The sequence below is a fragment of the Paenibacillus prosopidis genome (assembly GCF_003337375.1).
Lineage (GTDB): Bacteria > Bacillota > Bacilli > Paenibacillales > Paenibacillaceae > Pristimantibacillus > Pristimantibacillus prosopidis.
Genome location: NZ_QPJD01000025.1, coordinates 1 through 55,264, shown reverse-complemented (window position 1 = coordinate 55,264; position 55,264 = coordinate 1). Strand labels below are relative to the sequence as shown.

At 46.6% G+C, this 55,264-nt stretch carries 71 protein-coding genes, 2 pseudogenes and 1 other annotated feature; of the genes and pseudogenes, 2 read left to right on the top strand and 71 right to left on the bottom strand.

Translation table 11 applies throughout. The annotated features are described in order from the left end of the window. Nucleotides 1-350: 350 nt before the first annotated feature. The 56 genes from rplQ to cysE all read right to left on the bottom strand — a co-directional run bounded on the left by rplQ (nt 351) and on the right by cysE (nt 41,285). Entirely contained in the window at nt 351-716 is a 366-nt protein-coding gene (gene rplQ, locus DFP97_RS28070) for a 50S ribosomal protein L17 (protein ID WP_114383981.1), read from the bottom strand. 45 nt (nt 717-761) lie between these two features. Further along, entirely contained in the window at nt 762-1,706 is a 945-nt protein-coding gene (locus DFP97_RS28065; protein ID WP_028609629.1) for a DNA-directed RNA polymerase subunit alpha, read from the bottom strand. A 125-nt stretch (nt 1,707-1,831) separates the two neighbouring features. After that, a complete protein-coding gene (gene rpsK, locus DFP97_RS28060; protein WP_028609630.1) occupies nt 1,832-2,227 on the bottom strand; it encodes a 30S ribosomal protein S11 in 396 nt (131 codons plus the stop codon). Between the two features lie 19 nt (nt 2,228-2,246). After that, the gene (gene rpsM, locus DFP97_RS28055) at nt 2,247-2,615 is read right to left on the bottom strand and encodes a 30S ribosomal protein S13 (RefSeq protein WP_028609631.1); all 369 of its coding nucleotides are present in this window, start codon (nt 2,613-2,615) and stop codon (nt 2,247-2,249) included. 19 nt (nt 2,616-2,634) lie between these two features. Beyond that, the gene (gene rpmJ / locus DFP97_RS28050) at nt 2,635-2,748 is read right to left on the bottom strand and encodes a 50S ribosomal protein L36 (RefSeq protein WP_003333770.1); all 114 of its coding nucleotides are present in this window, start codon (nt 2,746-2,748) and stop codon (nt 2,635-2,637) included. Nucleotides 2,749-2,790: 42 nt separating this feature from the next. After that, nucleotides 2,791-3,006 (bottom strand): translation initiation factor IF-1, encoded by a 216-nt coding sequence (gene infA / locus DFP97_RS28045; protein WP_015847200.1) that lies wholly within the window; start codon nt 3,004-3,006, stop codon nt 2,791-2,793. A gap of 2 nt (nt 3,007-3,008) precedes the next feature. Further along, nucleotides 3,009-3,290 (bottom strand): KOW domain-containing RNA-binding protein, encoded by a 282-nt coding sequence (locus tag DFP97_RS28040; protein ID WP_114383993.1) that lies wholly within the window; start codon nt 3,288-3,290, stop codon nt 3,009-3,011. A gap of 8 nt (nt 3,291-3,298) precedes the next feature. Further along, nucleotides 3,299-4,057 carry a type I methionyl aminopeptidase gene (gene map, locus DFP97_RS28035; RefSeq protein ID WP_114383980.1) on the bottom strand — a complete coding sequence of 253 codons (759 nt, stop codon included), beginning with the start codon at nt 4,055-4,057 and terminating at the stop codon, nt 3,299-3,301. Continuing rightward, entirely contained in the window at nt 4,057-4,707 is a 651-nt protein-coding gene (locus DFP97_RS28030) for an adenylate kinase (RefSeq protein WP_114383979.1), read from the bottom strand. The genes map and DFP97_RS28030 overlap by 1 nt, the downstream gene beginning before the upstream one ends. Nucleotides 4,708-4,793: 86 nt before the next feature. After that, nucleotides 4,794-6,095, bottom strand: coding sequence for a preprotein translocase subunit SecY (gene secY, locus DFP97_RS28025; RefSeq protein ID WP_114383978.1), 1,302 nt, complete (start codon nt 6,093-6,095; stop codon nt 4,794-4,796). Then, nucleotides 6,096-6,536 carry a 50S ribosomal protein L15 gene (gene rplO / locus DFP97_RS28020; protein ID WP_114383977.1) on the bottom strand — a complete coding sequence of 147 codons (441 nt, stop codon included), beginning with the start codon at nt 6,534-6,536 and terminating at the stop codon, nt 6,096-6,098. It lies immediately after the preceding gene. A gap of 45 nt (nt 6,537-6,581) precedes the next feature. Further along, entirely contained in the window at nt 6,582-6,761 is a 180-nt protein-coding gene (gene rpmD / locus DFP97_RS28015) for a 50S ribosomal protein L30 (protein WP_220271200.1), read from the bottom strand. 13 nt (nt 6,762-6,774) lie between these two features. Then, nucleotides 6,775-7,272 carry a 30S ribosomal protein S5 gene (gene rpsE / locus DFP97_RS28010; protein ID WP_114383975.1) on the bottom strand — a complete coding sequence of 166 codons (498 nt, stop codon included), beginning with the start codon at nt 7,270-7,272 and terminating at the stop codon, nt 6,775-6,777. Between the two features lie 30 nt (nt 7,273-7,302). Further along, nucleotides 7,303-7,671 (bottom strand): 50S ribosomal protein L18, encoded by a 369-nt coding sequence (gene rplR / locus DFP97_RS28005; RefSeq protein WP_114383974.1) that lies wholly within the window; start codon nt 7,669-7,671, stop codon nt 7,303-7,305. Nucleotides 7,672-7,731: 60 nt separating this feature from the next. After that, nucleotides 7,732-8,274: a 50S ribosomal protein L6 gene (rplF, locus tag DFP97_RS28000; RefSeq protein WP_114383973.1), complete on the bottom strand. Its 543-nt coding sequence runs from the start codon at nt 8,272-8,274 to the stop codon at nt 7,732-7,734. 31 nt (nt 8,275-8,305) lie between these two features. Beyond that, on the bottom strand, nt 8,306-8,704 hold the full coding sequence (gene rpsH / locus DFP97_RS27995; RefSeq protein ID WP_114383972.1) for a 30S ribosomal protein S8: 399 nt from the start codon (nt 8,702-8,704) through the stop codon (nt 8,306-8,308). Nucleotides 8,705-8,735: 31 nt separating this feature from the next. After that, complete coding sequence (locus tag DFP97_RS27990) at nt 8,736-8,921, bottom strand: type Z 30S ribosomal protein S14 (protein ID WP_013312154.1); 186 nt, start codon at nt 8,919-8,921, stop codon at nt 8,736-8,738. Between the two features lie 26 nt (nt 8,922-8,947). Beyond that, on the bottom strand, nt 8,948-9,490 hold the full coding sequence (gene rplE / locus DFP97_RS27985) for a 50S ribosomal protein L5 (RefSeq protein WP_114383971.1): 543 nt from the start codon (nt 9,488-9,490) through the stop codon (nt 8,948-8,950). Between the two features lie 31 nt (nt 9,491-9,521). Continuing rightward, nucleotides 9,522-9,875, bottom strand: coding sequence for a 50S ribosomal protein L24 (gene rplX / locus DFP97_RS27980; protein WP_114383970.1), 354 nt, complete (start codon nt 9,873-9,875; stop codon nt 9,522-9,524). A 48-nt stretch (nt 9,876-9,923) separates the two neighbouring features. After that, nucleotides 9,924-10,292 carry a 50S ribosomal protein L14 gene (gene rplN, locus DFP97_RS27975; protein ID WP_114383969.1) on the bottom strand — a complete coding sequence of 123 codons (369 nt, stop codon included), beginning with the start codon at nt 10,290-10,292 and terminating at the stop codon, nt 9,924-9,926. Nucleotides 10,293-10,339: 47 nt separating this feature from the next. Next, nucleotides 10,340-10,603, bottom strand: a complete 264-nt coding sequence (gene rpsQ / locus DFP97_RS27970) for a 30S ribosomal protein S17 (protein WP_015847215.1) — start codon at nt 10,601-10,603, stop codon at nt 10,340-10,342. A gap of 51 nt (nt 10,604-10,654) precedes the next feature. Continuing rightward, nucleotides 10,655-10,855, bottom strand: coding sequence for a 50S ribosomal protein L29 (gene rpmC / locus DFP97_RS27965; RefSeq protein WP_114383968.1), 201 nt, complete (start codon nt 10,853-10,855; stop codon nt 10,655-10,657). Further along, complete coding sequence (gene rplP / locus DFP97_RS27960) at nt 10,845-11,279, bottom strand: 50S ribosomal protein L16 (RefSeq protein WP_028609647.1); 435 nt, start codon at nt 11,277-11,279, stop codon at nt 10,845-10,847. Before rplP ends, rpmC begins: the two co-directional genes overlap by 11 nt. 2 nt (nt 11,280-11,281) lie before the next feature. Next, entirely contained in the window at nt 11,282-11,947 is a 666-nt protein-coding gene (gene rpsC / locus DFP97_RS27955; protein ID WP_114383967.1) for a 30S ribosomal protein S3, read from the bottom strand. A gap of 13 nt (nt 11,948-11,960) precedes the next feature. Next, complete coding sequence (gene rplV / locus DFP97_RS27950; RefSeq protein WP_114383966.1) at nt 11,961-12,296, bottom strand: 50S ribosomal protein L22; 336 nt, start codon at nt 12,294-12,296, stop codon at nt 11,961-11,963. Nucleotides 12,297-12,339: 43 nt separating this feature from the next. Further along, nucleotides 12,340-12,621: a 30S ribosomal protein S19 gene (rpsS, locus tag DFP97_RS27945; protein WP_114383965.1), complete on the bottom strand. Its 282-nt coding sequence runs from the start codon at nt 12,619-12,621 to the stop codon at nt 12,340-12,342. A 61-nt stretch (nt 12,622-12,682) separates the two neighbouring features. Continuing rightward, on the bottom strand, nt 12,683-13,513 hold the full coding sequence (gene rplB, locus DFP97_RS27940) for a 50S ribosomal protein L2 (RefSeq protein WP_114383964.1): 831 nt from the start codon (nt 13,511-13,513) through the stop codon (nt 12,683-12,685). 17 nt (nt 13,514-13,530) lie between these two features. Further along, nucleotides 13,531-13,824 carry a 50S ribosomal protein L23 gene (rplW, locus tag DFP97_RS27935; RefSeq protein WP_114383963.1) on the bottom strand — a complete coding sequence of 98 codons (294 nt, stop codon included), beginning with the start codon at nt 13,822-13,824 and terminating at the stop codon, nt 13,531-13,533. After that, nucleotides 13,824-14,447, bottom strand: a complete 624-nt coding sequence (rplD, locus tag DFP97_RS27930; protein WP_114383962.1) for a 50S ribosomal protein L4 — start codon at nt 14,445-14,447, stop codon at nt 13,824-13,826. The genes rplW and rplD overlap by 1 nt, the downstream gene beginning before the upstream one ends. Before the next feature lie 28 nt (nt 14,448-14,475). After that, complete coding sequence (gene rplC, locus DFP97_RS27925; RefSeq protein ID WP_114383961.1) at nt 14,476-15,099, bottom strand: 50S ribosomal protein L3; 624 nt, start codon at nt 15,097-15,099, stop codon at nt 14,476-14,478. A 41-nt stretch (nt 15,100-15,140) separates the two neighbouring features. Then, nucleotides 15,141-15,449: a 30S ribosomal protein S10 gene (gene rpsJ, locus DFP97_RS27920; RefSeq protein WP_017692074.1), complete on the bottom strand. Its 309-nt coding sequence runs from the start codon at nt 15,447-15,449 to the stop codon at nt 15,141-15,143. Between the two features lie 172 nt (nt 15,450-15,621). Continuing rightward, nucleotides 15,622-15,813 carry a hypothetical protein gene (locus tag DFP97_RS27915; RefSeq protein ID WP_114383960.1) on the bottom strand — a complete coding sequence of 64 codons (192 nt, stop codon included), beginning with the start codon at nt 15,811-15,813 and terminating at the stop codon, nt 15,622-15,624. 451 nt (nt 15,814-16,264) lie between these two features. Beyond that, on the bottom strand, nt 16,265-17,059 hold the full coding sequence (locus DFP97_RS27910) for an ABC transporter ATP-binding protein (RefSeq protein WP_114383959.1): 795 nt from the start codon (nt 17,057-17,059) through the stop codon (nt 16,265-16,267). Next, complete coding sequence (locus tag DFP97_RS27905; RefSeq protein WP_114383992.1) at nt 17,059-17,961, bottom strand: ABC transporter permease; 903 nt, start codon at nt 17,959-17,961, stop codon at nt 17,059-17,061. The genes DFP97_RS27910 and DFP97_RS27905 overlap by 1 nt, the downstream gene beginning before the upstream one ends. A 107-nt stretch (nt 17,962-18,068) precedes the next feature. After that, entirely contained in the window at nt 18,069-19,115 is a 1,047-nt protein-coding gene (locus DFP97_RS27900) for an ABC transporter substrate-binding protein (protein WP_114383958.1), read from the bottom strand. 308 nt (nt 19,116-19,423) lie between these two features. Next, complete coding sequence (tuf, locus tag DFP97_RS27895; protein ID WP_114383957.1) at nt 19,424-20,614, bottom strand: elongation factor Tu; 1,191 nt, start codon at nt 20,612-20,614, stop codon at nt 19,424-19,426. A gap of 117 nt (nt 20,615-20,731) precedes the next feature. Further along, nucleotides 20,732-22,807, bottom strand: a complete 2,076-nt coding sequence (gene fusA / locus DFP97_RS27890) for an elongation factor G (protein ID WP_114383956.1) — start codon at nt 22,805-22,807, stop codon at nt 20,732-20,734. A gap of 29 nt (nt 22,808-22,836) precedes the next feature. Beyond that, nucleotides 22,837-23,307 (bottom strand): 30S ribosomal protein S7, encoded by a 471-nt coding sequence (gene rpsG, locus DFP97_RS27885; protein ID WP_028609662.1) that lies wholly within the window; start codon nt 23,305-23,307, stop codon nt 22,837-22,839. 69 nt (nt 23,308-23,376) lie between these two features. Then, nucleotides 23,377-23,796: a 30S ribosomal protein S12 gene (gene rpsL / locus DFP97_RS27880; RefSeq protein ID WP_114383955.1), complete on the bottom strand. Its 420-nt coding sequence runs from the start codon at nt 23,794-23,796 to the stop codon at nt 23,377-23,379. A 155-nt stretch (nt 23,797-23,951) separates the two neighbouring features. Next, complete coding sequence (locus DFP97_RS27875) at nt 23,952-24,179, bottom strand: ribosomal L7Ae/L30e/S12e/Gadd45 family protein (protein ID WP_114383954.1); 228 nt, start codon at nt 24,177-24,179, stop codon at nt 23,952-23,954. Nucleotides 24,180-24,426: 247 nt separating this feature from the next. Beyond that, nucleotides 24,427-28,053, bottom strand: coding sequence for a DNA-directed RNA polymerase subunit beta' (rpoC, locus tag DFP97_RS27870; protein WP_114383953.1), 3,627 nt, complete (start codon nt 28,051-28,053; stop codon nt 24,427-24,429). Between the two features lie 91 nt (nt 28,054-28,144). Beyond that, a complete protein-coding gene (gene rpoB, locus DFP97_RS27865; RefSeq protein ID WP_114383952.1) occupies nt 28,145-31,690 on the bottom strand; it encodes a DNA-directed RNA polymerase subunit beta in 3,546 nt (1,181 codons plus the stop codon). A 385-nt stretch (nt 31,691-32,075) separates the two neighbouring features. Continuing rightward, complete coding sequence (locus DFP97_RS27860; RefSeq protein WP_181873705.1) at nt 32,076-32,675, bottom strand: class I SAM-dependent methyltransferase; 600 nt, start codon at nt 32,673-32,675, stop codon at nt 32,076-32,078. A 125-nt stretch (nt 32,676-32,800) separates the two neighbouring features. Then, on the bottom strand, nt 32,801-33,160 hold the full coding sequence (gene rplL, locus DFP97_RS27855) for a 50S ribosomal protein L7/L12 (RefSeq protein WP_114383950.1): 360 nt from the start codon (nt 33,158-33,160) through the stop codon (nt 32,801-32,803). Between the two features lie 89 nt (nt 33,161-33,249). Next, nucleotides 33,250-33,747, bottom strand: a complete 498-nt coding sequence (rplJ, locus tag DFP97_RS27850; protein ID WP_114383949.1) for a 50S ribosomal protein L10 — start codon at nt 33,745-33,747, stop codon at nt 33,250-33,252. Nucleotides 33,748-33,803: 56 nt separating this feature from the next. Continuing rightward, nucleotides 33,804-33,968, bottom strand: a sequence feature (ribosomal protein L10 leader region). 11 nt (nt 33,969-33,979) lie between these two features. Continuing rightward, the gene (gene rplA / locus DFP97_RS27845; RefSeq protein ID WP_114383948.1) at nt 33,980-34,672 is read right to left on the bottom strand and encodes a 50S ribosomal protein L1; all 693 of its coding nucleotides are present in this window, start codon (nt 34,670-34,672) and stop codon (nt 33,980-33,982) included. 135 nt (nt 34,673-34,807) lie between these two features. Continuing rightward, nucleotides 34,808-35,233 (bottom strand): 50S ribosomal protein L11, encoded by a 426-nt coding sequence (gene rplK, locus DFP97_RS27840; RefSeq protein WP_028609671.1) that lies wholly within the window; start codon nt 35,231-35,233, stop codon nt 34,808-34,810. A gap of 117 nt (nt 35,234-35,350) precedes the next feature. Continuing rightward, nucleotides 35,351-35,884 (bottom strand): transcription termination/antitermination protein NusG, encoded by a 534-nt coding sequence (gene nusG / locus DFP97_RS27835; RefSeq protein WP_053373884.1) that lies wholly within the window; start codon nt 35,882-35,884, stop codon nt 35,351-35,353. A 24-nt stretch (nt 35,885-35,908) separates the two neighbouring features. Next, a complete protein-coding gene (gene secE / locus DFP97_RS27830; RefSeq protein ID WP_028609673.1) occupies nt 35,909-36,118 on the bottom strand; it encodes a preprotein translocase subunit SecE in 210 nt (69 codons plus the stop codon). Between the two features lie 18 nt (nt 36,119-36,136). Beyond that, nucleotides 36,137-36,286: a 50S ribosomal protein L33 gene (gene rpmG, locus DFP97_RS27825; RefSeq protein WP_015847242.1), complete on the bottom strand. Its 150-nt coding sequence runs from the start codon at nt 36,284-36,286 to the stop codon at nt 36,137-36,139. A 320-nt stretch (nt 36,287-36,606) separates the two neighbouring features. Further along, nucleotides 36,607-37,257 carry an RNA polymerase sporulation sigma factor SigH gene (gene sigH, locus DFP97_RS27820; protein WP_114383947.1) on the bottom strand — a complete coding sequence of 217 codons (651 nt, stop codon included), beginning with the start codon at nt 37,255-37,257 and terminating at the stop codon, nt 36,607-36,609. 170 nt (nt 37,258-37,427) lie between these two features. Further along, complete coding sequence (locus DFP97_RS27815; protein WP_114383946.1) at nt 37,428-37,952, bottom strand: NYN domain-containing protein; 525 nt, start codon at nt 37,950-37,952, stop codon at nt 37,428-37,430. Between the two features lie 3 nt (nt 37,953-37,955). Beyond that, a complete protein-coding gene (rlmB, locus tag DFP97_RS27810) occupies nt 37,956-38,711 on the bottom strand; it encodes a 23S rRNA (guanosine(2251)-2'-O)-methyltransferase RlmB (RefSeq protein ID WP_114383945.1) in 756 nt (251 codons plus the stop codon). A gap of 47 nt (nt 38,712-38,758) precedes the next feature. Continuing rightward, nucleotides 38,759-39,187, bottom strand: coding sequence for a Mini-ribonuclease 3 (locus DFP97_RS27805; RefSeq protein ID WP_114383944.1), 429 nt, complete (start codon nt 39,185-39,187; stop codon nt 38,759-38,761). Continuing rightward, complete coding sequence (gene cysS / locus DFP97_RS27800) at nt 39,184-40,626, bottom strand: cysteine--tRNA ligase (protein ID WP_114383943.1); 1,443 nt, start codon at nt 40,624-40,626, stop codon at nt 39,184-39,186. Before cysS ends, DFP97_RS27805 begins: the two co-directional genes overlap by 4 nt. After that, entirely contained in the window at nt 40,623-41,285 is a 663-nt protein-coding gene (gene cysE, locus DFP97_RS27795) for a serine O-acetyltransferase (protein WP_114383942.1), read from the bottom strand. Before cysE ends, cysS begins: the two co-directional genes overlap by 4 nt. A 119-nt stretch (nt 41,286-41,404) precedes the next feature. Here cysE and DFP97_RS30480 point away from each other — a divergent pair, with 119 nt between their 5' ends. Further along, a complete protein-coding gene (locus tag DFP97_RS30480) occupies nt 41,405-41,659 on the top strand; it encodes a hypothetical protein (protein WP_147275105.1) in 255 nt (84 codons plus the stop codon). 155 nt (nt 41,660-41,814) lie between these two features. On the opposite strand, the gene gltX is transcribed toward DFP97_RS30480, so the two are convergent. The 4 genes from gltX to DFP97_RS27775 all read right to left on the bottom strand — a co-directional run bounded on the left by gltX (nt 41,815) and on the right by DFP97_RS27775 (nt 45,855). Further along, nucleotides 41,815-43,287, bottom strand: a complete 1,473-nt coding sequence (gene gltX / locus DFP97_RS27790; RefSeq protein WP_114383941.1) for a glutamate--tRNA ligase — start codon at nt 43,285-43,287, stop codon at nt 41,815-41,817. Nucleotides 43,288-43,503: 216 nt separating this feature from the next. Further along, a complete protein-coding gene (ispF, locus tag DFP97_RS27785; protein ID WP_114383940.1) occupies nt 43,504-43,986 on the bottom strand; it encodes a 2-C-methyl-D-erythritol 2,4-cyclodiphosphate synthase in 483 nt (160 codons plus the stop codon). After that, on the bottom strand, nt 43,983-44,702 hold the full coding sequence (gene ispD / locus DFP97_RS27780) for a 2-C-methyl-D-erythritol 4-phosphate cytidylyltransferase (RefSeq protein WP_114383939.1): 720 nt from the start codon (nt 44,700-44,702) through the stop codon (nt 43,983-43,985). The genes ispF and ispD overlap by 4 nt, the downstream gene beginning before the upstream one ends. Nucleotides 44,703-44,757: 55 nt before the next feature. After that, the gene (locus DFP97_RS27775; protein WP_114383938.1) at nt 44,758-45,855 is read right to left on the bottom strand and encodes a PIN/TRAM domain-containing protein; all 1,098 of its coding nucleotides are present in this window, start codon (nt 45,853-45,855) and stop codon (nt 44,758-44,760) included. A 176-nt stretch (nt 45,856-46,031) separates the two neighbouring features. Here DFP97_RS27775 and DFP97_RS27770 point away from each other — a divergent pair, with 176 nt between their 5' ends. Then, nucleotides 46,032-46,427, top strand: coding sequence for a nucleoside triphosphate pyrophosphohydrolase family protein (locus DFP97_RS27770; protein WP_114383937.1), 396 nt, complete (start codon nt 46,032-46,034; stop codon nt 46,425-46,427). 94 nt (nt 46,428-46,521) lie between these two features. On the opposite strand, the gene pssA is transcribed toward DFP97_RS27770, so the two are convergent. From pssA to DFP97_RS27715, 11 genes and pseudogenes are all read right to left on the bottom strand, one after another. Then, nucleotides 46,522-47,268: a CDP-diacylglycerol--serine O-phosphatidyltransferase gene (gene pssA, locus DFP97_RS27765; RefSeq protein ID WP_114383936.1), complete on the bottom strand. Its 747-nt coding sequence runs from the start codon at nt 47,266-47,268 to the stop codon at nt 46,522-46,524. 88 nt (nt 47,269-47,356) lie between these two features. Next, nucleotides 47,357-48,433 (bottom strand): DNA integrity scanning diadenylate cyclase DisA, encoded by a 1,077-nt coding sequence (gene disA, locus DFP97_RS27760; protein ID WP_114383935.1) that lies wholly within the window; start codon nt 48,431-48,433, stop codon nt 47,357-47,359. A 10-nt stretch (nt 48,434-48,443) separates the two neighbouring features. Further along, nucleotides 48,444-49,811, bottom strand: a complete 1,368-nt coding sequence (gene radA / locus DFP97_RS27755) for a DNA repair protein RadA (protein WP_114383934.1) — start codon at nt 49,809-49,811, stop codon at nt 48,444-48,446. 418 nt (nt 49,812-50,229) lie between these two features. Next, entirely contained in the window at nt 50,230-50,577 is a 348-nt protein-coding gene (locus DFP97_RS27750; RefSeq protein ID WP_114383933.1) for an antibiotic biosynthesis monooxygenase, read from the bottom strand. Between the two features lie 825 nt (nt 50,578-51,402). Further along, nucleotides 51,403-51,735: a DUF7668 domain-containing protein gene (locus DFP97_RS27745; RefSeq protein WP_114383932.1), complete on the bottom strand. Its 333-nt coding sequence runs from the start codon at nt 51,733-51,735 to the stop codon at nt 51,403-51,405. A 7-nt stretch (nt 51,736-51,742) separates the two neighbouring features. Further along, nucleotides 51,743-51,994: pseudogene (locus tag DFP97_RS32365) on the bottom strand (hypothetical protein); the annotation flags it as partial. Between the two features lie 279 nt (nt 51,995-52,273). Next, complete coding sequence (locus DFP97_RS27735; protein WP_114383930.1) at nt 52,274-52,738, bottom strand: hypothetical protein; 465 nt, start codon at nt 52,736-52,738, stop codon at nt 52,274-52,276. A gap of 155 nt (nt 52,739-52,893) precedes the next feature. Then, complete coding sequence (locus tag DFP97_RS27730; RefSeq protein ID WP_147275104.1) at nt 52,894-53,628, bottom strand: hypothetical protein; 735 nt, start codon at nt 53,626-53,628, stop codon at nt 52,894-52,896. 295 nt (nt 53,629-53,923) lie between these two features. Beyond that, nucleotides 53,924-54,106, bottom strand: coding sequence for a hypothetical protein (locus DFP97_RS31240; RefSeq protein ID WP_114383928.1), 183 nt, complete (start codon nt 54,104-54,106; stop codon nt 53,924-53,926). Between the two features lie 181 nt (nt 54,107-54,287). Next, nucleotides 54,288-54,644 carry an immunity protein Imm33 domain-containing protein gene (locus DFP97_RS27720; RefSeq protein ID WP_114383927.1) on the bottom strand — a complete coding sequence of 119 codons (357 nt, stop codon included), beginning with the start codon at nt 54,642-54,644 and terminating at the stop codon, nt 54,288-54,290. Between the two features lie 23 nt (nt 54,645-54,667). Beyond that, nucleotides 54,668-55,264: pseudogene (locus DFP97_RS27715) on the bottom strand (hypothetical protein); the annotation flags it as partial.

Here is a 55,264-nt window from a genome sequence, read left to right as displayed (position 1 = left end):
TTCATAAGGGGGACCCCGAGGCGCTCCGCCCTCTGGACACCTGGGAGGTGTCTTACAAGCTCATCCGACGCTCCCTGGTGACTTTTATCTGTAGCAGTCGCTTTCGTCCACTTCAGCCGCTTACACGGCCTTATGGACACGCTTGGCGTTTTGCGCACCTGCAAACAATACAAAGACAATACCATGGCGTATCCCGCAAGCATTATAAGAACAAACCAATATAGACAATAACCGTGAACAGCAAATAAAAAAAGGTGGCCGCAAGGGTCCACCCTTTTCTCTACGTATAAGCTGGGACAAGGTTTTTCGCTGTGGACTAGCTCATACGCTTCTCGACTATTGGGTTATACTTACGCGCGGTCAACCAATTCCAGGTAAACCATAGGCGCAGCATCGCCGCGACGAGGACCTAGCTTCAGAATGCGCGTGTATCCGCCCGCACGTTCCGAGTAACGGGTAGCCAGTTCGGAGAACAGCTTTTGAATAGCGTCTTGTTGTCCGTCAACGGATTCACGACGAACATAAGCAGCTACTTGACGACGAGCACTCAGATCACCTTGCTTAGCTTTAGTGATCAGCTTCTCAGCGATAGAACGAACTTCTTTCGCTTTAGCTTCAGTCGTTTGAATACGCTCATAAAGGAACAAATCAGTAACGAGGTCACGGAACAATGCTTTCCGTGCACTAGCGTCACGTCCCAATTTTTGATATGCCATCTTGTTTTCCCCTCCCTTGCTCTTTTGTCTATTCTTGTTGGTTTACTACTCTTCCATACGAAGGCCCAAACCGAGCTCTTCAAGCTTCTCTTGAACTTCCTCGAGTGATTTACGGCCCAGGTTACGAACCTTCATCATGTCCTCTTCGGATTTCGTGATCAGCTCTTGAACGGTGTTAATGCCTGCGCGTTTCAAGCAGTTATAAGAACGGACGGAAAGATCAAGCTCCTCGATCGTCATCTCAAGAACTTTCTCTTTCTTATCTTCTTCCTTCTCAACCATAATTTCCGCGTCTTTGGCTTCATCGGTTAATCCAACGAACAGGTCCAAATGCTCGGTCAAAATTTTAGCGCCGAGGCTTACAGCCTCTTCCGGTCTAATACTGCCGTCAGTCCATACTTCAAGCGTCAGCTTGTCGTAGTTCGTAACTTGACCCACGCGCGTATTTTCAACGCTGTAGTTGACACGAGTAATTGGCGTGTATATCGAATCAACGGGTATTACCCCAATCGGTTGTTCGTCCTTCTTGTTGCGGTCCGCTTGCACGTAACCGCGTCCCCGATTAGCAAAAACCCGCATATGGAGCCGCGCGCCGGAGGCCAAGGTTGCGATGTGAAGATCAGGGCTTAAAATCTCGACATCGCTGTCAGCTCGAATGTCGCCCGCTGTAATATTCCCTTCGCCTTCCGCGTCGATTTCCAACACCTTTTCTTCATCGGAGTGGATTTTCAACGAGAGGCCCTTCAGGTTCAGAATGATTTCGGTCACATCCTCAATCACTCCGGGAACCGTAGAGAACTCGTGAAGCACTCCGTCGATTTGAACCGAGGTTACTGCTGCACCCGGCAAAGATGACAATAAAATTCGGCGAAGCGAATTTCCAAGCGTCGTGCCGTATCCGCGTTCCAGCGGTTCGACGACGAAACGTCCGTAAGTTCCCTCGTCATTCAGTTCTACGGTTTCGATTTTCGGCTTTTCGATCTCAATCACTAATAGTACCCTCCTTCAAACGTCGCTCCGTTACCTTACTTATTTTAAGTCAAATCTTGTAGTATGCCAAACCTTCACAACCATTATTCACAAGTTGTTGTTATTTGATACCACCAAGAATCCAACTATACGCGACGACGTTTCGGCGGACGGCATCCGTTATGAGGAACTGGTGTTACGTCTTTAATGAGGTTAACTTCCAATCCAGCAGCTTGAAGCGAGCGAATCGCTGCTTCACGGCCGGCGCCTGGTCCTTTTACCATCACTTCGACAGTTCTCATGCCATGCTCCATCGCTGCTTTCGCTGCGGATTCAGCAGCCATTTGAGCTGCGAACGGCGTGCTTTTACGGGAACCTTTGAAACCAAGGTTACCAGAGCTTGCCCAAGAGATTGCATTACCGTGCGGATCCGTGATCGTAACGATCGTATTGTTGAACGTCGAGCGAATGTGCGCAACGCCAGTGTCAATATTTTTCCGGTCGCGACGTTTCGTACGAACGACTTTTTTTGGTTTAGCCATTGTCCATTATCCTCCCTTCTTATTTCTTCTTGTTAGCTACAGTCCGACGAGGACCTTTACGTGTACGGGCATTTGTTTTTGTACGTTGACCGCGAACAGGCAATCCACGACGGTGACGAAGACCGCGGTAGCATCCGATTTCAGTCAGACGCTTGATGTTAAGCGAAATTTCACGACGCAAGTCGCCTTCTACTTTAACAGATTTATCGATTGCTTCGCGCAAGCGACCCAATTCGTCTTCTGTCAAATCGCGAACGCGAGTGTCGAAGTTAACATCAGCTGTTTTCAAAAGTTTTTGCGACGTTGTTTTGCCAATACCGAAAATGTACGTCAGGGCGATTTCGACGCGTTTATCACGCGGCAAGTCTACACCAGCTATACGTGCCATAGGCTATATTTCCCTCCTTCTATCCTTGTTTTTGTTTGTGTTTCGGATTTTCACAAATCACCATAACGTTGCCTTTGCGACGAATGACTTTGCATTTTTCGCAGATCGGCTTAACCGAAGGTCTGACCTTCATTGTGATTACCTCCCGAATCTTTCGTAAGTAAGCCCCAAAGGACTACTTCCGATAGGTGATGCGCCCTCTTGATAAATCATAAGGCGATAACTGTATAACCACTTTGTCTCCTGTCAGGATGCGGATAAAGTGCATTCTGAGCTTTCCGGAAACGTGTGCGAGAATTTGATGACCGTTCTCCAGCTCCACCTTGAACATGGCATTCGGCAACGGTTCGATGACCGTACCTTCGACCTCAATGACGTCTTCCTTAGCCACCGTCATTCTCCTTTCGCATACGCAAACTTCTGAATCACATAACGTAACTTGGCATTGGTCACTCTGCCTGTTTCAAGCAAGCTGCTTGAAACCTCTTGACTGATGGCAGGCTGTAACTCGAGATGCAGAACGTTCTTTTTCTTCGGCTGATCGAATCGACGCTTATTGCCGTCTGCAATCATGACGAAACGATCATCTACGATAGCAACAATAACGGCGAAGCTCTCTTCATCCTTACCGCGAAGTACTTTGACGAACTGACCAATCTGGGGACGAGCATCCATCGTCATACTTATGGCTGCTGCGGCAAAATGGTCAATATTTCAAAGCCGTCCTCTGTTACGGCCACCGTGTGCTCAAAATGAGCGCACCATGAACCGTCTTCCGTTACGACCGTCCAATTATCTTCAAGCGTACGGACATATCGTTCACCGATATTGACCATAGGTTCGATTGCAAGTACCATTCCGGCCTTTAGACGAGGTCCGCGATCCGGTATGCCGTAGTTCGGTATTTGTGGTTCCTCATGGAGGTCCGCGCCGATTCCGTGCCCTACGTATTCCCGTACTACGGAAAAGCCTGCATCTTCTATAACCTTCTGAATAGCATGCGATATTGTATACAATCTGACATCCGGCTTGATAAGCTGCAGCCCCGCATATAGCGAAGCCTCCGTTACATCAAGCAGTTTCTGAACTTCATCCGATACAGCTCCAACCGCATAGGTCCAAGCAGAATCACCATGATAGCCTTCATACTCTGCGCCAATATCGATACTGATAATATCGCCTTCGTTCAACTTGCGTGACCCAGGGAAGCCGTGCACCAGCTCGTCATTCACAGAAGCGCAAATGCTGGAAGGAAAACCATTGTAACCTTTGAAGGATGGAGCAGCACCTTGGCTTCTAATGTACGTTTCAGCGATTTGGTCAAGCTCACGAGTCGTGATGCCTGGTTTCACAGCTTGCGTCATTAACCGGTGCGTTTCCGCAACGATGCGTCCAGCTTCTCTCATATATCGCAGTTCCGATTCGGATTTGCAAATAATCATTACAATGAACCTTTCAAGCAGGAAACGATGTCTGATGTTACAACATCAATGTCCTTCTCGCCGTCGACTTCGCGCAGAAGACTTTTAGCACTGTAGTAATCAAGAAGAGGTGCGGTTTTGGATGTATACTCATCCAAACGAGTTCCGACCTTTTCTTCTGTATCATCAGAACGCTGATACAATTCTCCACCGTCTTTGTCGCAAATGCCTTCAACCTTAGGTGGATTAAAGATTACATGATAGGTCGTTCCACAAGTTCTACAGATGCGTCTACCCGTCAAGCGAGCGAGCAGCAGTCCGCGGTCAACCTTTAAATTTACTACATGATTAATGCTGCGGCCAAGCTCCGTCAGCATGCCGTCAAGCGCTTCGGCTTGCTGCAGCGTGCGAGGGAAACCATCAAGCAAAAATCCTTTTTTGCAATCGTCTAATTCTAGACGCTCTTTTACGATTCCGTTCGTAATCTCATCGGGAACGAGCAGCCCTTGATCGACATACTCCTTCGCTTTGATCCCGAGTGCGGTTCCTTGTTTCATAGCGAGGCGGAATGCATCACCAGTTGAAATATGCGGAATACCGAACTCTTCTACGATACGTTCAGCTTGTGTACCTTTACCGGCTCCCGGAGGGCCCATGAATAAAATGTTCATTGCCGACTTCCTCGCTTTAAGCACAATAGGCTCGGGCGGGCTTTCGCACCGTTGACGAAAGCGAAAAGCCCGGTCAGAACCTATTGTTATTTATTGATAAACCCTTTGTAATGGCGTTTGATCAACTGGCTCTCGATTTGCTTCATCGTGTCAAGGGCAACCCCGATTACGATGAGCAAGGAGGTGCCGCCTAGCTGCACTGAGCGCGGTAATCCAGCTAGTGCTCCGAAGAACACTGGAAGAACAGAGATGAGTGCCAGGAAGATCGCACCCGTCAACGTAATACGCGACATAACGCGTGTTAAGTAGGACGAGGTCGGCTTGCCTGGACGAATGCCAGGGATGTATCCACCGTTTTTCTTCATCTGATCAGCCATTTGAACCGGATTAATTTGCACGAATGTATAGAAGAAGGTAAACCCGATAATTAGCAATACATACAATACCATACCTAACGGACGGTCATAGTTCATATTGTTAATGATCCAGGTTGCCCAAGGCTGGGTGGACCAGAACTGAGCTATCGTAATCGGGAACATAATGAGCGATACCGCGAAAATGACCGGGATAACGCCAGCGCCGTTCACTTTCATCGGAATATGCGTCGATTGTCCGCCGTACATTTTCCGGCCTACAACGCGTTTTGCGTATTGAACCGGAATTTTACGAATACCTTGCTGCACGAAAATGACGCCGACTATGATTGCGATAATCGCAATCACGATCAAAACCATCTTAATGATGTTCAAGAACAGCTGGTCTTGGACGCCTACGAACTGATCTTCAGCGATCGTACGAATGTGTCCAGGAATACCTGCTGCAATTGCTGCAAAGATCAGAATCGAAATACCGTTTCCGATTCCTTTTTCCGTGATTTGTTCACCTAGCCACATCAAGAATGCTGTACCTGCAGTCAAGATGATTGCAATTAGTAAATAATCAACGAAAGTCGCGCCAACAACCATCTCGTAACCGTATTGACGGTTAAATCCGATTGCTGTTGCGAAACCTTGGATCAAACCAAGTACGATCGTACCATAACGGGTAATTTGCGCGAGCTTACGTTTACCGTTCTCGCCTTCCTTTGCCCACTCCGCAAATTTAGGAATAACATCCATCGATAACAGCTGTACGATAATCGAAGCTGTAATGTATGGCGTAATACCGATTGCGAAGATAGAGAATTGAAACAAAGCACCGCCGGAAAACGTGTTAAGCAAGCCGAACAGATCCGCACCGGCTGCATCAACCTGCTTAAACACATCTTTGTTAACGCCTGGTACCGGTATGAAAGAACCGATACGGTACACTAGTAGGATGAAAAGGGTGAAGAGGATCCTTGTACGAAGATCCGCCACTTTCCAAATGTTGGACACGGTTTTGAACAATTAGATCACCTCGGTTTTACCGCCGGCAGCCTGGATTTTCTCTACCGCAGATTGAGAGAACTTGCTTGCTTTTACAGTAAGTGAAACGCTAATTTCACCGTTACCCAAAATCTTGATTCCTGCGAGTGGATTTTTGACGATCCCTGTCTCAAGAAGAACTTCTGGAGTGACTTCAGTACCTGCTGTAAAGCTATTTAGCTCTTCAATGTTGACAATGGCATACTCTGTACGGAAACGGTTGTTAAAACCACGCTTCGGCACTCGACGATACAACGGGTTTTGTCCGCCCTCGAAACCAGGACGAACGCCACCGCCGGAACGGGCGTTTTGCCCTTTGTGACCTTTACCGGCTGTTTTACCGTTGCCGGAGCCGATACCGCGACCTTTACGCTTAGGCGCTTGGGTCGAGCCCGGTGCTGGTGCTAGCTCATGCAATTTCATCGTTCGTGCACCTCCTTATTTATTTCTTAAAACAACGTTCTATTCTTAAACTTCTTCAACTTTTACCAAGTGGCTAACCGAGTTAACCATACCGCGGATAGCTGGGCTATCGTTCAAAACAACCGATTGACGAATCTTGCGAAGACCGAAAGATTCGACAGTTGCGCGTTGTTTCTCGTTGCGGCCGATTAAACTGCGAACGAGGGTGATTTGCAATTTTGCCATCTTATTTCCCTCCTTAGCGTAACAGCTCTTCGACTGTTTTTCCACGAAGCTTCGCAACATCTTCCGCACGTTTCAAACGGGAAAGACCTTCGAGCGTCGCGTTAACCATGTTCATGGAGTTCGAAGAACCGAGGGATTTCGTCAAAATGTCGCCAACGCCAGCAAGTTCGAGTACTGCACGAACCGGGCCGCCGGCGATAACACCAGTACCTTCGGAAGCTGGCTTAAGGAGAACTTCTCCCGCGCCGAAATGTCCGAGGACAAGGTGAGGAATTGTTGTTCCTACGAGTGGGACGTGGATCAGGTTTTTCTTAGCATCTTCGATACCTTTGCGAATCGCATCAGGTACTTCGCCTGCTTTACCGATCCCTGCGCCAACGTAGCCTTTGCCGTCGCCGACTACTACAAGCGCGCTAAAGCTGAAGCGGCGTCCGCCTTTAACAACTTTCGCTACGCGATTGATATTAACAACTTTTTCAGTCAGTTCTAACGTATTAGGATCTACACGCAAGTCATTTAACCTCCTTATATATAAAGTCGATTAGAATTCTAGGCCAGCTTCGCGAGCTGCGTTAGCAAGCGCCTGAATTCTGCCGTGATACAGGTAACCGCCGCGGTCAAATACTACTTGGGTCAGACCCTTCGCTTGAGCGCGTTTCGCAATCAATTCGCCGACTTTTGTAGCTGCTTCGACGTTACCGCCGTTGCCGATCGCTTCCACTAATTCTTTGTCCTGTGTGGACGCGGATACTAATGTTACGCCTGCTACATCATCGATCAATTGTGCGTACATATGCTTGGAGGAACGGAATACAGATAGACGCGGACGTGCAGCTGTACCGTTAATTTTTTTACGAACACGCAGGTGTCTTTTCAGACGAGCCTTGTTTTTATCGCCTTTCGTAATCATTCAAGGTTCACTCCTTTCTCATTGCCTTAAGACGCTATCTTAAGCAAACTTGCTGTTTGCTTATTTCTTCTTACCAGCTTTACCTTCTTTACGGATGATGCGCTCGCCTTCGTACTTGATACCTTTACCTTTATAAGGCTCAGGCTCACGTACGGAACGGATTTGAGCAGCAACAGCGCCTACGCGCTCCTTGTCGATACCGCGAACAGTGATTTTCGTGTTAGCAGGTACATCGAACTCAATTCCAGTCTCGGGAACAATCTCCACTGGGTGAGAGTAACCGACGTTAAGTACGATTTTGTCACCCGCTTTGTTTGCACGGTAACCTACGCCTACCAGCTCGAGGTTTTTCGAGAAGCCTTCAGTAACGCCGCTCACCATGTTAGCGATGACGCTGCGAGTTGTTCCGTGCAAAGAACGATGCAATTTATTATCGGAAGGACGTTCTACTACGATTTCGTTTTCCGTTACGTTCACTTTCATATCTTTGTGAATTTCACGGGAAAGCGTACCTTTCGGTCCTTTTACAGTAATGACTGTGTTGTCCAAGTTAATGCTTACGCCGTTAGGCACTTGGATCGCTTTGCGACCAATACGGGACATTGTTACACCTCCAATCGTTGTGACTTGTTACTTACCAAACGTAGCAAACTACTTCGCCGCCGGATTTAACCTGACGAGCTTCTTTATCAGTCATAACCCCTTTGGACGTGGAAATGATTGCAATTCCAAGGCCGCCCAATACACGAGGTACTTCAGTTGATTGCGTGTAAACGCGCAATCCTGGTTTGGAGATACGCTTCAAACCTGTAATAACGCGCTCTTGGTTAGGGCCGTACTTCAAGAAAATACGGATAATCCCTTGTTTGTTGTCTTCGATATATTCAGCATCGCGGATAAAACCCTCGCGTTTCAAAATTTCAGCGATTTGCTTCTTGATTTTCGAAGCGGGCATTTCCACGGTTTCGTGACGAACGACATTCGCATTGCGAATGCGCGTCAGCATATCTGCAATCGGATCAGACATAACCATTTGTGTTAACCTCCTTCCCGAACTAGGCTGATTACCAGCTTGCTTTTTTAACGCCAGGAATCTGGCCCTTGTATGCTAACTCGCGGAAACAAATCCGGCAAATTTTAAACTTTTGCAAAACAGAATGCGGACGGCCGCAACGCTCACAGCGCGTGTATGCACGCACTTTGAATTTCGGTGTGCGTTGTTGCTTCACTTTCATCGAAGTTTTTGCCACTGGGTATTACACCTCCTAAAAGTGGATTACTTCGTGAACGGCATGCCCATTTGGGTCAGCAGTTCACGAGATTCTTCGTCCGTTTTTGCCGTCGTGACGATGACGATGTCCATACCGCGCACTTTATCGACCTTATCGTACTCAATCTCCGGGAAAATCAACTGCTCTTTCAAACCGAGCGTGTAGTTACCGCGACCGTCGAAAGCTTTAGTCGATACACCGCGGAAGTCACGTACGCGCGGAAGAGAAATGTTGAACAGCTTGTCAAGGAAGTGGTACATGCGCTCGCCGCGCAATGTAACTTTAACTCCGATTGGCATGTTCTCACGAAGCTTGAAGCCTGCGATAGACTTCTTCGCACGAGTAACGACTGGCTTTTGACCGGAAATGATGCGAAGTTCTTCAACAGCTACATCAAGGATTTTCGAATTGGAAACCGCTTCGCCTACCCCCATGTTGATAACAACTTTCTCAATTTTCGGCACTTGCATAACAGACGTATAGTTGAACTTCTGCATTAGAGCAGGAGTAATTTCGTTTAGAAAACGACCTTTCAATCTTGCTGCCATTGTTCATGGACCTCCTTTCCTACCGTAACGATTAGTCGATTACTTCTCCGGAACGTTTCGCGATCCGAACTTTTTTGCCGTTGTCCAGCACTTTGTATCCGATACGTGTTACTTTACCGCTCTTCGGATCGATATGCATAACGTTCGACGCGTGAATTGGCGCTTCTTGCTCGATGATACCGCCTTGTGGATTGGATTGGGAAGGACGCGAATGCTTCTTCACCATGTTAACACCCTCAACAAGAACGCGGTTTTCACGAGGATATGCAGCGATAACGCGACCTTTTTTACCTTTGTCTTTACCGGTAATAACGATGATCGTGTCGTCCTTTTTCACGTGCAATTTATTGTTATGGGATTCAAGTACTTTTTTCAGCCTTGGCATGAGTTACACCTCCTGCACGCTTGTGCTTTCAAGCTTATATAGGGATTGTTAGATAACTTCTGGTGCTAGCGATACGATTTTCATGAAATCTTTATCGCGAAGCTCACGGGCAACAGGTCCAAAAATACGAGTACCGCGCGGGCTTTTATCTTCCTTAACGATTACAGCTGCATTCTCATCGAATGCGATGTAAGAACCGTCTTTACGGCGAACCGTACGCTTCGTGCGAACGATAACCGCTTTAACAACGTCACCTTTTTTGACAACGCCGCCTGGTGTTGCTTGTTTGACGGAGCAAACGATCAAATCGCCGATGTGACCAACGCGACGTCCCGTTCCACCAAGTACACGGATACACATCAATTCTTTAGCGCCGGAGTTGTCAGCGACAGCTAAGCGCGAAAATGGTTGAATCATTTCAACGTCCTCCTTTCGGAAAAATGCTCAGGTACTGCATACGCTCATTAAAGAACAACAGCCACTTCTACAACTTCTACGAGTCTAAAGCGCTTGTCTTTGGAAAGCGGACGAGTCTCCATGATTTTCACGATGTCGCCAATTTTCGCTTGGTTATTTTCATCGTGCGCTTTAAATTTTTTCGTGTATTTAATGCGTTTATGGTACAAATCGTGTTTTTTGTATGTTTCAACAGCAACTACGATTGTTTTGTCCATTTTGTCGCTTACGACTTTGCCGATTTGAACTTTGCGGGCATTGCGTTCGCTCATGTTCTTCCTCCTTCCTTCAGCCGTGATCATACTAAATTGTAAGGTTATTTACTAGCTGCTGATACCGAGTTCTCTTTCACGCAAAACGGTTTTAGCACGAGCTATTTCCTTACGCACGTCACGAATCCGAGTCGGGTTATCCAGTTGGCCAGTAGCCAATTGGAAACGAAGGTTGAAAAGCTCTTCTTTAAAACCAGAGATTTGTTGCTCAATCTCAGCAGAGGTTAGGTTGCGAATATCACTAGCTTTCATTTGCTTCACCACCCACTTCTTCGCGTTTCACAAACTTCGTTTTAATCGGCAGTTTGTGGGCTGCAAGGCGCATTGCTTCACGAGCTGTCTCTTCCGAAACACCAGCAAGTTCAAACAGGATTTTACCTGGTTTAACAACTGCTACCCATTTCTCAACGTTACCTTTACCGCTACCCATACGAACCTCAAGAGGCTTTTGAGTAATTGGCTTAGCCGGGAAGATTTTGATCCAAACTTTACCGCCACGTTTGATGTAACGAGTCATCGCGATACGAGCCGCTTCAATCTGACGGTTCGTAATCCATGATGGTTCAAGTGCTTGAAGACCGAATTCACCGAATGCTACTGTTGTGCCGCCTTTAGCGCGACCCTTCATATGACCGCGTTGTTGTTTGCGGTGTTTGACACGTTTAGGTACCAACATGATTAGTTGCCTCCTTCCACTGGAGCTGCTTTCTTCTTAGTCGGAAGGACTTCACCGCGATAGATCCATACTTTTACGCCGATACGGCCGTAAGTTGTATGTGCTTCTGCTGTGCCGTAGTCAATATCTGCGCGCAGCGTATGAAGTGGAACTGTACCTTCGCTGTAGCCTTCCGAACGTGCGATTTCCGCGCCGCCGAGACGTCCGCTAACTGCGGTTTTAATCCCTTTAGCACCCGAACGCATGGAGCGTTGAATTGCTTGCTTCAATGCGCGACGGAAAGATACACGACGCTCAAGTTGTTGTGCGATGCTTTCAGCTACAAGAATAGCGTCAAGATCTGCATGTTTGATTTCAGAAATGTTGATGTGTACTTTTTTACCTTTAGTGATTTTACCAAGCTCAGTACGAAGGTTTTCTACTTCGGAACCGCCTTTACCGATAACCATACCCGGTTTCGCGGTTTGGATCGTTACGTTCACACGATTAGCTGCACGTTCGATCTCGATATGGGAAACTGCTGCGTCTTTTAGCTTGTTTTTCAGGTATTCACGAATTTTAACGTCTTCCAAAAGAAGATCGCCAAAGTCTTTACCAGCGTACCATTTGGATTCCCAGTCACGGATTACGCCAATACGAAAACCGATTGGATTTACCTTTTGACCCACACGTTATCCCTCCTTATTTTTCAGATACCACCAAGGTGATGTGGCTGGTTCTTTTATTAATCCGGCTTGCGCGACCCATTGCACGAGGACGGAAACGTTTCATCGTCGGCCCTTGGTTTACGAAAGCTTGCGATATAACTAATTTGTTTACGTCCAGCTGGTAGTTATGCTCAGCGTTAGCAATAGCAGAGTTAAGCAGCTTCTCCAAAATTGGGGATGCGGACTTCGGCGTATGACGCAAAATCGCGATTGCATCACCAACTTGTTTGCCGCGAATCAAATCGGCAACGAGTTGTGCTTTACGAGGAGCAATACGAACGAATTTAGCGTGCGCTTTAGCTTCTTGCATGTAGGAACCTCCTCTCGATCATTTAGAGATGTTTAAGGGCAAATTAACGTCTGCCCGTTTTTTTATCTTCGCCTGCATGGCCTTTGTACGTACGAGTCGGTGCGAATTCACCGAGTTTGTGTCCAACCATATCTTCCGTCACATATACCGGTACGTGCTTGCGACCGTCATATACTGCAAACGTGTGACCAATGAATTGTGGGAAAATGGTCGAGCGGCGTGACCAGGTTTTGATAACGACCTTTTTATTGCCTTCGTTCAAATCCTCGACTTTTTTAAGCAGGTAACCGTCAATAAACGGCCCTTTCTTTAAACTGCGACCCATTTGAGTTCCTCCCTTCACGAGAGCGTGATATTCGAATCACGCGGTTTGGATCAAGCGGTTATTATTTCGTGCGACGACGAATAATATATTGGCTCGATGCTTTTTTCTTCTTGCGAGTTTTGTATCCAAGAGTCGGTTTGCCCCATGGGGACATAGGCGACTTGCGTCCGATTGGAGCGCGGCCTTCACCACCACCGTGTGGGTGATCGTTAGGGTTCATGACGACACCGCGGACTTCTGGACGTTTGCCAAGCCAACGGGAACGGCCAGCTTTACCGATTTTCACAAGTTCGTGATCCTCGTTACCAACAGAACCGATTGTTGCACGGCATGTATTCAGAATGCGGCGAACTTCGCCCGAAGACAAACGTACGGATACGTAGTTTTCTTCTTTACCAAGAAGTTGTGCGCTTGTTCCAGCTGCACGAACTAATTGTCCGCCTTTTCCTGGTTTCAACTCGATGTTGTGGATAACTGTACCGACTGGGATGTTCACAAGCGGCAACGCGTTACCTGGTTTAATATCAGAGCCTTCTCCAGAAGTTACTTGATCTCCGACTTTCAAACCTTTTGGAGCGATGATATATGCTTTCTCACCATCAACGTAATGGATCAAAGCGATGTTGGATGAACGGTTAGGATCATATTCGATCGTCGCTACATTACCAACGATACCGTCTTTGTTACGTTTGAAGTCGATAATACGGTATTTACGTTTGTGTCCGCCGCCGTGGTGACGAACCGTAATTTTACCTTGGTTGTTACGTCCAGCTTTTTTGAAAAGCGGAGCAAGCAACGATTTCTCCGGTGTACTTGTCGTGATCTCTTCGAAAGTCGAGACGGACATGTTACGACGAGCTGGAGATGTCGGTTTGTACTTTTTAATTGGCACTTCGATTCCCTCCTTTTCTAAACAGACGTTTCAAAGAATTCAAGTTCTTTGCTGTCAGCGCTCAGTTGAACGATCGCTTTTTTCCAATCCGGTCTGTAGCCGCTATGTTTACCATAACGTTTCGGTTTACCCGCTACACGCATCGTGTTAACGCCGGTTACTTTTACTTTGAAGATTTGTTCAATTGCATCTTTGATTTCGGTTTTGTTCGCACGAAGATCTACTTCAAACACATAACGTTTGTTAGCCATGTAATCGCTCGTACGTTCCGTAATAACCGGGCGCTTGATAATATCGCGTGGATTTTTCATTACGCAAGCACCTCCTGTACTTTCTCTACCGCTTCTTTGGTAATGATGAGTTTGTCATGTACCAATACATCCAGAACATTAATGCCGTCAGCTGCAACGAATTTAACACCAGGAATGTTACGAGCAGATAATGCTACGTTTTCTTCATAGTTAGCCGTTACGACAAGCGCTTTACGGTTAGCATTAAGGTTGTTAAGGATCGCTGCGAACTCTTTCGTCTTAGGAGCCGCGAATGTCAGTTGATCAAGAACGATAATTTCGCTCGCGATAACTTTCGAAGACAATGCGGATTTGATCGCAAGACGACGAACTTTTTTAGGAAGCTTGAATCCGTATGTGCGTGGTGTCGGTCCGAATACTGTACCGCCGCCAACCCACTGCGGGGAGCGAATGCTACCTTGACGTGCACGGCCAGTACCTTTTTGTTTCCAAGGCTTACGACCGCCGCCGCGTACTTCAGAGCGTCCTTTAGTTTTGTGTGTACCTTGACGTTCAGCAGCTTGCTGAAGTAGAACAGCGCTGTGCAAAACGTGAGTATTAGGTTGAATACCGAAAACCGATTCAGCCAATTCCACTTCGCCAACTTGTGCGCCGCTCACGTTGAATACTGTTACTTTAGGCATTTCTTGTTCCTCCTTTCTTTAAGAGCAATTAGTTCTTAACTGTTTGTTTAACTTTAACGAATCCGTTTTTCGGACCTGGGATCGATCCTTTAACTAGAAGAACGTTACGTTCTGAATCTACACGGATAACTTCAAGCTTTTGGATAGTGATAGTTTCATTACCCATATGTCCTGGCAGGCGTTTACCCTTCGGTACGCGGTTCGCTTGGATGGAACCCATCGAACCTGGTCCGCGGTGGTAACGGGAACCGTGAGACATTGGTCCAGTGCTTTGTCCCCAACGTTTAATTACGCCGGCAAAGCCTTTACCTTTAGAAATACCTGTTACGTCAACGAATTCGCCTGCTGTGAAAAGATCAGCTTTCACTTCTTGGCCAACTTCATAATCAGCCAAGTTAATTCCGCGAATTTCACGAACGTAGCGCTTAGGAGTCGCTCCAGCTTTTTTAGCATGGCCGACCTCTGGCTTGTTCGATCTCTTTTCCTTCTTATCGGAGAAACCGAATTGAACGGCTTCATAGCCATCGTTCTCTTGGTCTTTCTTCTGTAGGACTACACAAGGACCAGCTTCGATAACCGTTACTGGAACGACGTTACCCTCAGCGGTAAACACTTGAGTCATACCAAGTTTTTTCCCTAAGATACCTTTCATGTTGACACCTCATTCCCTTTCTATGATCGCATATGCTGGTATTACAGTTTGATTTCGATATCTACACCGGATGGTAAATCCAGGCGCATCAACGCATCAACCGTTTGCGGCGTTGGGTTTACAATATCGATCAAACGCTTATGAGTGCGCTGTTCGAATTGCTCCCGTGAATCCTTGTACTTGTGCACCGCACGGAGAATGGTGATGATTTGCTTTTCCGTTGGCAACGGAATCGGCCCGGATACGCCTGCACCCGAACGTTTTGCAGTTTCAACGATTTTCTCTGCGGATTGATCAAGAATTCTGTGATCGTATGCTTTCAAGCGAATACGAATCTTTTGCTTTGCCATATAAGTCCCTCCTTCTATCGCCCAATTTATTATCGGACATACTCCGTGAGAAAACCCTGGCACATGCCCCATGGCAAAGGGGCCGGGTGTGTCGGCAACCTCTCACATCATCGCAACGTCAGACCAACAGTCAATATTATACCGAATTGAATAGGCAAATGCAACATAAAATTTATGCGAGTTTCAAAAGAGATTTATTGGGGTGGATTATCGCTGCGCGGCGCTGCAATCGGCCTCCGGCATGCTTTGAAACCGGGATTTCTATGAATCCATTAGAAGGAAAAAACACGGTTTCAAGAGCAGCACGTAAACTCTCCGGCTCGATTGCAGCTGATAGAAGAAACGCACCTAGAATGCTATTCATTTACTTATTCATCCACATAAGGCCCATTATGTCCGTTATTCAATAACTTTAGAATCACTTTCTCAAAATAGAGGTACTAATAGACCCTATATGATTATAATCAGCTTCAAAGCATAAAGACACCGCCAAATAACGCCAACAATGTCCGCTAATCTGCTCATTGACAATCAGTTCATATTAATAGCGACCATTAATGGAGTTAATATTATTGCTCGTTGATTATATATCCCTTTTACATAGAAGAAACGCAACGACCAATGGACGTTGCGTTTCTTTTGTTACATATAAATAGTTTGATTTGGACGGAACGGATAGAAAAGCGGGCTGCTGAAGAGTTTACGTCCTGCTTTTGAAGCCGTGTTCCAACCATATAATCCTAATCTAAAGGAACACGGCTTCAATGCAGGCGTAAGCACCCCGCTTTTTCTCGCAGTGCAGCTCCTGAATCAAACTACCCCAACACTATCCGATCGTCAGCAAGCTTCTTACCACTTATCCGTTCGAACTCACCGAGAAGCTGCTCTACTGTAAGATCTTTTTTCCGGTCTTCTGGCACATCGAGGATGATACGTCCTTTGTCCATCATGATAAGACGGTTTCCAAGACGAATCGCTTGCTCCATATTGTGTGTGACCATTAGCGTCGTCAAGTTCATATCGCGAACGATGCTCTCAGTGAGTGTAGTGATTAGCTCGGCTCTTGCCGGGTCAAGCGCGGCAGTATGCTCATCAAGCAGAAGAATTTGCGGTCTGGTGAACGTAGCCATAAGAAGGCTAAGCGCTTGACGCTCCCCGCCTGACAATAGTCCGACTTTGGCGCCAAGCCGGTTTTCGAGACCGATCCCCAGACGCTGCAGCTCCTGCTTGAATATCGCACGCTTTGCTCGCGTTACGCCGAAGGAAAAACCGCGGGACTTACCGCGTGCATATGCAATTGCCAAATTTTCCTCAATTGACATGCGCGGAGCGGTACCTGCCATCGGATCTTGAAAAACCCGACCGATCCAGCGGCTTCGCTGATATTCGGTCAATTGGCTAATATTGCGTCCGTCAATCCGTACTTCTCCCGCATCCGGCTTCATTACTCCGGATATGATATTCATTAGCGTAGACTTACCTGCGCCGTTACTTCCGATAACCGTTATGAAATCCCCTGGCTTCATGATCAGGTTGGCACCAACGAGCGCCGTTTTTTCATCCACCGTACCCGGATTAAACAGCTTGGACACTTTTGCAATTTCCAACATCAGCGTCCACCTCCAACTGTGCTCTTATCAATGGATGCCAGCATTTCTGCCGTACGTTTACGAGCGAGATTTTTTTGCTTCCACAATCGACGCGAAGAAGGCACAACCAAAGCGAAAATAATGATCACAGCAGTAATCAGCTTCATATCGGATGCTTCTAACCATTCCACGCGTAAAGCGAACGCATAAATAATGCGATAAATAATCGATCCAAGTATAACGGCCAAAGTTGCTCTAAAAATGCTGCGTGCTCCAAAAATAGCTTCACCTATAATAACCGAAGCAAGGCCAATTACAATCATGCCTATGCCCATACTATTATCGGCGTACTTTTGGTACTGTGCCACCAAAGCACCGGATGTTGCAACGAGCGCATTCGATAAAGCTATTCCAAAAATCGTCGTAATATCGGTATTCGCACCAAAGCTGCGAATCATTCGTGAATTGTCGCCGGTGGCGCGCAGACTTAACCCGAGATCCGTACGGAAAAACAAGTCCAGTACAATCTTCACTGCTACAACAAAAATAATCATGATAACAATTGTCGATACGTTATCAAATAAATTGTCTTGTCTCATTAATGATACGTTCGGCTTACCCATAATACGAAGGTTAATCGAATACAAAGCAATCATCATAATAATACCTGATAATAGTCCGTTTATTTTCCCTTTCGTATGAAGCAATCCTGTACATGTACCTGCGATCGCACCACCTATAAAGGCACATAATACGGCAATCCAGGGTGTAATGCCGCTAACCGTCATTACCGTACCGATGGCCGCACCGGTCGTAAAGCTGCCATCCACCGTTAAATCCGGAAAATCGAGGATACGAAACGTAATATAAACTCCAAGTGCCATAAGCGCATACAGTAATCCGCTTTCCACTGCTCCTTGCATTGATGCGAGCAAAATAACATACCTCCTTTACCATAACAAGGGGGTGAACCAGTAGCCCGATCACCCCATGTATCTGTTATTCGTTATTAATCTGATCACTTATGCAGCTACTCGATGATGTTGTTTTCTTGATCCTTAACAAACTTTTTCATTTCATCAGTAACCGTAATACCTTGTTCGGCAGCTGCTTTCATATTAAAAATAAAGTCCAACTTCTGTGGAACCGTTACATTCATCTCGCCAGGTTTTTTGCCGTTTTTCAAAATTTCTACAGCCATCTGGCCAACTTCATAGCCATGATCGTAGTATTTGAAGCCAACAGCCGCAAATGCACCCTTCTCTACCGTATCACGGTCAGCCGAGAAAAAAGGAATATCGTTATTGTTTGCAACTTCAATAATCGCATCAACACCGCTTACAACCGTATTATCGAGAGTAATATAAATAGCATCAACACGGCCAATCAAAGAATCTGCAGCTTGCTTTACTTCGGAGGAATTCGCAACAGAAGCTTTTACCAGTTTAATATTATGCTTAGCGAGTGCTTCTTCAGCAACGTCAGCCATAATAACAGCATTTGTTTCGCCTTCATCGATGATAAGACCGACATTTTTCACGTTAGGGATTTGTGATGCAATAAAATCCATTGTTTGTACGATCGCATCCGGGTTTGTATCGGATGCTCCCGTTATATTGCCTCCTGGCGCTTCCAACTGAGTTACAATACCAGCATCGATTGGATCCGTTACCGCAGCAAACAATACAGGTTTCTCTGTTACATCTTCAGCTAGGCTTTGAGCTGTATCAGTAGCGATACCTAGTGCCAGGTCGCTTTTGTCTGATGCAATTTTTTGCGAGATCGTTTTGACATTTGCAGCATCACCCTGCGCATTGTTAAAATCAATCGTTAAATTTTTTCCTTCTTCAATACCTGCATCTTTAAGCGCGGCAATGAAGCCCTCACGCGTTGCATCCAGTGACGGATGCTCAACAATTTGCGAGATTGAAATCGTATACGATTTTTCAGCCTCATACCCAGCATTGGCCGAACTACCTTCGCTTGCGGTACCAGTCTTACCTGTGTTAGCACCACAAGCCGCAGTTACAACCATTACTGATGCCAGTGCAATGCTAAGCAAAAATTTTCTATTCATCAATTTATTCCCCTCTCCTGATATTCATCGCCTTCTCTTGAAGCTCATATGTGACAAATCGGGCACAGCAAATCAACATCTTTTCCTCGTGAATAAGGCTATGACTATCTGCTGATGACTGACTCTTTTCGAGCTAGGACGACCTTTTTTACTATTCACTAATATTAAATGGGCCGAACGTCTACAGTCAATCATTAGTTCCTTGTAAAAAATTAGTAAGTGCTCATAATGGGCAATCAATCTTAAAAACGAAAGCCCCCACCGAAGTGAGGGCTCTCGATATTCATAGCGGCTAAAGCCGCCATCAATTATTTTTGGATAGTTGCTACTGCGCCTGCGCCTACTGTACGGCCGCCTTCACGAATGGAGAAACGAGTTCCCTCTTCGACAGCGATTGGAGCGATAAGCTCAACCGTTACAGTGATGTTGTCGCCAGGCATAACCATCTCAGTGCCTTCTGGCAGGTTGATGATACCAGTTACGTCAGTTGTACGGAAGTAGAACTGTGGACGGTATCCAGTGAAGAAAGGCTTGTGACGGCCACCCTCTTCTTTAGTAAGAACGTAGATTTGTGCAGTGAAGTTAGTGTGTGGTTTAACCGAACCCGGTTTAGCCAAAACTTGTCCACGCTCAATGTTGCTGCGGTCTACACCACGAAGCAATGCGCCTACGTTGTCCCCTGCTTGAGCGGAGTCAAGCAATTTACGGAACATTTCAACGCCAGTTACTACGGATTTACGGGATTCTTCAGCAAGACCGATAATTTCGACCTCGTCGCCTACTTTGATAATACCACGCTCTACGCGACCTGTAGCAACTGTACCACGGCCAGTGATTGTGAATACATCCTCGACAGGCATAAGGAAAGGCTTAGCTGTGTCGCGCTCAGGAGTTGGGATGTAAGTATCAACTTGCTCGAAGAGCTCGATGATTTTGTCAGCCCAAGGACCGTCTGGGTTTGCAAGAGCTTCACGAGCTGCACCACGAATGATCGGAGTGTCATCGCCTGGGAACTCATACTCGGACAGAAGGTCACGAACTTCCATTTCTACCAATTCAAGAAGCTCTTCGTCATCAACCATGTCGCATTTATTCAAGAATACGACGATGTAAGGAACGCCTACTTGTTTGGAGAGCAGGATGTGCTCACGCGTTTGTGGCATAGGGCCGTCAGAAGCGGATACTACAAGAATAGCTCCGTCCATTTGAGCAGCACCAGTGATCATGTTTTTAACATAGTCGGCGTGACCTGGGCAGTCAACGTGCGCGTAGTGACGAGCAGGCGTCTCATACTCAACGTGAGCTGTCGAGATCGTGATACCGCGCTCGCGCTCTTCTGGAGCTTTATCGATTTGGTCGAATGCTACTGCAGCACCGCCGTATTTTTTGGAAAGTACAGTTGTGATAGCTGCTGTCAAAGTCGTTTTACCGTGGTCGACGTGACCGATAGTACCGATATTAACGTGCGGTTTGTTACGTTCAAATTTAGCCTTAGCCATTGAACTTGAGCCTCCTCAATATAACATGAATTTTTTTATGTGTGGGGCCGGCATCTGGTTTGCAAGCAAACTTAGGTGACGGCCAAAAGCATATTTTTAGCGCCTCGCCAAAAACGATTACTCGCCTTTGTGCTTAGCAATGATCTCTTCAGAGATCGATTTTGGAACTTCTTCATAGTGAGAAAGCTCCATGGAGAATACGCCACGTCCTTGTGTACCGGAACGAAGTGTTGTGGAATAACCAAACATCTCGGAGAGAGGTACCTTAGCACGGATAATTTGCGCGCCTGCGCGAGTATCCATACCTTCAATACGACCACGACGGGAGTTAAGCATACCCATAACGTCGCCCATGTACTCTTCAGGAACAGTAACTTCTACTTTCATGATTGGCTCGAGCAAAACTGGCTTACATTTTTCTTTAGCAGCTTTAAGCGCCATAGATCCTGCAATTTTAAACGCCATTTCTGAGGAGTCAACATCATGGTAAGATCCGTCAACAACAACGGCTTTGACATCAACGAGCGGGAAGCCGGCTACTACACCGTTCTTCATCGACTCTTCAATACCAGCTTGGATAGGAGCGATAAATTCACGAGGAATTGATCCACCAACCGTTTTGTTTTCGAATATAAAGCCTGTACCTGGTTCAAGTGGTGAAAACTCAACCCAGCAATGACCGAATTGACCTTTACCACCGGACTGACGAACGAACTTACCTTCAACCTTCGCAGCTTGACGGAACGTTTCACGGTAAGCAACTTGCGGTTTACCAACGTTTGTCTCAACTTTGAATTCGCGGAACATACGGTCAACGAGAATCTCAAGGTGAAGCTCACCCATACCGGAAATAATCGTTTGGTTTGTTTCCTCATCCGTATGTGCGCGGAAAGTAGGATCTTCTTCAGCTAGCTTGGAGATCGCGATACCTAGTTTATCTTGGTCAGCTTTCGTTTTTGGTTCGATAGCAACCGAGATTACTGGTTCCGGGAAGTTCATCGACTCGAGAACGATAGCGTTCTTCTCATCGCAAAGCGTGTCGCCCGTAATCGTATCTTTAAGACCGACTGCAGCAGCGATATCGCCGGAATAAACTTCGGAAATCTCTTGACGGCTGTTCGCGTGCATTTGGAGAATCCGTCCAATCCGCTCACGTTTGTTCTTAGTTGCATTAAGAACGTACGAACCGGATTTTAGAACGCCGGAATACACTCGGAAGAACGTCAATTTACCAACATAAGGGTCAGTCATGATTTTGAATGCAAGTGCCGCGAACGGCTCTTCATCTGATGAATGACGTACGCCTTCTTCTCCGTCTTCAAGCGTACCTTTGATAGCAGGAACGTCGAGTGGGGATGGAAGGTAGTCAACAACAGCATCCAACATCATTTGAACACCTTTGTTGCGGTATGAGGAGCCAACGATAACCGGGAAGATTTTAACTTCGCAAACGCCCTTACGGAGCGCAGCTTTGATTTCTGGAATTGTGATTTCTTCGCCTTCCAGATATTTCATCGTTAAATCTTCGTCCAGCTCGGCAACTTTCTCAATCAATTCCGTACGTAGTTCTTCGACTTGGTCGCCGTACTCCGAAGGAATTTCGATTTTCTCAGGATCTTTACCGAGATCATCTTTGTACTTATATGCTACGCGTTCAACAATATCGATTACGCCTACGAAATCACTTTCAGCGCCAATCGGTATTTGGATCGCAACAGCATTAGCTTGCAGACGCTCACGCATGTCTTTGATAACATTCATGAAGTCTGCGCCAATGATGTCCATCTTATTGATGTATGCGATCCGCGGAACGCCGTAACGGTCAGCCTGACGCCATACAGTTTCAGACTGTGGCTCAACGCCCTCTTTCGCACTGAAAACGCCTACGGCCCCGTCCAATACGCGCAGGGAACGTTCAACTTCAACTGTGAAGTCAACGTGTCCCGGGGTGTCGATAATATTAATGCGGTGTCCATCCCATTGAGCGGTAGTCGCGGCAGACGTAATCGTAATACCGCGCTCTTGTTCTTGTTCCATCCAGTCCATCGTAGCTGCACCTTCGTGCACCTCTCCGATTTTGTGAGTACGGCCCGTGTAGAACAAGATCCGTTCAGTAGTTGTGGTTTTACCAGCGTCAATATGCGCCATAATCCCGATGTTACGCGTATTTTTCAAGGAGAACTCTCTTGCCATAAAATTGTCTCCTCTCGAATGTAAAGATTCTACCAGCGGTAGTGAGCAAACGCTTTGTTTGCTTCAGCCATTTTGTGAGTATCTTCGCGCTTCTTAACAGCTGCGCCAGTATTATTGGAAGCATCTGTAATTTCAGCAGCTAAACGCTCTTCCATCGTTTTCTCACCGCGGTTACGTGAGTAGTTCACGAGCCAACGGAGACCAAGTGCCGTACGGCGCTCTGGTTTAACTTCGATAGGCACTTGATAGTTTGCACCGCCGACACGGCGTGCTTTAACCTCAAGAACTGGCATAATATTTTTCAAAGCAGCTTCGAACACTTCCATCGGATCTTTACCCGTGCGTTCTTGAATCAGTTTGAATGCATCATACAATAGAGTTTGTGCAACGCCTCTTTTACCGTCAAGCATAATACGGTTGATTAGGCGTGTTACCAGCTTGCTGTTATACAACGGATCTGGAAGCACATCGCGTTTCGTTACAGGACCTTTGCGTGGCATGAGAAAGTCCCCCTTTCTTCTAATAGTCGTTTGTTCTAGCATTTCGATAACCCGATAGGGTTATACTTATTATTTTTTAACCTTCGGACGCTTCGTTCCGTATTTGGAACGGGATTGGTTCCGGTTGTTAACGCCTGCAGTATCAAGTGCGCCGCGAACGATATGATAACGTACCCCTGGAAGGTCTTTTACCCGTCCACCACGAATCAATACTACGCTGTGCTCTTGCAGGTTGTGTCCGATACCCGGAATGTACGCTGTAACCTCTACGCGGTTCGTTAAACGTACACGCGCATATTTACGAAGTGCGGAGTTCGGTTTCTTCGGAGTCATTGTACCTACACGAGTGCACACACCGCGTTTTTGAGGAGCGCTGATGTTTGTAGCTTCACGTTTCAGAGCGTTGAAACCTTTTTGCAATGCTGGCGATTTCGATTTAACTACTTTCGCTTGACGTCCTTTACGGACCAGCTGGTTAATTGTTGGCATGTTGCCACCCCCTTCCCCTATGTTCATGTCTTTAATATGGTAGACATTTTACCTAAAATTAAGCCCACAGATCCAGGCGGTTCATAAAAGAACAAACAAAAGTTCTCGCCAGTTAATCATCGATAAATAATCAACTAACAAAAACGGTCATTGCGTTATTCTTCAGGTACGAGCGCTGCCATTGCGGCCCCGATATCGATGCCGCAGGTTTCCCCGAGGTCTTCCATCGTATCGATCCATTTATATGGAACTCCCGTCCGCTCACATAGATGAACAATCTTCTCTTTCATCTTCGGATCTGCATCTCGTGCAACGTAGACTTCAATGGCTCTATTCTGCTCGAGCATCTTTATCGTCTGCTTCGCGCCGACTTTAAATTGCATGAAATCACCTTCAATTCTTTCTTACAGCGATCACACAACTAGGCACACTTCGATATATTATCACCTACACTGTGCTCGTGTCAAGAAACTTTAAAGATATTCATCTGCAAATGTTTGGCTAAGGAGCAGTTTTCCAATAACATGCGAAAGAGCGGTCACCAAGCGCTTCTTATCGAGGCGAATGATGTGTCGCTCTTTCGCTGTATACTCGTATTGGTTTGAAGTAATCGTTAAGGACCAGTGAGGTCTATTCGACCACTACAGCTTCCGATACTGCTTCAAAATTCGCCAATTCGGTCACTTCATCTTCCATTCCAGCAAAACGAATATTACGGTAACGCGCCATACCGGTACCCGCTGGAATCAGCTTACCGATAATAACATTTTCCTTGAGTCCAAGCAACTGGTCAACTTTGCCTTTGATAGCTGCATCAGTTAATACACGTGTTGTTTCTTGGAAGGAAGCCGCCGACAAGAACGAATCCGTCTCAAGCGACGCTTTCGTAATACCGAGCAATACTGGTTTTGCAACGGCTGGCTCTTCACCTGCAAAAATCGCTTCACGGTTTTGCGCTTCATATTCATGAATGTCAACAAAAGCGCCTGGCAGAAGAGTTGTACCGCCTGCGTCTACGATACGGATTTTACGGAGCATTTGTTTGATCATGACTTCAACGTGCTTGTCATTGATTTCTACCCCTTGGTTCCGGTAAACGCGCTGTACTTCTTGCAAAATATAGTTTTGAACGCCGCGGATACCTTTGATGCGCAGCATATCTTTAGGGTCAATCGAACCGTCAGTCAGCTCATCGCCGGCCTCGATTTGTTGCCCTTGCGTTACGCGAATACGCGATCCGTAAGTAACGGCGTACACTTTCGATTCCGCTTCGCCTTGAACCTCGATTTCGCGACGGTCCTTCGCCTCACGGATTTCTTTGATGACACCGTCAAGCTCGGAAATGATCGCTTGACCTTTCGGATTACGCGCCTCAAACAACTCTTGAATACGCGGCAAACCTTGTGTGATGTCATCGCCGGCAACGCCGCCCGTATGGAACGTACGCATTGTCAGCTGTGTTCCCGGCTCACCGATCGATTGCGCTGCGATAATACCAACCGCTTCACCAATCTCAACATGCTTGCCAGTCGCTAGGTTACGACCGTAACAGATTTTACATACGCCATGACGGGCGCGGCAGCTCAGTACGGAACGAATTTGCAGCTTTTCGACACCCGCATCGATAATCGCGTCAGCTTTGTTCGAATCGATTAATTCGCTGCGATTAACGATAACCTCTCCGGTTTTCGGATGACGAACCGTTTCAAATGCATAGCGACCTTCAATACGGTCATAAAGATCTTCGATAACCTCTTTACCGTCTTGAATTTTGCTAACCGCAAAGCCTTTGTCGGTGCCGCAATCGTCCTCGCGGACGATAACGTCCTGTGCAACGTCAACGAGACGGCGAGTCAAGTAACCCGAGTCAGCTGTACGAAGTGCTGTATCCGCCAAACCTTTACGAGCACCGTGCGTCGAGATAAAGTACTCGAGGACCGTAAGGCCTTCACGGAAGTTCGATTTGATTGGCAACTCGATAATGCGTCCAGAAGGGTTGGCCATTAGACCACGCATACCGCCGAGCTGCGTAATTTGGGATTTGTTACCCCGTGCTTTGGAGTCCACCATGAGCATGATGTTGTTGTAACGATCCATCGACTTCATAAGAACATCGGTGATTTCGTCTTTACACTTACTCCAAATGCTGATGATCCGGTCATAACGCTCTTCGTTCGTAATCAAACCGCGACGGTATTGATTCATAACGGTAGCGACCTTCTCATCCGATCTCTGCATGATCTCCACTTTCTCCGGCGGAATAATAACGTCGGATACGCCGATCGTAATACCTGCCTTAGTCGAATAAGTGAAACCAAGCTGCTTAATGCGGTCAAGAATAACCGCTGTAAGCGTCGTGTGGTATTGACGGAAGCACTCGGCAATAATTAATGCGAGATAATCCTTACCTACCGCACCCGGCGTATCGATTGCATTCCAAAACTTCGGAAGATCTGCGCCTTTTTCGTAAACAAAATATTTATCTGGTGTACCATGCAGCAGGTTCGTCTTCGTCGCTTCGTTGATGTAAGGGAAATCTTCAGGGAAAATTTCATTGAAGATTACTTTACCAACAGTAGTAACAAGCAACGACTTCTGCTGCTGCTCGGTGAAATTCTTTTTCTTCAGAACGCGAACCGGAATTAATATTCTCGCATGCAAAGAAACTATACCACGCTGATAAGCAGAAATCGCTTCGTTAACGGTGCCGAATACAGAACCGCTGCCTTTTGATTCCTTGTTATCCATCGTTAAGTAGAAGCTTCCGAGAACCATATCCTGTGAAGGAGTAACGACCGGTTTACCGTCCTTCGGGTTCAAAATGTTACCCGATGCAAGCATAAGCAAACGAGCTTCTGCTTGAGCTTCGGCAGACAATGGTACGTGAACCGCCATTTGGTCACCGTCGAAGTCAGCGTTGTACGCTGTACATACGAGCGGATGAAGCTTAATAGCGCGACCTTCTACGAGAATAGGTTCAAATGCTTGAATACCAAGACGGTGAAGCGTCGGGGCACGGTTAAGAAGAACCGGATGTTCCTTGATTACTTCCTCAAGCACGTCCCAAACCTCTGGGCTCACCCGTTCAACTTTACGCTTTGCGCTCTTAATGTTATGAGCCAAACCTTTGTTGACGAGTTCTTTCATTACGAACGGTTTGAATAGCTCAAGCGCCATTTCCTTCGGAAGACCGCACTGGAACATTTTCAAGTTCGGACCTACTACGATAACGGAACGACCAGAGTAGTCAACCCGTTTACCGAGCAAGTTTTGACGGAAACGTCCTTGTTTACCTTTCAGCATGTGGCTGAGAGATTTCAGTGGACGGTTACCCGGACCCGTAACTGGACGACCGCGGCGACCGTTGTCGATCAAGGCATCAACAGCTTCCTGAAGCATCCGTTTTTCGTTCTGTACGATAATGTCCGGCGCTCCAAGATCGAGCAAACGCTTCAGACGGTTGTTACGGTTTATTACACGACGATACAGATCGTTGAGGTCAGACGTTGCAAAACGACCGCCGTCAAGCTGTACCATCGGACGAAGCTCTGGAGGTATTACCGGAAGCACGTCTAGAATCATCCATTCAGGCTCATTGCCGGAATTACGGAATGCTTCAACAACTTCCAAGCGCTTGATGGCACGGTTGCGCCGTTGCCCTTGGGCAGTGCGCAGCTCTTCCTTCAATTGTTCCAGCTCTTTTTCTACGTCGATATCCTGCAAAAGCTTCTTAACCGCTTCGGCGCCCATACCGGCTTGGAAACCATAGCCGTATTTCTCGCGATAGCTGCGGTATTCCTTCTCGGACAGAAGCTGTTTTTTCTCAAGCGGCGTATCACCTGGATCCGTAACAACATACGATGCAAAATAGATAATCTCCTCAAGCGAGCGAGGCGACATATCCAGCGCAAGACCCATACGGCTTGGAATTCCTTTAAAGTACCAAATATGAGAAACTGGAGCAGCAAGCTCAATGTGACCCATACGCTCACGGCGAACCTTCGCGCGAGTTACTTCAACGCCACAGCGGTCACAAACAACGCCTTTGTAACGAACACGCTTGTATTTACCGCAATGACATTCCCAGTCTTTCGTAGGTCCAAAAATTTTCTCGCAGAAGAGTCCTTCCTTCTCCGGTTTTAAGGTCCTATAGTTGATCGTCTCCGGTTTCTTAACTTCTCCGCGGGACCACGAGCGAATTTTATCCGGCGAAGCCAGACCGATTTTCATATACTCGAAGTTGTTCACGTCCAACAAGGAGCAACCCTCCTCCGTCATGTATGACTGTGTCTTCTAATAGCTGGATTCCGTCAGGGCGCGTGACCATAGACGGAATCCATCATCTTAGTTATTCTGCGCCTGCTTCGGCACCTTCCAGGTTAAGGTTAAGCTTATCGCCAGTAGCCTCATCCTCATCGTCCATTTCTTTCATTTCGATCTCTTCTTCGTTCTCGGATAGGATCTTAACGTCCATACCTAAGCTTTGAAGCTCTTTGATCAAAACCTTGAACGATTCCGGAACGCCCGGTTCTGGAACGTTCTCGCCTTTGACGATCGACTCGTACGTTTTCACACGACCGACAACGTCATCGGATTTGACTGTCAAAATTTCTTGCAGCGTGTACGCGGCGCCATATGCTTCAAGCGCCCATACCTCCATCTCCCCGAAACGCTGACCGCCGAACTGCGCTTTACCGCCCAGTGGCTGCTGCGTTACGAGCGAGTATGGTCCAGTGGAACGGGCATGGATTTTATCGTCGACCATGTGTGCCAGTTTGATCATGTACATGACACCAACCGTTACTTCACGCTCGAAATTCTCACCTGTCCGGCCGTCATACAGAACGGTTTTACCGTTACGCTGCATGCCTGCTTCTTCCATCGTATCGAAAACGTCATTCTCGCGCGCGCCGTCAAAAACAGGTGTAGCGGCGTGAATGCCGAGATGCTTACAAGCCATACCTAAGTGAACCTCAAGCGCCTGACCGATGTTCATCCGCGACGGTACGCCGAGCGGGTTGAGAACAACTTCGACAGGTGTGCCGTCCGGTAGGAACGGCATATCTTCTTCAGGCATGATACGGGCGATAACCCCTTTGTTACCATGACGTCCGGCCATTTTGTCGCCTTCGGAAATTTTCCGTTTTTGAGCGATGTAGGCACGTACCAATTGGTTAACGCCAGGCGGCAATTCGTCGCCGTTCTCACGCGTAAACACTTTAACGTCAACTACGATACCGTCAGTACCGTGCGGTACGCGAAGCGATGTGTCGCGAACTTCACGAGCCTTCTCACCGAAGATTGCGTGGAGCAATCTTTCTTCAGCTGTAAGCTCAGTAACACCTTTAGGCGTCACTTTACCTACGAGAATGTCGCCAGCACCAATTTCAGCACCGACACGAATGATTCCGCGCTCATCAAGGTTGCGAAGAGCCTCTTCGCCGACGTTCGGAATGTCGCGTGTAATTTCTTCCGGTCCCAGCTTCGTATCACGAGCTTCGGATTCATATTCTTCAATGTGAATGGATGTGTAAACATCCTCTTTCACAAGCTTCTCGCTTAGCAGAATGGCATCCTCATAGTTGTAGCCTTCCCACGTCATGAAGGCAACGACAACGTTGCGTCCAAGGGCCAATTCGCCCATTTCTGTGGAAGGTCCGTCAGCTAGAATATCGCCTTTCTTAATTACGTCGCCCTTGCGGACAAGCGGACGTTGGTTAATGCATGTTCCTTGGTTGGAACGCATAAACTTGTGCAGCTTATGTTTTACCAAGTCACCGGTAACCGGCTTGCCGTCGATTTGCTCGACGCGGCGAAGCCAAATTTCATTAGCGGAAGCACGTTCGATGACACCGTCATATTTGGCAACGATACATACGCCGGAATCTTTCGCTGCCTTATGCTCCATTCCCGTACCGACAAGCGGTGATTTTGGAATAAGAAGCGGAACAGCTTGACGTTGCATGTTCGATCCCATGAGGGCACGGTTGGAGTCATCATTTTCCAGGAACGGAATCAATGCAGTCGCAACCGATACGACCTGCTTAGGCGATACGTCCATGTAGTCAACGCGCTCGCTAGGCATTGTCAAAATGTTATCGGCTTGTTTATTGTAACGGACAATGGTATTAGTCTCTGTAAAGGTATTGTCCGGATTCAACTTCGCATTCGCTTGTGCGATAACGTAGTTATCTTCTTCATCAGCCGTCAAATATGCAATTTGAGCTGTAACGACCCCTGTCTTCGGATCAACCCAACGATAAGGCGCTTCAATGAAGCCATATTCGTTAATACGGGCGAAAGAGGACAAGGAATTGATCAAACCGATGTTCGGTCCCTCTGGCGTCTCAATCGGACACATCCGCCCATAGTGGGAGTGATGGACGTCTCGAACCTCAAAGCCCGCGCGTTCCCGAGTCAAACCGCCGGGTCCGAGTGCAGATAAACGACGCTTATGCGTCAGCTCAGCAAGCGGATTCGTCTGGTCCATGAACTGGGAGAGCTGTGAGGAGCCGAAGAACTCTTTTATCGAAGCAATAACCGGCCGAATGTTAATTAACGCTTGCGGCGTAATGGCATTAGCGTCTTGTATGGACATTCTTTCGCGTACAACGCGCTCCATACGAGACAAACCGATTCGGAATTGATTTTGAAGCAGCTCGCCTACAGAACGTAGACGACGGTTACCCAAGTGATCAATATCATCCGTGCTGCCTACACCATGCAGCAAGTTAATGAAGTAGTTAATGGAAGAAATGATGTCCGCAGGCGTAATATGCTTAACGGATTTATCAATAACCCCATTAGCAATGACTTTAATAACTTTGCTTTCATCGTATGGCGAGAATACGCTAATTGCTTGTAGTGGAATACTATCAGCATCCAAAACGCCATTAGCGACATGATACGTTTTGAATCCTACGTCTTTCTCAAGCTTATCAAGAATTTCATCAAGCAAGCGGCGGTCAATCATTTGTCCGGATTCGGCAATAATCTCACCAGTAGCCGGATCAACAAGATTTTCCGCAAGTCGTTGATTAAACAAACGGTTCTTGATATGAAGCTTCTTGTTTATTTTGTAACGGCCTACATTGGCCAAATCATATCGTTTTGGATCAAAGAAACGAGCTACCAGCAAGCTCTTCGCATTATCCAGAGTTGGCGGCTCGCCCGGACGAAGACGCTCATAAATCTCAATCAGCGCTTTCTCGGTCGAATCCGTATTATCCTTGTCTAACGTATTGCGAATGTACTCATCATGGCCAAGTAGATCCAGGATTTCTGCGTCTGTACCAAATCCAAGCGAACGCAAAAGCACCGTTACCGGTATTTTCCGGGTCCGGTCAATACGAACGTAAATAATGTCTTTGGCATCTGTTTCAAGTTCCAGCCAAGCCCCACGGTTAGGAATAACCGTCGCCGTGTAGTTCTTCTTCCCGTTCTTATCGACCTTCGTGCTGAAGTACACACTCGGGGATCGAACCAATTGGCTGACTATGACACGCTCGGCCCCGTTAATGATAAACGTGCCCGTCTCTGTCATAAGCGGGAAATCACCCATGAACACTTCTTGTTCCTTTACTTCGCCGGTCTCCTTATTAAAAAGTCGTACCTTAACGCGTAAAGGAGCTGCATACGTCACGTCGCGCTCTTTTGATTCATCGACCGAATATTTCGGTTCGCCCAAGCTATAGTCGATAAACTCAAGCGATAGATTGCCCGTAAAGTCCGAAATCGGAGAAATGTCTTGGAACAACTCAATTAAGTCGCTTTCCAAAAACTTCTCATACGATTTTTGTTGGATTTCAATCAGGTTCGGGACTTCCAGCACCTCGTTGATCCTGGCGTAGCTTCTGCGCGCGCGCCGACCATACTGAACAAGTTGTCCTGCCAACTTAACCTCACCCCTCATGTCTGTATCACAGCATCGATACTTACTGCGTCACCATAGACGGAACCAGCCGCCTATATAGTCAAATAAAGAAAAGCCCTTATCGAATAGTTCGATGAAAGAGCATGTTCCGGCAGTTAACGAATCGCAGCGCGGACGCGACAGTCTCATATCATGTAATTTTGCCCAAAACGTAAACATTATACGTCAAATATGTTTATTTTATGCATTCCGCGCTCTAAAATCACACTTGACATTTTAGTTAACTAAAGAGATTGAGCCCAATTTAATGCTGACATTTTATAATATTACCATATCTAAAAAGTCAAGTCAATAAATTTAACTCCATTTTCAAAGAAATTTTCAAAACATCTTTTGAGCTAATTCACTAGCCTTTTACAGCCCGAAAAATCCGGTAGCCCTTATCCTTTGTCACTTCTTCTACTTCTCCAAACAGTTCTTCAAGCTTCGCTTCGGCAGAAGGCGCTCCTTGCTTCTTCTGAATGACTACCCACATACTACCGCCCTGCTCAAGCAATTGATAGCCCTCTTCAAAAATTTGATGGACAACCGATTTTCCTGCGCGAATTGGCGGATTTGTAATTATCGCATTAAAGCTCATTGACTTGACTGCTTCATAGAGATCACTCTGCAAAACAAGCACGTTAGAGATCCCGTTCAGCTGTGCATTTTCCCTGGAAAGCTCTACTGCGCGTTCATTAATATCGATCATCGTCACTTGCCCTTGCGGCGCAAGCTTAGCAGCCGTTAAGCCGATTGGGCCATAGCCGCAGCCAACATCAAGAACCTTTGCATTAGATTCTAGTTCTAAAGCATCTATTAAAACCCGACTCCCATAATCGACACCCGACTTCGAAAAAACGCCAGCATCCGTCACTAGCCGGAATGAAAAGCCACGCAGAGTAACTTCGTGAACGTGACGGTTGTGCTTTACATCCGGGCTCTGGGAGTAATAATGATTCGACACAATCCATTCCCTCCTGCTATTTTAACTAAACATACAACGAACCCCTTGAAACCTGACGGTTCAAGGGGCTCATCAGCCGAATCATAATATGCACTCATGATCAGCTATATTTTATTGAAGAAATATTACTTAACTTCTACGGAAGCGCCAGCTTCAGCAAGTTTAGCTTGGATAGCTTCAGCTTCTTCTTTAGCAATTTTTTCTTTGATTGCTTTAGGAGCGCTGTCAACCAAGTCTTTCGCTTCTTTCAGGCCAAGACCTGTGATTTCGCGAACAACTTTGATTACGTTGATTTTGGAAGCGCCAGCGTTGTTAAGGATTACGTCGAATTCAGTTTGCTCAGCTTCTACAGCTACTGCTGCGCCGCCTGCTGCAACTGGAGCTGCAGCTGTTACGCCGAATTCTTCTTCGATTGCTTTTACAAGATCGTTCAGTTCAAGAACGGTCATAACTTTAATGGCTTCTAAGATTTGCTCTTTAGACATGGTTATACCTCCGAAAGTTGGGTTTATTTTTTTGGTTTGATTATATGGCTGGCCTTAGCCTCACCGGGTCAACACAATAGTGTTGGTTATTAAGCTTCTTGTTTCTCACCGACTGCTTTAACTGCAAGCGCGAAGTTGCGCATTGGAGCTTGCAATACGCTGAGGAGCATTGAAAGCAAACCTTCGCGGGACGGAAGTTCCGCAAGTGCTTTAACTTCTTCCATGCTTACGACTTTACCTTCAACGATACCGCCTTTAAGCTTCAAAGCATCGTTTTTCTTAGCAAAATCGTTCAAAATTTTAGCTGCAGCAACAGCGTCGTTTTTGCTGAATGCAACTGCTGTAGGACCTGTCAAAATGTTGTTCAATTCAACATAATCCGTACCTTCAGTTGCACGGCGAACGAGCGAGTTTTTCAAAACTTGAAAATCAATTCCTGCTTCGCGGAGTTGTTTCCGAAGTTCAGTTACTTGCGCAACGTTCAATCCACGATAGTCAGCAACAACTGTACTGGAGCTTTCTGCGATTTTAGCAGCGATTACCGCTACTGCTTCTTGTTTCTCTTGGATGATATTTGCGTTAGCCAAACTGTACACCTCCCGTAATAGTATACATTCCGTTAATACGACGGGCTTTCCACGCCTCGATGCATGAGAAAGGCCTTCGCAGACAATGCGAAGGCCATGATGTCGTTATCGCGCATCAACCAAAAAGGTCGAATATTGCTTACAAACGTTTTATCATAACACCTCGGTAGGAAATTAAGCCTAATGGCACCTACTGTCTACGGTATGCGTATTCGAATGTTAGTCCTGTTTCTTAGCGGTAAACCGCAGTCGTTACACGAGCGCCAGGGCCCATTGTCGAAGAAACAGAGATGTTTTTCAGGTAAATCCCTTTTGCTGCAGCCGGTTTTGCACGGTTCAGCGCGTCTACCAATGCTTTAAGGTTCTCGTTCAGCTTCTCAGCATCGAACGATACTTTTCCGATTGGAGCATGGATTTGACCTGCTTTATCAAGACGGTATTCAATCTTACCGGCTTTGATTTCTTGAACGGCTTTAGCAACGTCAAACGTTACTGTTCCTGCTTTCGGGTTAGGCATTAAGCCTTTACCGCCGAGGATACGTCCAAGCTTACCAACCTCAGCCATCATGTCCGGCGTTGCTACGCAAACGTCGAATTCGAACCAGCCTTGTTGGATTTTGTTGATCATGTCTGCATCGCCGACAAAGTCAGCACCAGCAGCTTCCGCTTCTTTCACTTTTTCGCCTTTTGCGAAAACGAGAACGCGTTTAGTTTTACCAGTACCGTGTGGCAGTACAACTACGCCACGAACAGCTTGGTCTTGTTTACGCGGGTCAACGCCCAAACGAACTGCTACTTCAACAGACTCGTCGAACTTAGCCGTCGCAGCCTTTTTAACAAGCTCGATCGCTTCCAAAGGCTCGTATGTTGCTTCGCTGTCAATCAGCTTAGCAGCTTCTACATATTTTTTACCGTGTTTAGCCATTGTATTATCCTCCTTATGTGGTTGTAGCGGAAAATCCTCCTAGGGATGATCCTCCCACTTGCAAAGCCGAAACTTTGCTAAGCGAGATGCCTTTCGGCATACTCTGCACGTTCGTCCCGAGTGGACGAAGCGACATTAGTCAACAATAGTTACGCCCATGCTGCGAGCAGTACCTTCAACCATACGCATTGCCGCTTCAACAGAAGCTGCGTTTAGATCCGGCATTTTTTGCTCAGCGATTTCGCGAACTTTGTCACGTTTTACAGTAGCGACCTTCTTCTTGTTCGGTTCGCCTGAACCTTTTTCGATACCAGCTGCGACGCGAAGCAATACTGCTGCCGGCGGCGTTTTTGTTTCGAAAGTAAAGGAACGGTCTTCGAATACTGTAATAACGACTGGAATAATCAAGCCTGCTTGATCTGCGGTACGAGCGTTAAATTCTTTACAGAACGCCATGATGTTAACGCCTGCTTGACCTAGTGCTGGACCGATTGGCGGCGCCGGGTTTGCTTTACCTGCAGGAACTTGCAATTTGACCATCTTGATGACCTTTTTTGCCATGATTCTAACCTCCTTACTCTGTAATCCATGCGTAGACAGAATACCACCCAAGGGGGTATTGCTACCTCGCGACACAACATTCGCCGGAGATCTCCAAGCGAATCCGGAAACCGGACATTATATCTTCTCCACCTGAGTGTAATCCAGCTCAAGCGGGGTCTCCCTGCCAAACATGTTGACATGAACCTTCAACTTCGCTTTGTCCAGCAAAATTTCTTCTACTGTACCAACAAAATCTGCGAAAGGACCTACTTTAACGCGAACGGTTTCTTTCAGATCAAACTCAATTTTCGGCTTCGGCTCTTCCATGCCCATGTGTTTCAGAATCTGCTCCACTTCATCAGGCAATAGAGGAATCGGCTTCGAGCCTGATCCAGTTGATCCTACAAATCCCGTTACGCCAGGCGTATTTCGAACAACGTACCATGAATCGTCAGTTTGAACCATTTCCACTAGGACATAACCGGGGTAGACTTTACGTTGGACGGTCTTCTTCTTACCATCCTTCTCTACCACTTCATCTTCCATAGGAACAAGCACACGGAAAATTTTGTCTTCCATGCCCATCGATTCAACACGGCGCTCCAAATTGGCTTTCACCTTGTTCTCATAGCCAGAGTAAGTATGCACGACGTACCATCTTTTCTCCATCACAAATCCACCTTTGGACCCTTCTTAAACAATGAGTTCAACCAGAGACGAGATCCCGATGTCAAGAAGCCAGAAGTAAATCGTTACAAACGTGATCGTAAGAAGAACTACGATCGAATAGCTTGTCAACTCTTTACGGCTTGGCCAGCGAACCTTCTTAAGTTCCGCCCAGCTGTCGGCAAAAAAACTAAACGTTGTACCAAAGCTTTGCTTTAGTTTAGCCAAAAATGCCACGGTCACACCTCCAATTGACTATCTCGTCTCGCGATGAGGAGTCTGCTCGTTACAGAACTTGCAAAACTTCTTCAACTCGATGCGGTCGGGGTGATTGCGTTTGTTCTTGCTGCTCGCATAGTTTCTCTGTTTGCAGTTTGTGCATGCCAACGTGATAATTACCCGCATTGAATTACACCTCCCGAACTGCTACTAAATACGAATCATGAAGCTCTATATGAAACATCATTGATTCCAACGCCAAAACGAAAAAAAACCTCGAATTTAGGCCTACCTAAACACTTTATCATACGGTAAATTTGATGTCAACGTAAAAGATAGGTGCTTGGCATGCGAATAATTGGCAACAAAAAGACATCGGGCTCGGCTCGTATCTATCAGTATAGTCTATTTATTCCCTTTTAAAACAAAAAGGACTGTTAACTCCGTCTGGAAACCGCCAGATGGAAGACAGCCCTTTGTTATCTTAAGATTGCGAATGAATGCGTTTAACCGCTAATATCTCTGATTTCCAAATATCTTTCGAGCTTGCGCTTCACGCGTTGCAAAGCATTATCGATTGATTTTACATGTCTGTCCAAATCAACCGCTATTTCCTGATAAGATCTTCCATCCAAATAAAGCATAAGCACCTTGCGCTCAAGATCGCTTAATATTTCGGACATTTTGTCTTCCAGGCCAACAAACTCTTCTTGATTAATAATAAGCTCTTCGGGATCAGAAACTCGCGTGCCGCAAATGACGTCAAGCAGCGTGCGATCCGAATCTTCATCGTAGATAGGCTTGTCGAGTGAAACGTAGGAATTAAGCGGGATATGTTTCTGACGCGTGGCTGTTTTGATGGCGGTTATAATCTGCCGTGTTATACACAATTCTGCAAAGGCTTTGAAGCTGGCAAGCTTGTCTCCTTTGAAATCACGAATTGCCTTATATAGGCCAATCATACCTTCCTGTACGATATCTTCACGATCCGCACCGATAAGAAAATAGGAGCGCGCTTTAGCTCTCACGAAATTCTTATACTTATTAATCAAATATTCCAGCGCTATGCTGTCGCCATTGCGGACCGCTTCGACGATTTCCTCGTCCGTACTGCTGTCATACTCGAGCGTACTCCATTCTTTGAGGTCGATGCTCACGAACTATCCCTCCGGCCTGCAAGGCGTACACCGCTAGATTCACATTCACGAAATATAGAGTCAGTATACATTATGTAACCTTGCAACGTCAACCAACCGGGTCCCCGAAAACTATCGATTTTCTAGTAAAATTGTAACTTTGTGGCATAAAATTCGGCTCGGCAACTTCTTTATTTTTCGCCGCGCCGCAGCCTCTCCAGCTGACTACGAATCTCGAGGCTGACAATTCCATCAACCGTATTGCGCTTTCCTGGTTTGTCTTCACGAAGCGATTGTTCAATATTTTTGCGATTTTGACCGATATCAATAAGCAGCTCGCGTGCGGATACACGAAGCGCTCCCTTGCCGAACGCCACATGCTGTTCAACTAAATCAGACGTCGCCACATAGATGTTTCTGCGTCTGACATGCAGCTCGGCACAAAGGCGCTCAATACATTCGTCAGCCGTTTCCTTCTCTTTCGTGTATACGATCGTCAGCCTGTGGTGACGGTAAGTTGCGCCTAGGCCGGGAACCTGATGAGCGTCAAAAATGACATAAACCTGCATCCCGGTGAAGCCCTGATAGTCAGCCAATAAGTCTAACAGCTTATCGCGAGCTTCCTCCAAATCATGTTCCTTAAGCTTCTCCAGCACCGGCCAAGCTCCGATCATGTTATATCCGTCGACTAACAAAATATCGTCGCGCCGGTTCATGCCCTAGACGCTCCGGCGCTGCCGCACGACTTCATACATCAGCACGCCTGCAGCAACCGAAGCATTAAGTGAGTTCAATTGGCCAAGCATTGGCAGCTTCACGAGAAAATCGCACTTCTCCTTGATCAGCCTGCCCATCCCTTTGCTCTCATTGCCGATAACTACAACGAGCGGCATATCGAATTTCATTTTATAAACATCTTGCTTAGCACTAACGTCAGCACCCGCCACCCAAACGCCCGCTTCCTTCAGCTTATCGATGGTTTGTGCCAAGTTCGTAACTCGCGCTACAGGCACATGCTCCGCTGCTCCTGCCGATGTTTTCAAGACGGTTGCCGTCAAGCCTGCTGAACGCCTCTTCGGAATAATAACGCCATGGACGCCCGTGCACTCTGCTGTGCGCAGAATCGATCCTAAATTGTGCGGATCCTCTATTTCATCAAGCAATAGAAGAAACGGGGTTTCGCCACGCTTGCTCGCAAGTTCAAGCAGCTCATCTACTTCAACATAAGCAAATGCGGCAGCTTGCGCGACAACACCTTGATGCGTAATGCCCGGAGCCAAATTGTCCAGCTTTCTTTTATCGACAAACTGCACGATGATGCCCAGCTTCTTCGCTTCTGCAACAATAGGCTGCGTCAAGCTTTTCTGAGCGCCGTCGGCAATCCATATTTTATTGATTTCACGCCCGGAACGCAGCGCCTCAAGCACGGGGTGCTTTCCGGCGATCATTTCCTCCTGGTTCGTTTCTTCCGTCATTGGTGACCCTCCTAAAATTTTTGCGGATGCAAAAATGGCTGTTTACATTAAGCTTGTCCTTCAACGCCAATTGCTATTGTAATCAGCTCGCGCAGCCTGTCTATACGTCCTTCATAATATAAGTACCCGACTAAACTCTCCAAAGCGGTAGCGAGACGATAGTCGGCATGATCTGCATTTTTCGGCGGAGCTCCTGACTTCGCATTGCGGCCCCGTCGGACGATGTCCGCCTCCTCCTCCGTCAAATGCGGCTGCCAGCGCTCCAAAATCGTTCTCTGCCCTTTGGCAGATACAAACTTGGTCGCTTCGCGGTGCAGATGATGTGACTTCTGAATAGGCAGCGAAATCAAATATTGACGAACGAGCAGTTCAAAAACCGCATCGCCAATATAAGCGAGAACGACTGGGTTCATGAGCTGCGGTTTGTTGGCTGGCAAGTGAAACAGCAATTCGTTCGAATCGATGCGCCCGCTCATTTGCGCCGCCAACGAATACCTTGTGGGGTATCCTCAAGCACAATGTTTTTCTCAATCAGCAGGTCGCGAATTTCGTCTGCTCTCGCCCAATTTTTGGCTTGACGGGCTTCCGTTCTCTCTACAATAAGCTGCTCGATATCTGCATCCAGCAATTCAGCGCCTGCCTGCTGCATAGGCAGTAATCCGAGCACCGAATCCATTCGCTCCAGTAGAGTAAGCAGAGAATGAAGTCCTTCAGAAGCAGCATCTGCACGATTCATGTATTGGTTAGCTTCCGTTACCAGCTCGAAAACGGCAGTAATCGCATCAGGGGTATTAAAATCATCGCTCATTTTCGCATGAAACTGCTCATAAATTGCCTTTAATTTCGTATCCAATTCGGTATCGCCAGAAGGAGCAAGGCCATTTTGACCACCTGCAGCCAAATGCTGCCCGTTGCCGGCAGCCGTCAGTCTATGCTTCAGGTTAGCTGTGCAGTTTGCGATCCGCTCCACACTGTTCTCGGCTTGCGTAATTGTGTCATCATTAAAATTAAGCGGACTCCGGTAGTGAGTCGCCAGAATAAAGTAACGGATTGCATGCGGCTTAATCCGCTTCACCAGCTCATTTACCGTTATGCCGTTGCCAAGCGATTTTGACATTTTCTCATTATTAATATGAATGTAGCCGTTATGCATCCAGTAGTTTGCTAGCGGCTTGCCGGTCAGTGCCTCAGACTGGGCAACCTCGCACTCATGGTGCGGAAATTGCAAATCGTGTCCGCCGCCGTGGATATCAAGCGTGTCGCCCAAATAGGCGCGAGCCATAGCCGAGCATTCGATATGCCAGCCAGGACGGCCGTCTCCCCAAGGACTTTCCCACTTAATTTCTCCCGGCTTAGCGCCCTTCCACAAAACAAAATCCTGTTGATTTTGTTTGCGGTCGCCAATTTCCACCCGGATACCGAACTGCAGCTCATCGATATTTTGGTGAGAAAGCTTGCCGTATTCCTCAAACGCAGCAGTACGGAAGTATACATCACCAGCGCTCGTATAAGCATAGCCTTTGTCTATTAGGCCCTGAATAAACGCAATGATTTGCGGAATATGATCTGTCACTCGCGGATTAAGCGTTGCTTTATGAATGCCAAGCGATTCAATATCCGCATAGTATTCTGAAATAAACTTTTCTGCCACTTCCGGAACCGTCATTCCAAGCTGCTCTGCTTTACGAATAAGCTTATCGTCTACATCCGTAAAGTTAACGACGTAATGAACCTCATTTCCGATATCCTCCAAATAACGGCGAACGACATCGAAAAAAATGAACGGACGCGCATTGCCAATATGAATATAATCATAAACGGTCGGTCCGCAAACATACATCTTCACCTTGCCCGCCTCCAGCGGTACGAACGGCTCTTTCAACCGTGAAATGGTGTTATAAATGGATACTGTCATTTTCGCGTTTCCCCTCCAGCTACAGGTTCCCTAAGCTGCTTAAGCTCGGATTTCAACTCATCAATTTCCTTCTGCATCGTACGAAACATTTCAATAACCGGATCGGGCAGCTGCGTATGATCAAGCCGGTCACCTACACGCTCTCCGTTCCGCTTAACGACCCGACCTGGATTTCCGACAACTGTGCTGTTCATCGGCACCTCGCGCAGCACAACCGCATTTGATCCTATATTCGAGTAGTCGCCTACCTGAAATGAACCGAGCACCTTCGCGCCTGACCCGATAACTACATTGTTTCCAATTGTGGGATGCCGCTTCCCTTTTTCTTTGCCGGTGCCGCCAAGGGTAACCCCTTGATAGATGACCACGTCATCGCCGATTTCACACGTTTCCCCGATAACGACCCCCATGCCGTGATCGATAAACAGCCTGGCGCCTATCTTTGCACCCGGATGAATCTCAATGCCCGTCATAAAACGGCTCACCTGCGATATGATTCGCGCGAGCGTAAACCAGCCTCTGCGGTACAAGGGGTGGGCAATGCGGTGAGCCCATATAGCGTGCACACCTGAATATGTGAAGATGACCTCAAAACGGCTGCGGGCAGCCGGGTCATTTTCAAAAACCGCTTGAATGTCCGAACGAAAATGGCGAAACATGATCATTTGCTCCTTTCAAGCGTAAATGCCTGACGCTTATACATTCTTATATTTCAATAAAAAAAGCCTCCGCAGCATCAAATGCTGCAGAGGCGTGTAATCTCGCGGTTCCACTCTGCTTGAACAAACTCCGACTGCTGTCGGCGGCTGTCCGTCTTGGAGTCTTTAACGCAGACGCTACGTTGCTGCCTACCCCGCTCAGCCGAAAAGTACAACCGCATAAACGATTGCCTACTTCAGGCGTATCGCTACGGTTGGTGCATTTCCTGCTTCAGCAGCTCGGAACAAAGCTCCCAGGTGCATTTTTCCGTTCGATGGACCAGACAACTTGCAGCCCCATTCTAATTACCTCTACCGCATATGGTAGGCGCTGATTCGAATGACGGTTGTCCTCTCTGCGAATCCACGGGCAAACGTACTTTTCCTGTTCACGGCCGTTCAATCATTCATTTAATAGTCATAGTATACCGAATACCCAAATAGGTGACAAGGGCATTATAACACGTCTGTCGGGTTTTAAGTATATAACTTACACGCCGAAGCCGTTCAGGCGGCTGCGCAGACGATCGATCACCTTTTGTTTGCCAAGCAGTGCAATAGACTGATTCAAATCAGGACCATGCGTCTGTCCGGTAAGCGCAGCCCGGATCGGCATAAACAGCTGTTTACCTTTGAAGCCCGTTTCCTTCTGCACCGTCTTGATCATATCCTTAATACCGTCAACCTGAAAAGGCGTATCGCCCGCTTCTACCAAAGCCAGAAAAACTTGAAGTACTGCAGGAACCTGCTCCTCTGCAAGCACGACAGCCGCTTCCTCCTCATCCGCTACCGTTTCGCAGAAAAACAGTTCGGTCATCGGTACGATTTCTGCGGCAAAGCGCAGCTTATCCTGATGGAGCGCTACAAGATCCGTTACCCAAGCGCGTCCTTCCGCATCCAGCCCGCTTGATACGCGTCCTGCTTTCTGTAAATGCGGAAGACACAAATCCACGAGACGAGGCAGGTCGGCTTTTTTCAAATATTCGTTATTCATCCAGCTGAGCTTCTGCGTATCGAATACGGCAGGGCTCTTGCTTAGGCGATCTGGATTAAACACTTGTACGAGCTCCTCGCGGGTGAACATTTCCTGCTCCCCCTCAGGTGACCAGCCAAGCAACGCTATGAAATTGAACATGGCTTCCGGTAAATAGCCGAGGTCGTCATATTGCGAAATGAATTGAATGATCGATTCATCGCGTTTACTTAGCTTTTTGCGCTGCTCGTTAACGATCAAGGTCATATGGCCGAACTTCGGCGGCTCCCAGCCAAACGCTTCATAAATCATAAGCTGGCGAGGCGTGTTGGAAATGTGATCCTCTCCGCGCAGAACGTGACTGATTTTCATCAAATAGTCGTCAAGCACAACGGCGAAATTATAGGTTGGAATACCGTCTTTCTTCACAATAACGAAATCGCCCATCTCCGCAGTCTCAAAGGTGATCGAGCCTTTCACCATATCATCGAATGTATAGGTACGGCCTTCCGGAACACGAAACCGAATGCTCGGTATGCGGCCTTCCGCTTCGTAGCCTTGACGCTGCTCCTCCGTCAAATCGCGGTGCTGTCCGGAATAACGCGGAGTCTCGCCCCGTTCGATTTGCGCTTCCCGCTCCTGTTCAAGCTCTTCTTCCGAGCAATAGCAGCGGTAAGCTAAACCGCGGTCAAGCAGCTCTTGCCAATATTTTCTGTAAATATCCAGCCGCTCGGTCTGGCGGTAAGGTCCGTATCCTCCGCCAATATCAATGCTCTCATCCCAATCAATGCCGAGCCACTTTAAATAGGTCAGCTGATTTTCTTCGCCGCCCGCAACGTTACGCTTTACATCCGTATCTTCAATCCGCACAATAAATTTTCCGCCGCGGTTTCTTGCAAACAAATAATTGAATAAGGCCGTTCTTGCATTACCGATATGTAAATGACCCGTTGGAGAAGGGGCATATCGAACTCGAACTTCTGCTGTCATCTCTAAATTCCCTCCTTAAATTTTTGCGAAGCAAAATCTTACTTCGAAAGCATACGGTATTAAGTTTTGCGAAGCAAAATCCCGCCTCGTAAACATACGCTGCAATTATGAATATAAGAATTTATAAGCTTCACATCTATAAATAAGCTTATATTTCACCGCCAAACGAGCTTTTGCCGCCAAGGACGCGACAGCGTTTACGCTTGATAATCACGATCATAGCATATCCTTAATTAGGCAAACAACAGATTGCGCCGCAATGCCTTCGCCGCGTCCCGTGAAGCCGAGCTGTTCCGTCGTAGTTGCCTTCACGTTTACCTGCGATACGTCCGCTTCGAGGGCCTTCGCAATAATTTCCGCCATTTGCGGGATATAAGGCAGCATCTTCGGCCTCTGGGCAATAATCGTCGAATCGATATTACCGAGCTTATAGCCGCGCTCACGGACAAGCTTCCATACGTGCTCGAGCAGCTTCAAGCTGTCAGCATCCTTAAATGCGGCATCCGTATCCGGAAAATGCTTGCCGATATCGCCAAGACCAAGCGCACCTAGTATCGCGTCCGTTATGGCGTGAAGCAGCACGTCCGCATCGGAATGCCCCAGCAAGCCCTTCTCGTATGGAATATTCACTCCACCAATAATACAGGGTCGCCCTTCTACCAATTGATGTACATCAAAGCCTTGTCCTACACGAATCATCCGTGTTCACCCTTCCCCTCTGCCAAATCGGCGCGACGCTTCGCAAGCAAAAATTCCGCCCACGGTAAATCCTCAGGCGTCGTTATTTTAATATTCGTATATTCACCTTCCGCAACGGTAACCGGTGTACCCATTCGCTCCACGACCATGGCGTCGTCCGTCCCTATGAACCCTTCCGCTTGCGCACGCTCATGCGCTTCCTGCAGCAGGACACGACGAAAAGCTTGCGGCGTTTGTATCGCCCACAAGCTTCGACGGTCCGGAGTAGAAACGATCACACCCGCTTCATTCACTTGTTTAATCGTATCTTTAACCGGTACAGCAAGCACGGAAGCGCCGCTCTGCTTCGCAGCTGAGCAGCATGCACGCACCGCATCCGCCGTTACGAGCGGACGGACGCCGTCATGCACCATCACCCATTCCGACGTCAGCGTCTGCAGTCCGCAGAACACAGAATGCTGACGTTCCTTGCCTCCGGCTACTATAGCCGTCACCTTCGTCAATCCATACTGCCGCACCCAATCGCGGCAACGCTCCACATCGTCGCTTCCGACGACAAGCGCTACTTCCTTCACCGAATCCATCGCCTGAAACAATTCCAGTGTATGGACGAGAATGGGCTTGTCCCCGAGCTGCAAATATTGCTTGCTTTCCTTCGTCCCCATCCGCGTACCGCGTCCGGCCGCCACGATGACGACTCCCCAATCTGCTCCCATGCCTTCGACCTGCCTCGCACTGTATTCAAGTAAACAATAGTACTATCATACCTTGTTACAGCGCTTTTTCCAACAGCTTAGGCTTTGCGAAAATCATTCTGCCCGCAGACGTTTGAAGTACGCTCGTGACGAGCACCTCCATTGTAGTACCGATATACTCGCGTCCGCCTTCAACAACGATCATCGTGCCGTCGTCCAAATAGGCGACTCCTTGGCCATGCTCTTTGCCGTCTTTTATCACTTGAACAATAATTTCTTCTCCCGGAAGGACCACAGGCTTTACCGCATTAGCCAAATCATTAATGTTCAGTACCGATACGCCTTGCAGCTCGCATACTTTGTTTAAGTTGAAATCGTTAGTGACGACTTTGCCGTGAAGCGCCTTAGCCAGCTTTACAAGCTTACTGTCAACCTCGCCGATTTCTTCAAAATCGCCTTCATAGATAAGCACCTTTACATCAAGCTCTTTTTGAATTTTGTTCAAAATATCGAGACCGCGACGTCCTCTATTCCGCTTCAGCAAATCTGAAGAATCCGCAATATGCTGCAGCTCCTCCAGTACAAACTCAGGAATGACCAGCGTGCCTTCAATAAAGCCGGTTTTGCAAATATCCGCGATACGTCCGTCGATAATTACGCTCGTGTCGAGTATTTTATGCTCCTCGTAGCCGCCCGCTTCATCGGCAGCTGGTGCTATCCGCCGCTTCTCAAGCATCGCTGCAAAACCTGCAGCAAGCTCCTCCTGCTTATGGAGCCCGATTCTCATTCCTAAATATCCGAAGCAAAGCATCATAACCGCTGGAACAAGACTCCCCAGACCGTCTAAACCTGATACGGCCGGATATAACATTACGGAAAGCAGCAAGCCCGCAAGCAGCCCTCCCGCACCCGCTAACAACTGCTGCATCGGCAGCTCAGCGGTTTGCTCCGCACCTTTCTGCATATAACGAATCACTTGACCTGCCACCATCGTTGCTGCAATAACACCAAAAACCGCGCCAATTGCTACATTCATGTAATAAGTGCCGGATCGCTGCAGCATCCCGAATGATGTCCCAGACCATACGGCCGCTCCATTCATCCACCCGTATACTTCACCGCCGGCCATACCGCCGAACAACATACCTATCAATTGAATTATTCGTCTAACCATTATGGTTCACCTCCACTACAATTATGTTCCAATAATTGGCTCGCTAACCGTGGGGGCATATATTAATTGCAAACATTTATAAATTTTAATAAATCATATTTTGAAAAGAGAGATAAGGAAGCTTATAATGGAAATTGAGAGTACTTTACAAGAGGTTGGTGAAAGAGGTGGAACCGATGAGCGCTCCTACACTGGATCAATTTCAGCAGCAAGTTTCAGAATTGCTGCTCAGGCACCGCAGCTTGCTGGATGTCATGTCCAAATTCGGACAGTCGAGTGCTTCCGTAAACCGCGCAGTGACGAAAGCGGTAACGGATTGCGGCTGTATTGAATTAAATGCCCGAAAGCAGCAATATTCTGATGAGCTTAATCTTGAAAATGCGAAAGAAACGCTGCAAAGTCACCTCTCAGGAGCCGTATGCGAGCACTGCCGCGACGTGCTTAAGGCCGAACTTGGCCGCAACTTATTTTACATGACTGCTTTATGTAATCAGCTAAATATTAAACTAGATGAAGTAATTTCAGATGAATACGACAAATGCTCTACTTTAGGTCTGTTTAATTTAACCTGATGCGGCGGCATTTGTACGGCAGGCTCCACAAAAAAAATGAGAAAAACCGCTGATCGAATTCCTTAATAAGGAACGGATCAGCGGTTTTTGTTACTCAAGCCGTATGCTCGGACTGCACCGGATCATCCGGATGGTCCTTCAATTTGCCGCGCTTGCGATTGCGCTTCTTAAGGCGGCCATCAACGTTTTTTTTTAGGCCGTACAGCGCATAAAGCAGCAGCGGTACGAACAATATTTTAGATAAATCGTTTTTAAATACTAAGCCGAGCACCACTGCTACAACAACGACGATAGGCACTACCCAAACCGCGCTTTTCGGAATACCGACTTTTTTGAAATTCGGATATTTAATGGTACTAACCATCAGTATGGAAAGCACGAGTGTACTTGCCAGCAATACCGATACGTAAATATCATCTTTGAACAAAGCAAGCGTCGCCAGCACGCCGCCAGCCGCGGGGATCGGAAGACCGATAAAATACCCCGGTGCACTCGAAATAACATTAAAGCGCGCCAACCGCAAAGCACCGCAAATGGGAAACAACGCCGTTACAATCCAGGCGAACGCCGGATTAAGCTCCTGAAAAGCTACCACATACATAATAAAAGCCGGAGCTACCCCGAACGAGATGACGTCCGATAACGAGTCCAGCTCTTTACCGAATTCACTTTGGACGTTCAGCGCCCGAGCAACGCGTCCGTCTACGCCGTCGAGCAGCATGGCGATCAATACCATCATTGCCGCCGTATCTGGTTTTTCATTAAAAACAAGAATGATGGCGATTACTCCTAAGAATAAGTTCCCCACCGTGAGAAGGCTCGGTATCGATTTTGTGATCATCTTTTCCACCTCTTCTCTACTATGCCCCAAAACCCGTTTCGAATGTATCGATTTACGACAGGTCTACATTCCATCCATTGTATGGGATTTAAATTTGCCTGTCAATGAACATCTGCTCCTGTATACGCTTGAGGCCTTCTTTAATCGCCCGTGCCCGTACCTCGCCAATGCCATCAACTTCATCCAGCTCTTCGATTGTTGCCATCAAAATATGAGGCAGCCGTCCGAAGCGTTCAATCAGATTGTTCATTATGATAAGAGGCAGTCTCGGAATTTTGTTCAACAATCGATATCCGCGCGGCGAAACCGACTCATCATTCATATTATTCGTGTGCGGATAACCCATCAGACGGATGATCGGAGGTGCATCCAAAAGCTCGTCAGAGCTGAGCTTCTTCAGTCCTGCCCGGATTTCTCTAATTTTCTCATCCGAATTATCTTTCGCGTAATCCTTAAGTAAATACCAGGCATCCTCTTCTACACCGCCAACCAGCTCATCCATCTGCATACTGATTAGACGGCCTTCTGTGCCCAGCTCGTTGACGTAGCGCTTAATCTCCATCTTGATTCGAAGCACCATTTCTACGCGTTGAATAACATGCGCCACTTCCTGCAGCGTTACCAGCTCTTCAAATTCAAGCGCGGATAAATTCGTAAACGACTGGCTGAGAACCGCTTTATATTTTTCCAAAGTCTGAATTGCCTGATTCGCCTTTGTCAAAATAACGCCCATATCCTTCAGCGAATACCGCAAGCTTCCTTGATAAAGAGTAATGATATTACGACGCTGTGAGATCGAAACGACTAACTTGCCGGTTTGCTTAGCAACACGCTCCGCCGTTCGGTGCCGGATACCCGTTTCGATCGACGGGATCGAGCTGTTCGGAATGAGCTGCGTATTCGCATACAAAATCCGCCGCATATCCTCGCTCATAATAATCGCACCGTCCATTTTGGCCAGCTCATACAAATAGTTCGGGGAGAAATCGCAGTTGATGGAGAAACCGCCATCCACAACCTCCATAACCTCCGGACTATAGCCGACAACAATTAACGCACCCGTCTTTGCGCGAAGCACATTCTCGAGCCCTTCTCGAAAAGGGGTGCCTGGTGCGACTAATTGCAATAATTGATTCATAATTTCAAGCTGAGTCGGTTCCTTCATCGTCTGCCCCCTATCCAAGCGCTGCCTTTAGTGCTTCCGCCACCGTGTTGACGCCAATGATTTCAATCCCTGAGGGCGGTTTCCAGCCCTTCATACTCTTCTCCGGCATAATTACCCGTTTGAAGCCAAGCTTCTCCGCTTCCTTCACCCGCTGCTCCGCCCGCGATACGGCACGAACCTCACCTGTCAATCCGACCTCGCCGAAAATAACGTCATAGGGCTTTGTCGGCGCATCCCGAAAGCTTGATGCCAAGCTCACCGCCGCGGCGAGATCAACAGCCGGTTCATCCAGCTTCACTCCGCCCGCAACGTTTAGGTATGCATCCTGTGTTTGGAGAAACATACCGTTGCGCTTCTCCAGCACTGCAATAATAAGCGCCATCCGATGATGGTCAATGCCCGTTGACATCCTTCTTGGAGAAGGAAAGTTCGTCGTCGCAACAAGCGCTTGCAGCTCTACGAGCACCGGTCTGGTTCCTTCCATGCTGGCAACGACCGTAGATCCTGATACGCCAAGCGGACGCTCCGACAGAAATAACTCGGAAGGATTGGACACCTCGCGCAGGCCATCCTCACCCATTTCAAAGATTCCGATCTCATTCGTCGAGCCGAAGCGATTTTTCACTGCCCGCAGCAGCCGATACGTATGATGACGTTCCCCTTCAAAATAAAGGACGCAGTCCACCATATGCTCCAGCAGCCTTGGACCGGCAATCGCGCCTTCCTTCGTCACATGACCTACAAGTACAGTTGCAATTCCTTTAATCTTCGCAACCCGCATAAAATGTGCTGTACACTCGCGGACTTGAGAAACGCTGCCTGGCGCAGACTGGACGTTCGGGTCATACACCGTTTGGATGGAATCGATGACGAGAAAATCAGGCTGCACCGATTCGATTGCATCGTTAATTTGCTCCATATTGGTCTCGCATAATACATAGAGCGATTCCGTCAGAGCCCCCAGCCTATCAGCCCTCAGCCTCGTTTGCCGCACGGACTCCTCTCCGGAAATATAAAGCACCTTCAAGCCTTTTACTGCCAATGCATGAGAGGTTTGGAGCAGCAGCGTCGATTTTCCGATACCCGGATCACCGCCGACAAGAATGAGCGAGCCTGGTACGACGCCGCCTCCGAGCACTCGATTGAGCTCCAGCATCCTTGTTTCAATACGCGGCTCTTGCCCGCTTTCTATATGTATGATGGATTGCGGCTTTTCTTTCGCATGAAGCGACGACAATCCTACGCCCTTCGTCTTCACAACGGTCTCTTTCTCTTCCACCATCGAGTTCCAGGCATGGCAGCCCGGACATTTCCCAAGCCACTTTGCCGATTCTGTTCCGCACTCGGTACACACGAATTTCGTTTTTATTTTGGCCATCCTGAACTCCTTAGACGTTATGCCGAACACAATTTTTTCTTTGCGCTTGCTTAAAATGTTGCTCTTTAAAGTTTACCATTTTATCCCCATTGTATAAAGCTACATTGTATACGAAAAAAATTGTAATACGGTGAAGAACGTTATTCACAAGTGAATTAATTGTACTATCTTATATATCGGATTTGTCCACAGATTTATCAACAGATTATATACAATATCCACAATCTTTTTTGCGCTTTTGTGGACAGTGTGCCTTTACCAAGCAGTTGCAGAGCATATCAATCAAATAACACCTGCGATACATTAGTTCAACATATATATAGTAGCTTCATATAAAAACTACTCCCTTTATCCACAAGTGGATAAGGGAGTAGGTTATACGCCGATTATTACGTTCATATACAGCTATCAACATACACTAAGTATTATTACTAGACTGACGAGTGACCAAAACGCGATGGGTTGATAACTGCGATCCCAGCATGACGCTTTCAGACTGCTGGCCATCTCCACCATTTTGCTGTCCGCCTCTATGGGCATGAGCTTGGCGGAACGAATCGCTATTCACCCAGCCCTCGAAGGATGCCTTGTCTTCCCATGTTGTACTAACCTTCAGTTCATCATACTCTTCTAAACCTTCGGTAAACAGGACTTCCATCCGAACAAAGCCCGGCGACAAATCAATGCCTTTGGAGCTCTGGAAGCGTTTTGCCACCGTCTCACCGTGACCTTTTTTTACTTTTATCGTATTTGTAACAACTATCATCGTTGTTCCTCCATTTCAATATTCCGCTTTAACCTCATTATACGATAATGATTCTCATTGTCAATTTTAAATAAGCAAGTATGACCTTATGGCCTTCTTAGTTTAAGCTCAGCTCTGCGGCAGATCATAGGCTGGCTCATACCTCAGTCGTAAACCGTCCCATACTCGGTCTGTACCACCATGTTGCGAAATCCACCAGACTTACTTTCGCATCCTACGTCTTTCCGGTAAAAGAGACATTGTTGTAGAGAGCCGCCATTTGCGTAAACATATTTCTAAGGCGTCAGATGTCCCCTCATAATATTGCGCGAGAGGCTGCAGGTTTTCCCCGAATTCATTCAGTACATTTAGTCCATCGCCATATAGATACTAGGTCTTCTCATACGATAATGCGCTGTCGTACAGTCCGTCATGCAATCCCGTTTTCTTCCCGTTGCCGCGTGTGATCGCATTTCTGTGACCGGGCCGTCTTCTGACGAAGACCGTCATATCTGTATTCTACATTGGTTCCATCCGGATAATAGACGCCCGAAAGGAGATTGTCATCCGTATACGCGTATTGGATCGTACCTTGGGCTCCGGTTTGTTCAACCCTGTTGCCGCGGCACTAGGTAGCCCCGTAAAAAAGAAACCTTGAATGGCACGAAGCCAATCAAGGTTTTTAACTATTAGGTGCTTTGCGATTCTGTTTCTAGGGTGTTACAATTTTTCCATTATAAAATTAAAGAAAAACTTCTACAATTAAAAGTAAAGTCTTCATGAACTAGTCACTTTCAGTAATACGCCTACAACAGTTGCTACATATCAAGGTTTTGTAATACTCCATTATAGAACATGAATGTTTTCAATACTTATTGTCTCTTTATCCGTCTCAGTTCTTACAGTACAACTTAAGGTCAAGTCAGACTTTGTATTATCAATCCAGAGTTCATATTCAACTGCATATTCAGGTTCATTCTCTATTTCGATAACGTTAATATTTATAAAATCATCCTCCGGTGGTGAAGTTAGCTGACCTCCATATTCATCTATTAATTCTTTTAATTCCAATGATGAATATGGACCATTTCTTCCGCTTTGTTCGATTAGTTCAAAGTTTCCACTTACTAAATCATGAATAAGTGGTTTTAATACAGCTAAAATATTATCTCTGTTCATTTAACAATTACCTCCTATTTCCAGGAATACGGATTGGAGTATTCGGTTTAACTCCTATACTTGAAAAATATTGGTTAGCTCTAGCAATTTCACTTCGAGCTTGTTGTTCGGATACCCCTACTCTACGCATGGCTTTATATCCAATTCTGCTCTCTGCAGCATAAGTTCCTCCGCCAGATTGTCTTTGTATTTGACCGGCAATATAATGCTCCGTCCCCTTTTTGTTTGGACCTTGCAGATGTATAGCAGGGGCACTATTTCTATTATAACCTGGTAAGTCCCTAACTGAGGCGTCTTAAATGATGTGATGAGAATCTTTAACCTTTTGTGATGTTAATTTACCATCCATGAAATTCCCAATCGAATCGGTCATATAATACAGCAGTCTGCCGCGTCTCTGAATGTTTCCTTCATACCCCTGAATCTTGCATCCATTCATATGGGTTATATGTTTGTTGAATGATGGGTTTAATCGGTACTGGGTAGCCCCACCAAAAAGAAACCTCGAAAGACACGAAGTCTTTCAAGGTCAGCTATACTAATCGAGTTCTAAATCTGATAAGTCAAGGTCAATTGTCTCCTCTTCAAAGTCATACTGGCTATTACCAATAACTTCACTTTCCACACTTTTTTGTATTTTTCGCATTCTTTCTTCGGGGAAACCATACGTATTAAAAACAAGCACGAGTGCGTCAAAATAATAACTGATATATGGGATATTCTGTTTTGGATGGTTTACTATAGCTTCATACGGTAACCATAAACCCCAATTAATAATTTTTTCTTTTTGGTTATAGTCAGGGCCTTTTACCTCAACATTAATAGTGGCCTTGCTCGTAGAGACTATTAAGTTAAAAAAAGGCATCGCCTCATCATTAAGTGCTTGTTGCAAATCAGACTTTAGACTTTCATTTAACTTTTCTCTTATTTTCAAATCAACCTTATGGCTAACAGAAAAAAAACTATTAACTTCACTGTATATATTACTTGTAATTATGTCCATTTAACAACCTCCTATTACTTCTTTATTCCAGGATGATTTTGATTACCTGGAGGATACTGCATATTTTTATCATAATAACTTTGAACAGCCTTGGGTCTCTATTTTTTTAATATTAGCAGTACTGATATTCTTGTTCTCATAAATCACCCTACCCGTTACCTGTGATTTGGGATTTTGCCTTTGTAGTTTATTAATTTGTGTCTGAAGCCTTTTAGGGTTTTAGGGTTTCCGGTATTAGCAAGCTTCGTCATATCAGCTTTACCGTACTTATGCAGGTTACCATCAATTTTGATTTCATACACACCTTGATGACCCACATAATTATTTGAGTTCTTATTGGCAAATTTACCTGTCCTCTTATTACTTGCAAACATCTGTAAATCTAATTTTAATGAACCCGTTTTACTCGATGTTATTTTAGATTTCTTCCCGCTCCCAAATAGCCCCTTTGCGAAGCCCCATGCCTTGTCTACTGCCTCGGTTGCCTTCTTCTTCGCTGCGCGGGCAATGGCTTTCGCTGGTTCCTTCAAATACTTGGCAGCTTCGATCGCACCCTTAATCGCTAATGTGGCCCCCGACTTAACTAATAAGCCTCCGGGGATCGCCATTCCGATTAAATCGATTGCTGCCACTGATTTCGCCAATAGGCTCGCATTTGGATTTCGCAGCGTTTTGATGTTGTCCCCGATAAAGAAATTGTACACCCCTTTGGCTGCTTGGAATAGGGGTTTTCCCGCTTGCTTCTTCGCCTTCGACTGTGAGGTATTTACCTTCAGTGTCGGCTTCATCAAATCTTGTATCATCGCCGCTTGTTTATTGGCTCCGCTGTAGGCGGTAAAGCTCTTGCCTCCGTTCGGCTTTACAATTGGACGGGGCGGAGTTTTCTTCACGGCCGTATACCCGAACGCAGGCTTGACGGTTGTTCCGGATTTGCTTAGTGATGCGGTCTTGGATTTGGCACTGTCGGTTTTGCTTAAAAGGTTGAATGATGGGTGCAATCGTCAACTGGGGTAGCCCCCACCACAAAAAAAGAACCTTGAAAGGCACGAAGCCAATCAAGGTAAGATACTCATTTACTCTCAGTTTCCATACTGCTAGCAGACTTATAAAAATCGCTTTTTACCTTATCTAGGAAGTCTGCTAATTGGTTAGGGTCTTGCTCATTATATCCCTCGATAACCCAACCTAAGGCCTTTGAAGGATGGTTAAGCCATGGGGGCTAGACTTTGGCACAAAAAACACCGTCAAGTCCTCTTCATATTCGTGATTAATCGCCCAAGCTAAAAATTCAATCGTGTGCCAGCCCTCAAGAGTTTGTTCAATATCAAATTTTACATACCATGTTCCTTCTTCCCATTGGCCAGGCATAGGGTTAGAATGTCCACCACAACTTCCAATGGTTTATATGGCTTCAAATGAATTTAGTACATTTACTAAGTTCTTCATATTTTCATCTAATTCATTTTGCGTTGCTTTATTTAAATAAAGCCATTTAAACCCTCCAATTCTCCATCATGTGGCTAAATCAGATTTAAATTATTTAATTCTATTAACCATTTAAAATTTCTTGGTCATACCATACATCTTCATAATTTTCAGCCACCAAAAATCTCCAACCAGGAGCAAGCCCTAAAAACTTTATTATATTTGGGACCCATTCTTCAACATGTTCAATATGAAGTGGCACAAAAAAATCTGGATCTTGCGAAAGTTCTTCCCCCGCCCATATAAACCAACCGCTTGTACCTTTATCCGGATATAATCGTAACCCATTTATCGGCAATTTATTTCCCTTTACATTTAGGGAAATTCCAAGTTTATCATCATTCGATGAATGTACGAAATCTGCTTGGTACTTACGACATAATTCCTTTTGTTCGAGAATAATACTTTGTAGATTAGACATTGTCTTTTCTCCTTATACATTAGTTATAGATGAAATCCAAACCATTTTTTCATACGTTTTGAGAACTTCGACATTTCAGCACCCTGTCTTGCTGAACAGGTTGTGCATTGAGGCTGAACTGAATTAATATCTCTCATTTTCTTTTTATCTATTGTTCCTGTTTCATAGTACTCTTCTACAAGAGGTTTTTTGTGGTCAGCAACACGTTTGCTGCCATCGTTTATTCCACAAGTAATACAAGGTTTGCCTTGAACCGATTCCCTCTGAGCTTTAGTTACAGACCCAGAAGGCCGCTTGTAAGGCTCATTAATGTTTCCCTTCCCCTTATTACTTGCAAACATCTGTAAATCTAATTTTAAATAACCAGTTTTACTCGATATTGTTTTAGATTTCTTCCCGCCCCCGAATAGCCCCTTCGCGAAGCCCCATGCCTTGTCTACTGCCTCGGTTGCCTTCTTCTTCGCTTCGCGGGCAATCGCTTTCGCTGGTTCCTTCAAATACTTGGAAGCTTTAATCGCGCCCTTGATCGCTAATTTGGCCCCCGACTTAACTAATAAGCCACCAGGTATCGCCATTCCGATTAAATCGATTGCTGCCACTGATTTCGCCAATAGGCTCGC

Excerpts from the sequence above, each read along its gene's own strand:
- disA (WP_114383935.1), bottom strand. The coding sequence starts at position 48,433 with ATGAAGGAACCGACTCAGCTTGAAATTATGAATCAATTATTGCAATTA.
- rplA (WP_114383948.1), bottom strand. The coding sequence starts at position 34,672 with ATGGCTAAACACGGTAAAAAATATGTAGAAGCTGCTAAGCTGATTGAC.
- rlmB (WP_114383945.1), bottom strand. The coding sequence starts at position 38,711 with ATGACGGAAGAAACGAACCAGGAGGAAATGATCGCCGGAAAGCACCCC.
- fusA (WP_114383956.1), bottom strand. The coding sequence starts at position 22,807 with ATGGCAAGAGAGTTCTCCTTGAAAAATACGCGTAACATCGGGATTATG.
- rplR (WP_114383974.1), bottom strand. The coding sequence starts at position 7,671 with ATGATTACGAAAGGCGATAAAAACAAGGCTCGTCTGAAAAGACACCTG.
- DFP97_RS27805 (WP_114383944.1), bottom strand. The coding sequence starts at position 39,187 with ATGAGCGGGCGCATCGATTCGAACGAATTGCTGTTTCACTTGCCAGCC.
- rpsJ (WP_017692074.1), bottom strand. The coding sequence starts at position 15,449 with ATGGCAAAGCAAAAGATTCGTATTCGCTTGAAAGCATACGATCACAGA.
- DFP97_RS27720 (WP_114383927.1), bottom strand. The coding sequence starts at position 54,644 with ATGTCTAATCTACAAAGTATTATTCTCGAACAAAAGGAATTATGTCGT.
- DFP97_RS27775 (WP_114383938.1), bottom strand. The coding sequence starts at position 45,855 with ATGGTTAGACGAATAATTCAATTGATAGGTATGTTGTTCGGCGGTATG.
- ispF (WP_114383940.1), bottom strand. The coding sequence starts at position 43,986 with ATGATTCGTGTAGGACAAGGCTTTGATGTACATCAATTGGTAGAAGGG.
- rplE (WP_114383971.1), bottom strand. The coding sequence starts at position 9,490 with ATGGCAGCAAGATTGAAAGGTCGTTTTCTAAACGAAATTACTCCTGCT.
- DFP97_RS27770 (WP_114383937.1), top strand. The coding sequence starts at position 46,032 with ATGAGCGCTCCTACACTGGATCAATTTCAGCAGCAAGTTTCAGAATTG.
- rpmC (WP_114383968.1), bottom strand. The coding sequence starts at position 10,855 with ATGAAAGCTAGTGATATTCGCAACCTAACCTCTGCTGAGATTGAGCAA.
- ispD (WP_114383939.1), bottom strand. The coding sequence starts at position 44,702 with ATGGGAGCAGATTGGGGAGTCGTCATCGTGGCGGCCGGACGCGGTACG.
- rplN (WP_114383969.1), bottom strand. The coding sequence starts at position 10,292 with ATGATTCAACCATTTTCGCGCTTAGCTGTCGCTGACAACTCCGGCGCT.
- rpsG (WP_028609662.1), bottom strand. The coding sequence starts at position 23,307 with ATGCCACGCAAAGGTCCTGTAACGAAACGCGATGTGCTTCCAGATCCG.
- DFP97_RS27875 (WP_114383954.1), bottom strand. The coding sequence starts at position 24,179 with ATGCAATTTAAAGTCGGCGCGAAGCAGACGATAAAGATGCTCGAGCAG.
- rpsQ (WP_015847215.1), bottom strand. The coding sequence starts at position 10,603 with ATGAGCGAACGCAATGCCCGCAAAGTTCAAATCGGCAAAGTCGTAAGC.
- DFP97_RS27735 (WP_114383930.1), bottom strand. The coding sequence starts at position 52,738 with ATGGACATAATTACAAGTAATATATACAGTGAAGTTAATAGTTTTTTT.
- rplW (WP_114383963.1), bottom strand. The coding sequence starts at position 13,824 with ATGAAAAATCCACGCGATATTATCAAGCGCCCGGTTATTACGGAACGT.
- rpsS (WP_114383965.1), bottom strand. The coding sequence starts at position 12,621 with ATGGGTCGCAGTTTAAAGAAAGGGCCGTTTATTGACGGTTACCTGCTT.
- rpmD (WP_220271200.1), bottom strand. The coding sequence starts at position 6,761 with ATGGCAAAATTGCAAATCACCCTCGTTCGCAGTTTAATCGGCCGCAAC.
- rplL (WP_114383950.1), bottom strand. The coding sequence starts at position 33,160 with ATGTCTAAAGAGCAAATCTTAGAAGCCATTAAAGTTATGACCGTTCTT.
- rplK (WP_028609671.1), bottom strand. The coding sequence starts at position 35,233 with ATGGCAAAAAAGGTCATCAAGATGGTCAAATTGCAAGTTCCTGCAGGT.
- rplQ (WP_114383981.1), bottom strand. The coding sequence starts at position 716 with ATGGCATATCAAAAATTGGGACGTGACGCTAGTGCACGGAAAGCATTG.
- rplP (WP_028609647.1), bottom strand. The coding sequence starts at position 11,279 with ATGTTGGTACCTAAACGTGTCAAACACCGCAAACAACAACGCGGTCAT.
- rpsH (WP_114383972.1), bottom strand. The coding sequence starts at position 8,704 with ATGGTTATGTCTGATCCGATTGCAGATATGCTGACGCGCATTCGCAAT.
- cysS (WP_114383943.1), bottom strand. The coding sequence starts at position 40,626 with ATGACAGTATCCATTTATAACACCATTTCACGGTTGAAAGAGCCGTTC.
- DFP97_RS27905 (WP_114383992.1), bottom strand. The coding sequence starts at position 17,961 with ATGCAAGGAGCAGTGGAAAGCGGATTACTGTATGCGCTTATGGCACTT.
- rpsL (WP_114383955.1), bottom strand. The coding sequence starts at position 23,796 with ATGCCAACAATTAACCAGCTGGTCCGTAAAGGACGTCAAGCGAAAGTA.
- rpsK (WP_028609630.1), bottom strand. The coding sequence starts at position 2,227 with ATGGCTAAACCAAAAAAAGTCGTTCGTACGAAACGTCGCGACCGGAAA.
- DFP97_RS27750 (WP_114383933.1), bottom strand. The coding sequence starts at position 50,577 with ATGATAGTTGTTACAAATACGATAAAAGTAAAAAAAGGTCACGGTGAG.
- cysE (WP_114383942.1), bottom strand. The coding sequence starts at position 41,285 with ATGTTTCGCCATTTTCGTTCGGACATTCAAGCGGTTTTTGAAAATGAC.
- rplD (WP_114383962.1), bottom strand. The coding sequence starts at position 14,447 with ATGCCTAAAGTAACAGTATTCAACGTGAGCGGCGCACAAGTTGGCGAA.
- rpmJ (WP_003333770.1), bottom strand. The coding sequence starts at position 2,748 with ATGAAGGTCAGACCTTCGGTTAAGCCGATCTGCGAAAAATGCAAAGTC.
- tuf (WP_114383957.1), bottom strand. The coding sequence starts at position 20,614 with ATGGCTAAGGCTAAATTTGAACGTAACAAACCGCACGTTAATATCGGT.
- gltX (WP_114383941.1), bottom strand. The coding sequence starts at position 43,287 with ATGACAGCAGAAGTTCGAGTTCGATATGCCCCTTCTCCAACGGGTCAT.
- DFP97_RS28040 (WP_114383993.1), bottom strand. The coding sequence starts at position 3,290 with ATGGATGCTCGTCCCCAGATTGGTCAGTTCGTCAAAGTACTTCGCGGT.
- DFP97_RS27745 (WP_114383932.1), bottom strand. The coding sequence starts at position 51,735 with ATGAACAGAGATAATATTTTAGCTGTATTAAAACCACTTATTCATGAT.
- DFP97_RS27915 (WP_114383960.1), bottom strand. The coding sequence starts at position 15,813 with ATGAATAGCATTCTAGGTGCGTTTCTTCTATCAGCTGCAATCGAGCCG.
- DFP97_RS28030 (WP_114383979.1), bottom strand. The coding sequence starts at position 4,707 with ATGAACATTTTATTCATGGGCCCTCCGGGAGCCGGTAAAGGTACACAA.
- radA (WP_114383934.1), bottom strand. The coding sequence starts at position 49,811 with ATGGCCAAAATAAAAACGAAATTCGTGTGTACCGAGTGCGGAACAGAA.
- pssA (WP_114383936.1), bottom strand. The coding sequence starts at position 47,268 with ATGATCACAAAATCGATACCGAGCCTTCTCACGGTGGGGAACTTATTC.
- DFP97_RS27900 (WP_114383958.1), bottom strand. The coding sequence starts at position 19,115 with ATGAATAGAAAATTTTTGCTTAGCATTGCACTGGCATCAGTAATGGTT.
- DFP97_RS27910 (WP_114383959.1), bottom strand. The coding sequence starts at position 17,059 with ATGTTGGAAATTGCAAAAGTGTCCAAGCTGTTTAATCCGGGTACGGTG.
- rpsM (WP_028609631.1), bottom strand. The coding sequence starts at position 2,615 with ATGGCACGTATAGCTGGTGTAGACTTGCCGCGTGATAAACGCGTCGAA.
- map (WP_114383980.1), bottom strand. The coding sequence starts at position 4,057 with ATGATTATTTGCAAATCCGAATCGGAACTGCGATATATGAGAGAAGCT.
- nusG (WP_053373884.1), bottom strand. The coding sequence starts at position 35,884 with ATGGAGAAAAGATGGTACGTCGTGCATACTTACTCTGGCTATGAGAAC.
- rpmG (WP_015847242.1), bottom strand. The coding sequence starts at position 36,286 with ATGCGGGTAATTATCACGTTGGCATGCACAAACTGCAAACAGAGAAAC.
- DFP97_RS31240 (WP_114383928.1), bottom strand. The coding sequence starts at position 54,106 with ATGCCTGGCCAATGGGAAGAAGGAACATGGTATGTAAAATTTGATATT.
- rplX (WP_114383970.1), bottom strand. The coding sequence starts at position 9,875 with ATGCCAAGGCTGAAAAAAGTACTTGAATCCCATAACAATAAATTGCAC.
- rplC (WP_114383961.1), bottom strand. The coding sequence starts at position 15,099 with ATGAAAGGTATCTTAGGGAAAAAACTTGGTATGACTCAAGTGTTTACC.
- rplO (WP_114383977.1), bottom strand. The coding sequence starts at position 6,536 with ATGAAATTGCATGAGCTAGCACCAGCACCGGGCTCGACCCAAGCGCCT.
- rplV (WP_114383966.1), bottom strand. The coding sequence starts at position 12,296 with ATGCAAGAAGCTAAAGCGCACGCTAAATTCGTTCGTATTGCTCCTCGT.
- DFP97_RS27815 (WP_114383946.1), bottom strand. The coding sequence starts at position 37,952 with ATGAACCGGCGCGACGATATTTTGTTAGTCGACGGATATAACATGATC.
- rplF (WP_114383973.1), bottom strand. The coding sequence starts at position 8,274 with ATGTCCCGTATTGGTCGCAAAGCGATCCAAGTGCCTAACGGCGTAAGC.